At 59.3% G+C, this 43,029-nt stretch carries 37 protein-coding genes and 2 pseudogenes (1 of these 39 cut by a window edge); 17 read left to right on the forward strand and 22 right to left on the reverse strand.

Annotation, left to right across the window (positions count from 1 at the left end):
• Nucleotides 1-811 carry the 3' portion of an NTP transferase domain-containing protein gene (locus AC1DYF_RS23060; RefSeq protein WP_477879107.1) on the forward strand. Its footprint begins 824 nt before the window's first position, so 811 of the gene's 1,635 nt are visible here — the last part of the coding sequence; the start codon falls outside the window, past its left edge; the stop codon is at nt 809-811.
• A gap of 258 nt (nt 812-1,069) precedes the next feature.
• Here AC1DYF_RS23060 and AC1DYF_RS23065 read toward each other — a convergent pair whose 3' ends face one another.
• On the reverse strand, nt 1,070-3,631 hold the full coding sequence (locus tag AC1DYF_RS23065) for a GcvT family protein (RefSeq protein ID WP_477879108.1): 2,562 nt from the start codon (nt 3,629-3,631) through the stop codon (nt 1,070-1,072).
• Nucleotides 3,632-3,889: 258 nt separating this feature from the next.
• Here AC1DYF_RS23065 and AC1DYF_RS23070 point away from each other — a divergent pair, with 258 nt between their 5' ends.
• Both AC1DYF_RS23070 and AC1DYF_RS23075 read left to right on the forward strand, forming a co-directional pair.
• The gene (locus AC1DYF_RS23070) at nt 3,890-5,929 is read left to right on the forward strand and encodes an NAD(+) synthase (protein ID WP_477879109.1); all 2,040 of its coding nucleotides are present in this window, start codon (nt 3,890-3,892) and stop codon (nt 5,927-5,929) included.
• 195 nt (nt 5,930-6,124) lie between these two features.
• Nucleotides 6,125-6,772: a ThuA domain-containing protein gene (locus tag AC1DYF_RS23075; protein WP_477879110.1), complete on the forward strand. Its 648-nt coding sequence runs from the start codon at nt 6,125-6,127 to the stop codon at nt 6,770-6,772.
• Nucleotides 6,773-6,781: 9 nt separating this feature from the next.
• Here AC1DYF_RS23075 and AC1DYF_RS23080 read toward each other — a convergent pair whose 3' ends face one another.
• From AC1DYF_RS23080 to AC1DYF_RS23095, 4 genes are all read right to left on the reverse strand, one after another.
• Nucleotides 6,782-7,849, reverse strand: a complete 1,068-nt coding sequence (locus AC1DYF_RS23080) for a lysylphosphatidylglycerol synthase transmembrane domain-containing protein (protein WP_477879111.1) — start codon at nt 7,847-7,849, stop codon at nt 6,782-6,784.
• Between the two features lie 185 nt (nt 7,850-8,034).
• Nucleotides 8,035-8,694: a peroxiredoxin gene (locus tag AC1DYF_RS23085; RefSeq protein WP_477879112.1), complete on the reverse strand. Its 660-nt coding sequence runs from the start codon at nt 8,692-8,694 to the stop codon at nt 8,035-8,037.
• Between the two features lie 178 nt (nt 8,695-8,872).
• Complete coding sequence (locus AC1DYF_RS23090; RefSeq protein WP_477879113.1) at nt 8,873-9,946, reverse strand: alkene reductase; 1,074 nt, start codon at nt 9,944-9,946, stop codon at nt 8,873-8,875.
• 79 nt (nt 9,947-10,025) lie between these two features.
• Nucleotides 10,026-10,400 (reverse strand): winged helix-turn-helix transcriptional regulator, encoded by a 375-nt coding sequence (locus AC1DYF_RS23095; protein WP_477879114.1) that lies wholly within the window; start codon nt 10,398-10,400, stop codon nt 10,026-10,028.
• A gap of 280 nt (nt 10,401-10,680) precedes the next feature.
• On the opposite strand from AC1DYF_RS23095, the gene AC1DYF_RS23100 reads away from it, so the two are divergent.
• Nucleotides 10,681-11,541, forward strand: a complete 861-nt coding sequence (locus AC1DYF_RS23100) for an alpha/beta fold hydrolase (protein WP_477879115.1) — start codon at nt 10,681-10,683, stop codon at nt 11,539-11,541.
• Between the two features lie 5 nt (nt 11,542-11,546).
• On the opposite strand, the gene AC1DYF_RS23105 is transcribed toward AC1DYF_RS23100, so the two are convergent.
• The 4 genes from AC1DYF_RS23105 to AC1DYF_RS23120 all read right to left on the reverse strand — a co-directional run bounded on the left by AC1DYF_RS23105 (nt 11,547) and on the right by AC1DYF_RS23120 (nt 17,387).
• A complete protein-coding gene (locus tag AC1DYF_RS23105) occupies nt 11,547-12,287 on the reverse strand; it encodes a hypothetical protein (protein WP_477879116.1) in 741 nt (246 codons plus the stop codon).
• 136 nt (nt 12,288-12,423) lie between these two features.
• The gene (locus AC1DYF_RS23110; protein ID WP_477879141.1) at nt 12,424-13,833 is read right to left on the reverse strand and encodes an RtcB family protein; all 1,410 of its coding nucleotides are present in this window, start codon (nt 13,831-13,833) and stop codon (nt 12,424-12,426) included.
• Nucleotides 13,834-14,917: 1,084 nt separating this feature from the next.
• The gene (locus tag AC1DYF_RS23115) at nt 14,918-16,474 is read right to left on the reverse strand and encodes an RNA-binding protein (protein WP_477879117.1); all 1,557 of its coding nucleotides are present in this window, start codon (nt 16,472-16,474) and stop codon (nt 14,918-14,920) included.
• Nucleotides 16,475-16,964: 490 nt separating this feature from the next.
• Complete coding sequence (locus AC1DYF_RS23120; RefSeq protein ID WP_477879118.1) at nt 16,965-17,387, reverse strand: hypothetical protein; 423 nt, start codon at nt 17,385-17,387, stop codon at nt 16,965-16,967.
• Between the two features lie 535 nt (nt 17,388-17,922).
• Here AC1DYF_RS23120 and rtcR point away from each other — a divergent pair.
• A complete protein-coding gene (rtcR, locus tag AC1DYF_RS23125; RefSeq protein WP_477879119.1) occupies nt 17,923-19,536 on the forward strand; it encodes an RNA repair transcriptional activator RtcR in 1,614 nt (537 codons plus the stop codon).
• 110 nt (nt 19,537-19,646) lie between these two features.
• Here rtcR and AC1DYF_RS23130 read toward each other — a convergent pair whose 3' ends face one another.
• The 7 genes from AC1DYF_RS23130 to AC1DYF_RS23160 form a co-directional block, all read right to left on the reverse strand.
• The gene (locus AC1DYF_RS23130) at nt 19,647-19,961 is read right to left on the reverse strand and encodes a HigA family addiction module antitoxin (protein WP_477879120.1); all 315 of its coding nucleotides are present in this window, start codon (nt 19,959-19,961) and stop codon (nt 19,647-19,649) included.
• 9 nt (nt 19,962-19,970) lie between these two features.
• Entirely contained in the window at nt 19,971-20,291 is a 321-nt protein-coding gene (locus AC1DYF_RS23135) for a type II toxin-antitoxin system RelE/ParE family toxin (RefSeq protein ID WP_477879121.1), read from the reverse strand.
• A 59-nt stretch (nt 20,292-20,350) separates the two neighbouring features.
• Nucleotides 20,351-20,911: a hypothetical protein gene (locus AC1DYF_RS23140; protein WP_477879122.1), complete on the reverse strand. Its 561-nt coding sequence runs from the start codon at nt 20,909-20,911 to the stop codon at nt 20,351-20,353.
• Between the two features lie 308 nt (nt 20,912-21,219).
• The gene (locus tag AC1DYF_RS23145; RefSeq protein WP_477879123.1) at nt 21,220-21,750 is read right to left on the reverse strand and encodes a hypothetical protein; all 531 of its coding nucleotides are present in this window, start codon (nt 21,748-21,750) and stop codon (nt 21,220-21,222) included.
• A gap of 8 nt (nt 21,751-21,758) precedes the next feature.
• Nucleotides 21,759-22,877, reverse strand: coding sequence for a recombinase family protein (locus AC1DYF_RS23150; RefSeq protein ID WP_477879124.1), 1,119 nt, complete (start codon nt 22,875-22,877; stop codon nt 21,759-21,761).
• Between the two features lie 111 nt (nt 22,878-22,988).
• A complete protein-coding gene (locus AC1DYF_RS23155) occupies nt 22,989-23,957 on the reverse strand; it encodes a hypothetical protein (protein WP_477879125.1) in 969 nt (322 codons plus the stop codon).
• Nucleotides 23,954-25,204 carry an MBL fold metallo-hydrolase gene (locus AC1DYF_RS23160; RefSeq protein ID WP_477879126.1) on the reverse strand — a complete coding sequence of 417 codons (1,251 nt, stop codon included), beginning with the start codon at nt 25,202-25,204 and terminating at the stop codon, nt 23,954-23,956. The genes AC1DYF_RS23155 and AC1DYF_RS23160 overlap by 4 nt, the downstream gene beginning before the upstream one ends.
• A gap of 105 nt (nt 25,205-25,309) precedes the next feature.
• Here AC1DYF_RS23160 and AC1DYF_RS23165 point away from each other — a divergent pair, with 105 nt between their 5' ends.
• Both AC1DYF_RS23165 and AC1DYF_RS23170 read left to right on the forward strand, forming a co-directional pair.
• Nucleotides 25,310-25,570 (forward strand): helix-turn-helix domain-containing protein, encoded by a 261-nt coding sequence (locus tag AC1DYF_RS23165; RefSeq protein ID WP_477879127.1) that lies wholly within the window; start codon nt 25,310-25,312, stop codon nt 25,568-25,570.
• A gap of 200 nt (nt 25,571-25,770) precedes the next feature.
• Entirely contained in the window at nt 25,771-26,286 is a 516-nt protein-coding gene (locus tag AC1DYF_RS23170) for a hypothetical protein (RefSeq protein WP_477879128.1), read from the forward strand.
• Here the strand turns inward: AC1DYF_RS23170 and AC1DYF_RS23175 are convergent.
• Both AC1DYF_RS23175 and AC1DYF_RS23180 read right to left on the reverse strand, forming a co-directional pair.
• Entirely contained in the window at nt 26,252-27,223 is a 972-nt protein-coding gene (locus tag AC1DYF_RS23175) for an ArdC family protein (protein ID WP_477879129.1), read from the reverse strand. The genes AC1DYF_RS23170 and AC1DYF_RS23175 overlap by 35 nt on opposite strands.
• A 74-nt stretch (nt 27,224-27,297) precedes the next feature.
• Nucleotides 27,298-28,464 (reverse strand): PGN_0703 family putative restriction endonuclease, encoded by a 1,167-nt coding sequence (locus AC1DYF_RS23180; protein WP_477879130.1) that lies wholly within the window; start codon nt 28,462-28,464, stop codon nt 27,298-27,300.
• A gap of 543 nt (nt 28,465-29,007) precedes the next feature.
• On the opposite strand from AC1DYF_RS23180, the gene AC1DYF_RS23185 reads away from it, so the two are divergent.
• The 9 genes from AC1DYF_RS23185 to AC1DYF_RS23225 all read left to right on the forward strand — a co-directional run bounded on the left by AC1DYF_RS23185 (nt 29,008) and on the right by AC1DYF_RS23225 (nt 40,600).
• Nucleotides 29,008-32,403, forward strand: coding sequence for a TM0106 family RecB-like putative nuclease (locus tag AC1DYF_RS23185; RefSeq protein ID WP_477879131.1), 3,396 nt, complete (start codon nt 29,008-29,010; stop codon nt 32,401-32,403).
• A 513-nt stretch (nt 32,404-32,916) separates the two neighbouring features.
• Nucleotides 32,917-33,858, forward strand: coding sequence for a HamA C-terminal domain-containing protein (locus tag AC1DYF_RS23190; protein WP_477879132.1), 942 nt, complete (start codon nt 32,917-32,919; stop codon nt 33,856-33,858).
• Nucleotides 33,858-36,095 carry a DEAD/DEAH box helicase gene (locus AC1DYF_RS23195; RefSeq protein WP_477879133.1) on the forward strand — a complete coding sequence of 746 codons (2,238 nt, stop codon included), beginning with the start codon at nt 33,858-33,860 and terminating at the stop codon, nt 36,093-36,095. Before AC1DYF_RS23190 ends, AC1DYF_RS23195 begins: the two co-directional genes overlap by 1 nt.
• 85 nt (nt 36,096-36,180) lie before the next feature.
• Nucleotides 36,181-36,567, forward strand: coding sequence for an IS66-like element accessory protein TnpA (tnpA, locus tag AC1DYF_RS23200; RefSeq protein WP_477879134.1), 387 nt, complete (start codon nt 36,181-36,183; stop codon nt 36,565-36,567).
• The gene (tnpB, locus tag AC1DYF_RS23205; RefSeq protein WP_477879135.1) at nt 36,564-36,911 is read left to right on the forward strand and encodes an IS66 family insertion sequence element accessory protein TnpB; all 348 of its coding nucleotides are present in this window, start codon (nt 36,564-36,566) and stop codon (nt 36,909-36,911) included. Before tnpA ends, tnpB begins: the two co-directional genes overlap by 4 nt.
• Nucleotides 36,912-36,983: 72 nt before the next feature.
• Nucleotides 36,984-38,549 (forward strand): IS66 family transposase, encoded by a 1,566-nt coding sequence (gene tnpC, locus AC1DYF_RS23210; RefSeq protein WP_477879142.1) that lies wholly within the window; start codon nt 36,984-36,986, stop codon nt 38,547-38,549.
• Nucleotides 38,549-38,854, forward strand: coding sequence for a hypothetical protein (locus tag AC1DYF_RS23215; RefSeq protein WP_477879143.1), 306 nt, complete (start codon nt 38,549-38,551; stop codon nt 38,852-38,854). Before tnpC ends, AC1DYF_RS23215 begins: the two co-directional genes overlap by 1 nt.
• A 186-nt stretch (nt 38,855-39,040) precedes the next feature.
• Complete coding sequence (locus AC1DYF_RS23220; RefSeq protein ID WP_477879136.1) at nt 39,041-40,024, forward strand: DUF5906 domain-containing protein; 984 nt, start codon at nt 39,041-39,043, stop codon at nt 40,022-40,024.
• 213 nt (nt 40,025-40,237) lie between these two features.
• Nucleotides 40,238-40,600, forward strand: coding sequence for a hypothetical protein (locus AC1DYF_RS23225; protein ID WP_477879137.1), 363 nt, complete (start codon nt 40,238-40,240; stop codon nt 40,598-40,600).
• Nucleotides 40,601-40,792: 192 nt separating this feature from the next.
• Here AC1DYF_RS23225 and AC1DYF_RS23230 read toward each other — a convergent pair whose 3' ends face one another.
• From AC1DYF_RS23230 to AC1DYF_RS23240, 3 genes and pseudogenes are all read right to left on the reverse strand, one after another.
• Nucleotides 40,793-40,966 carry a hypothetical protein gene (locus AC1DYF_RS23230; RefSeq protein ID WP_477879138.1) on the reverse strand — a complete coding sequence of 58 codons (174 nt, stop codon included), beginning with the start codon at nt 40,964-40,966 and terminating at the stop codon, nt 40,793-40,795.
• Between the two features lie 233 nt (nt 40,967-41,199).
• Nucleotides 41,200-41,352, reverse strand: a pseudogene (locus AC1DYF_RS23235) (IS6 family transposase); the annotation flags it as partial.
• A gap of 34 nt (nt 41,353-41,386) precedes the next feature.
• Nucleotides 41,387-42,148 carry a gamma-glutamylcyclotransferase gene (locus tag AC1DYF_RS23240; protein ID WP_477879139.1) on the reverse strand — a complete coding sequence of 254 codons (762 nt, stop codon included), beginning with the start codon at nt 42,146-42,148 and terminating at the stop codon, nt 41,387-41,389.
• Between the two features lie 152 nt (nt 42,149-42,300).
• Here AC1DYF_RS23240 and AC1DYF_RS23245 point away from each other — a divergent pair.
• A pseudogene (locus AC1DYF_RS23245) lies at nt 42,301-42,481 on the forward strand (IS3 family transposase); the annotation flags it as partial.
• A gap of 9 nt (nt 42,482-42,490) precedes the next feature.
• On the opposite strand, the gene AC1DYF_RS23250 reads toward AC1DYF_RS23245, so the two are convergent.
• On the reverse strand, nt 42,491-42,769 hold the full coding sequence (locus AC1DYF_RS23250) for a hypothetical protein (RefSeq protein ID WP_477879140.1): 279 nt from the start codon (nt 42,767-42,769) through the stop codon (nt 42,491-42,493).
• Between the last annotated feature and the right edge of the window lie 260 nt (nt 42,770-43,029).

Raw genomic sequence — 43,029 nt, forward strand, 5'->3', positions numbered from 1 at the left:
GCGGATCGCCGACGTGCCGGTGATCGGTGCGCCGGGCTGCGCCCGCAGCCCGAAGGAAAACGGTTTTGATTGGGTGATGGACAGAATCCTTGCCGGCGACATGCCGACATCAGATGATATCAGTGGTTTGGGCGTCGGAGGACTGCTGATGGAAATACAGACGAGGCCGCGGCCGCGTGAGACTGCGGAAAAGCCGCCGTCGCAGATTTCGGTTGCCGTCGTGCTGCTGGCAGCCGGTCGGGCGAGCCGCATGGGCGAGGGCGGGTCGCACAAGCTACTGGCTGAATTCGATGGCGTGCCGTTGATCCGTCGGGCGGCGGAAAATGCGCTGGCGAGCGGCGGCGGTTCGGTGACGGTGGTGACTGGCTATCGTGACGGCGAGATTGCTGCGGCGCTTGGGGGGCTGGAGATCAGTCTGACCCACAATCCAGACTATGCCGCGGGCATGGCCGGGTCATTGATTGCCGGTTTTTCGACGCCTGAGGTGCGGGCGGCGGATGGGGTGCTGGTGATGCTGGCGGATATGCCGCGTGTCACGGCCGATAGTCTGAGGCTGCTGATTGCCGCGTTCCGCGAGGTGGGCGGGCAGGCGATCGTCCGTGCTGTGTCTCAAGGCAAGCGCGGCAATCCGGTGATCCTGCCTGCGTCATTGCATGACGAGGTGATGCGGCTTGAGGGCGATGTCGGGGCGCGGCATATCATCGAGACATCGGGGCTCGCGGTCATCGATGTCGATATCGGCAATGCGGCGCATCTCGATGTCGATACACCGGAGGCGGTTGTTGCGGCTGGTGGTGTGCTGAAGGGGTGACCGCGTATCGATGAGACTGTCGCGGTGCCGGTGATCCGCCCCTCATCCGCCTGCCGGCACCTTCTCCCCGTAGTGATGGGGCGAAGGGACTTGCGGCGCCGCTTTCGTCCCTCTCAGGCGTCCGAGAGTGCGTCGAGGCGAGGCAAACTCGGAGCGGATTCCCTCGCCCCGTTTACGGGGAGAGGGTTAGGGTGAGGGGCAGCGTCAGGCGCAGAAGCTGGTGGGGTAGCGCCAGGCCGGGAGTGCGAGATCGCGCGATCAGCTCCGCGGCTTCAAATTCTCCGGATCGTAAATCGGCTTGTAGCCCACCCCAACCACCTCCACCGGATAGGTCTCGGCGAAATATTCGACATTCAGCTTGCGGCCGACCTGGCAGTGCGACCAGGGCAGGTAGGCGAGCGCGATGTTCTTGCCGATTGTTGGGCCAAAGGCGATCGAGGTGGTGTAGGAGCGGCGGCCGAGTTCGTCGACCAGTACGTTGCCCGTTTCCGGATCGATCACCGGCAGTGAGCCGACCGGGTAGCGGGCGACGCCGTTCTTGTCGGTATTCTCGGTCATGACCAGGGTGCAGAGCATGGCCGGCTGGTGATCGCGGGCCTTGTATTCGAGATGCTTGGCCTTGCCGCGGAAATCGACATCCTTGACCTTCGGACGCGCCAAATCGCTTTCGATCAGGTTATACTGGGTCAGGAGGTCAGCGTTCTGCAGGCGCAGGCTCTTTTCCATGCGGCGGGAATTGGCATAGGTTTCGACGCCGAAGGCCATGACGCCGGTGGCGCGCAGTGCGTCCCAGACGGCGAGGCCGTCCTCGTATTTCATATGCAGTTCCCAGCCCTGTTCGCCGACATAGGAAATGCGGAAGGCGCTGACCGGCTTGCCGGCGATCTCGATCTGCTTGATCGCAGCGAAAGCGAAATTTTCGAGATCGAGGCCAGCCGGATCGGCAACGACCTTCTTCAGCGTGGCGCGGGCATTCGGACCCCAGATGCCGATGGTGATGTACTTCTCCGACACGTCGGTGACGGTGACATCGAAACCTTTGTCCTCGGCGATGCGCTTGACATAGTGGAAGTCGCGCGGGCCGGCATCGGCACCGTCGACGACACGGATGCGGTCGGTCATGCGGAAGGCGGTGAAGTCGGCGCGGACCATGCCCTCGTCGTCGAGGAAGTGGGTATAGATGCCCTTGCCGATATTGGCATCACCGCCGATTTTCGCGGCGCACAGCCATTCCAGCAGCTCGACATGGTCAGGACCTTCGACGTCGAACATGTAGAAATGGCTGAGGTTGACGATGCCGCAATCCTCGCTCATCGCCAGATGTTCGGCATTCGAGACGCGCCAGAAATGGCGGTTGTCCCATTCGTTTGCCCGCACCGGAACGCGGTTGCCGTATTTCTCCAGAAGATGCTCGTTGGCGGCGTAGCCATGGGACCGTTCCCAGCCGCCAAGCTCCATGAAATGGCCGCCGAGCTCCTTCTCGCGCTCGTAGAAGGGCGAGCGCTTGGCATTGCGGCTGCTGGCATAGGGCTCGCGCGGATGCACGGCCGGGAAATAGATTTTTTGCGCGGCTTCGAAGCTGCGGCCGTGGATGAATTCTTCCGTCAGCTGGTGCGGGTAGAAGCGCGAATAATCGATGCTGTTATGGTCGATTTCGGTGCGGCCGTCGGTCATCCAGTCGGCGATCAGCTTGCCGTAGCCAGGGCCGTCCTTGACCCAGATGGCGACGCAATACCAGAGGCCGCGAACCTTCTGGCTCTCGCCGCAGGACGGGCCGCCGGCGGCGGAGACCTGCAGCAGGCCGTTGAAGGAATGGCCCTCGTTATAGCCAAGTTCGCCGAGGATCGGGGTCAGTTCCATCGCCCGCTCCAGCGGCTCGATGATCTGGTCCATTTCCAGGTCGCGCTGCGACGGCGACAGGCGGGATTCGTGCTTTTCGAGGATTTCGCGCGGATGGCAGAGGCGCGGATTGTTCGCCTCGTAATAACCCCATTCGATCTGGCCGCCTTCGGCCGTGGTCGGGTCGCCAGTGTCGCGCATATAGGCGGAGTTGCCCTGGTCGCGCAGCAGCGGATAGCCGATTTCCTTGCCGGTGCCTTCGAATTCATTGAACGGGCCGAAGAAGGTCAGCGGATGGTCCACCGGCATCACCGGCAGGTCTTCGCCGACCATGGCCGCGATCAGGCGGCCCCAGATGCCGGCGCAGACGATGACATGATCCGCCATGATCGTGCCGCGATGGGTGACGACGCCCTTGATATGGCCGTTCTCGACGATCAGTGATTGCGCCGCTGTGTTGGCGAAGACTTTCAGCTTGCCGGATTTCTCGGCCGTGTCGATCAGCTTGCCGGCGACCGTCTGCGAGCGTGGAATGACGAGGCCGGCATCGGGGTCGAACATGCCGCCCATGACCTGGTCCTGCTCGATCAGCGGGAAGAGCTTCTTGATTTCTTCCGGCGAGACGAGATGGGCGCGGGTGCCGAAAGCCTTGGCCGACGTCACCTTGCGCTTGATCTCTTCCATCCAAGTGTCGTCGCCGGTGCGGGCGACTTCGAGGCCGCCGACGCGGGCGTAGTGGCCCATCTTCTCGTAGAAATCGATCGAATACTGGGTCGTCCAGACCGACAGATAGTCGTGGCTGGTCGTATAGCAGAAGTCGGAAGCGTGGGCAGTGGAGCCGATATCGGTCGGTATGCCTGATTTGTCGATGCCGACGATGTCGTCCCAGCCGCGTTCGATCAGGTGGTGGGCGATCGATGCGCCGACGATACCGCCCAGACCGATGATGACCACTTTCGCTTTCTGAGGAAATTCTGCCATTCTTGTAACCCCGTGTGATGTTGGCGACAATCTTAGGGCTTGCGACGTCGCAATTGAAGCCTGTCTGCGACATTCTCAAAAGGCTGCACGACGGGCGGCATTGCCGTCGTGCAAAACTGCGGTTTGTGTCTCGCGCATGGCCAGTGCCGCCGGCCGGTACTGGCATTCTCTTGCAAAATGTTGCATCCACGTCGGGGGATCGAGCAGGAGCAACTGATCCCGCCGATCGTCTGTCGGACTGCCAGGATGGGGAAGCGCATGTTTCATTCTCTCTACAGCCACGATTTCATTCGCATCATGGCTTATGTGCCGCGCGGCGCGGTCAGCGATCCGGCCTTTGCGGCAAACGAAGTGCTGGAGGGTGCTGCGAAAGGCGCTGCCGAACATGCAGCCCTGGTGCTCTTTCCCGAACTTACCCTGTCATCCTATTCGATAGACGATCTCCTGCTGCAGGATGTGTTGCTCGAAGAGGTCGAGCGGCAGATCGCCCGGATCGTCGATGCGTCGAAAAAGCTGTTTCCGGTGCTGGTGATCGGGGCGCCGCTCCGCGCGCTCGGCAGCCTCTTCAACACGGCGGTGATCATTCATCGCGGCGAAATCCTCGGTGTCGTGCCGAAAAGCTATCTGCCGAACTATCGCGAATTCTACGAGCGCCGGCATTTCAAGTCCGGAGCCGGAGTGACAGGCGAGATGATCGCGGTCGCCGGCCGTGACGTGCCGTTTGGCACGGACCTGATCTTTGCCTCGTCCGGCTCGGCAAAGTTCACCTTCCATGCCGAGATCTGCGAGGATTTCTGGGTGCCGATGCCGCCGTCGTCGCGGGCCGCCCTGGCCGGCGCCGAAATCCTGCTCAACCTGTCGGCCAGCAATATCACCATCGGCAAGGCCGAGACACGCCGGCGGCTCTGCGAGAGCCAGTCGTCGCGGGCGATTGCGGCCTATGCCTATTCCGCCGCCGGTCCGGGCGAATCGACCACCGACCTCGCCTGGGACGGCCAGGCCGAAATTTTCGAAATGGGCAATCAGCTTGCTTCGACCAATCGCTTTTCCTGGCAGCCGGAGGCGGCGATTGCCGATATCGATGTCGGACGTCTTCGCCAGGAGCGGATGCGGACCAACACTTTCGGCGATACCGTCAGCAACGAGATTGGCGCCGCGCCGGCTTTCCGGACAATGACCTTTGCACTTGATGTGCCGGCCGAGCCTGTTGCGCTACGCCGGCCGATCGAACGCTTTCCCTATGTTCCGTCCGACCCGAAGCGGCTCGCCGAGGATTGCTACGAGGCCTACAATATCCAGGTCCAGGGCCTTGCCAAGCGGCTCAAGGCGACCGGCATGAAGCATGCCGTCATCGGTGTGTCCGGTGGCCTCGATTCCACCCATGCGCTGATTGTGACTGCCCGCGCCATGGACCTGATCGGCCTCGATCGCTCCGGCATCCTTGCCTATACGCTTCCCGGCTTCGCGACGTCGGAAGGCACCAAGAGCAATGCCTGGGCGCTGATGCGCGCCATCGGCGCCACGGCGGAAGAGATCGATATCAAGCCCGCGGCGCGGCAGATGCTGGCCGATATGGGCCATCCCTTCGCCGAGGGCAAACCGGTCTATGACGTCACCTTCGAAAACGTCCAGGCCGGGCTGAGGACCGACTATCTCTTCCGGCTCGCCAACCGGCACAATGCGCTTGTGGTCGGCACCGGCGACCTCTCCGAACTCGGCCTCGGCTGGTGCACCTTTGGCGTCGGCGATCACATGTCGCATTATAACGTCAACGGCTCGGTGTCGAAGACGCTGATCCAGCACCTGATCCGCTTCGTTGCGGCGTCCGGCGATTTCGACGAACGAACCGGCGAATTGCTGCGGATGATTCTGGCAACGGAGATTTCGCCGGAACTCGTGCCGGCTGAGCCGGGGGCGCAGATCCAGTCCACCCAGGCGATCGTTGGTCCATACGCATTGCAGGATTTCAATCTCTATTACCTGACGCGCTACGGTTTCCGGCCATCCAAGATCGCCTTCCTCGCGCTTGCCGCCTGGCGGGATATCAACGAGGGCAACTGGCCGTCAGGTCTGCCGGAAAGCGACTACAAGGCCTATAGCTTGACCGAGATCAAGCACTGGCTCGGCCTGTTCCTGCGGCGCTTCTTCGCCAACCAGTTCAAGCGCTCGACGCTCCCCAACGGCCCGAAGATCACCTCGGGTGGATCGCTCTCGCCGCGCGGCGATTGGCGGATGCCGTCGGATGCGAGCTCGGCGTTGTGGCTGAAGGAACTCGCCGAGAATGTGCCGGATGCGTGAGCAAGAGGTCTGATGTGGCCCTTCAAGCACTTTAACCGCGCTTGCAGCCTTTGGCGCCGCGAAGCCTCGGGCGAATTGTAGCAGCCGTCATGTSTCGCCGAGGGTTGACCTCGGGCGCGAACCGTTCATTTATGCCTCGCCGCGTCTTCCCGGTTTGATCAGGGAGGCGCCGAGCAGGCAGTGAGGAGAATGCGAATGTCGAAGAAGGCATTGATCGCCTGGGGCGGCTGGGAAGGCCACACACCGGAACGCAGCGCCGGTATCGTCCGGAACATGCTGGAAAGGCACGGATTTGCGGTGGCGCTCAGCCAGGGGACGGCGCTGTTCGCTAACCCCGAGCTTGCAAGCTACGACCTGATCGTGCCGATGATCACCATGTCGACGATCGAAAAGCCGGAACTGCAGAATCTTACCGCAGCGGTGCGTAGCGGTTCGGGCCTGGCCGGCTTTCACGGCACGATGGGCGACAGTTTCCGCAACGAGCCGGATTATCAGTTCATGACCGGCGGGCAATGGGTCGCCCATCCCGGCAATATTATCGATTATCGCGTCCATGTGACCAGGCCGGACGATCCGGTGATGCAGGGCATCGGTGATTTCGATTACCACTCCGAGCAATATTACATGCACACTGATCCAAGCAACGAGGTGCTGGCGACCACGACCTTCACCGATGAACATTTCCCCGGCATCGGCGGCGTGGTGATGCCGGTGGTGTGGAAGCGGAAATATGGCGAGGGCCGCGTGTTCTACAGCGCGCTCGGCCATACTGCCGACGAGTTTGCCGTGCCTGAGATGGCAATGCTGTTCGAGCGCGGCCTGCTCTGGGCTGCGAGAGGCTGAGGCCGGCGATTATTCGCCCGGCTTGCGGACCATGGAGTCCTTGGGGCGAAGGCGGTTTTCCCGCAGCAGCAGCCAGATGCCGGGGATCATCGGCACCCAGAAGGTCAGACCGCGCACGATGAGTGTCGCCGCCAGCGCACCTTCGGTGCTGGCGCCGAGCGCGTGCAGCATGGCGGTGGATGTTGCCTCGAACGTCCCCAGACCGAGCGGGATCGGCGCCACGGTTGCCACCACGGAAGCGAGCATGAAGCTCGAATAGGCGTTGGCGAAGGTCACGGGCGCGCCGACGCCGTGCGAGATGCAGTAGAGCGTGCCGGCATCCAAGAGGAAGACGCCGGCCTGCAGCAGGATGGTTTCGCCGATGACGCGGGTGTTGCGGGTGAATTCCATCTTAACCTGTTCCATCAGGTGCGGCAGGCGATCGATGAACGACCATCTGAGCATAAATTTCGGCAGCAGCTTGTGTCCGGACCATGCGGTCATCAGGATCAGCCCGCCGACAAAGCTGATCATCAACACGAAAGCGATGAAGGTCGCCAGCCAGACGCCGGTGAGATCGCCATGCAGCCAGAGCAGGCCGAAGGCGACCAGTCCGGTGATCAGATATGCCGAATAGTAGGAGACCGCGCCGATCAGCAGTGCGGCGGTGCCGACCGAGGAGGGAACACCGCGCAGGGAAAGCCCGCGAACGACCACAAGCGTGCCGCTCAGGCCGCCGGTCGGCAGCGCCTGATTGACGAAAAGCTCGATTACCGAGAGGCGGAACAGGGCGGAAAAGCGGTAATGCACTTTCGAATTGGCCAGCGCCAGCGACCATGTGGCGGCGACACAGATATAGGTCCCGACCTGAAGCGCAATGGCCGGCAGCAGCCAGGCGAGCTTTGTCGCGTAGACGGCCTTGAGGAAGGCTTTGATATCGCCGAAATGCAGGGTCAGCGCCACCAGCGCGCCGAGTGCCGCCAGCCCGATCGTCCAGCCGATGATCATGCTGGGCACGGAGACCTTCAGGCCGGTGCCTTCGGTGACGTCGGAGAGGTAGGAGTGCGAGGTGCTGCCGTGTCTTATATCGTCAGCCAAACTGAAGCTCCCCGCTCGAAATCGGCCCTTTGATGGGCTCGGACGTCAACGCGGCACTATCGAAAATATCAGCATGAATCAAGGGTGCTCGATGCGCCCGGGTCGTGGATAGCTAAACGGACCGCCCATGGCGGCCCGTCACACGCGTCCATAAGTGATTGTTCGGCGCGTCGCGCCGAAAATGGTCAGGCCTGCGGCTGCTTGGTCTTGCGCAGGTAGGGCAGGATGGTGTCGTAGGAGCCGAAGCGCTTGACCGCGTCCTCGTTCGACACGGCCGCGGTGATGATCACGTCTTCGCCCTGCTTCCAGTTGGCCGGCGTCGCCACCTGGTGCTTGGCGGTCAGCTGCATGGAATCGACGGCGCGGAGAATCTCATCGAAATTGCGGCCGGTGGTCATCGGATAAGTCAGCATCAGCTTGATTTTCTTGTCGGGGCCGATGACGTAGACGGAGCGGACCGTGGCATTGTCGGCCGGCGTGCGGCCTTCCGATGTCTCGCCCGCTTCGGCCGGCAGCATGTCGTAGAGCTTGGCGACCTGCAGGTCCTTGTCGCCGATCAACGGATAGCCGACATCGAAGCCCGTCGCGACCTTGATGTCCTGCTGCCACTTGTCATGGCTGGTCACCGGATCGACGGAAATGCCGATGATCTTGACGCCGCGCTTGCGGAATTCGCCCTCGAGGCCGGCCATAGTGCCAAGCTCGGTGGTGCAGACCGGGGTGAAATTCTTCGGGTGGGAGAACAATATGGCCCAGCCGTCGCCGATCCAGTCGTGAAAATGGATCGTACCCTGGGTGGTTTCGGCGGTGAAATCGGGGGCGGTCTGATTGATGCGTAGCGTCATGGTCCGAACTCCGTGTGAGGCTGGGGTAGTTCACAGACTAGTTAAACGGCCGTTTATATCGAGGCAAGTCTTTCCGATGACGAGCAACTGTCGGAATAGAATTGCGCGACCCCGATCCTAATAGAAAATTCTGTGGCGGGATATGGCTTTATACCACATCCCGCCAGCACGATGGCCGTCAGGCGGCGACAGCCGTTTCGAGCGTCGGATAGTCATTATAGCCCGTCGCGTCGCTGGTATAGATCGTCGACGCGTTGAGCGGGTTGAGCTCGGCGCCCTGCCGGAAGCGCTCGACGAGATCAGGATTGGCGATGTAGAGCCGGCCAAAGGCGGCGGCATCGGCTGAGCCATTCTCGACCGCCTGCTCGGCAATCTCCTTGGTCAGGCCGTCATTGACGATATAGGCACCCTTGAATTTTTCACGCACGGCAGGACCGATCAGCGCACGATCGCCGACAAGCGCTTCGCGGGCAAAGATGAAGGCGATATTGCGGGCGTTAAGCTGCTCAGCCACATAGGTGAACAATGCGACTGGATCGGAATCCTGCATGTCGTAGGAGCTCGACATCAGGTTGAGATGCACGCCGACGCGGTCGGCCGGCCAGACGGTCAACACCGCATCGAGCGCTTCGAGCAGCAAGCGGGCGCGGTTTTCGATCGAGCCGCCATAACGGTCGGTGCGCTTGTTGGAGCCGTCGTGCAGGAACTGGTCGAAGAGATAGCCATTGGCGGAATGCAGTTCGACGGCGTCGAAGCCGGCGCGCTTGGCATTCTCGGCGCCCTTGCGGAAATCTTCGACAATGCCGGCGATCTCGTCGGTTTCGAGCGCGCGCGGTACTTCATAGGGCTTGGGTGGGCGGACGGTGCTGACATTGCCGTTGATGGCAATCGCGCTCGGGGCAACCGGCTGGCGGCCATCAAGATAGAGCGGGTCGGAGACACGGCCGACATGCCAGAGCTGCGAGACGATGCGACCGCCTGCGCCATGCACCGCCTTGACGACATGGGCCCAGCCGTCGACCTGCTTGTCCGACCAGAGGCCGGGCGTGTTGGGATAGCCGACGCCCATCGGCGTGACTGAGGTGGCTTCGGTGAGGATCAGGCCGGCATCGGCACGCGCCGCATAGTGCTCGGCCTGCATCGGGCCGACGGCACGTTCGTCGAAGGCGCGCATGCGGGTGAGCGGCGCCATGACGATGCGGTTGGGCAGATGCAGCGCACCGATCTGAATAGGATCGAACAAAGTTGGCATAGCAGTCCCTTTCTGAGGTTGGGGTTCGCTTGGGAGGAGGGTGGTTGGAGAACTGGCGCCGGATCGGCGCCGGAAGTGGTCAGCCGGGCGGTTTGTCTTCCGGACAGGTCCCGGCACGGTGCTTGCAGTCGCAGCCAGGCAGGGCGTGCTTGTTGCCCCAGGCAATGAAGGCCTCGAGGACGGGCTGGAAGTCGCGGCCCGCATCGGTGAGGACATATTCGAAGCGCGGCGGCCTGTCGCTATATTGGCGCCGCTCGAACATGCCTTCCTCGACCAACTGGTTGAGCCGGCGCGTCAGCGTGTTGGTGCCGATGCCGAGGTTCTTCTGGAATTCGTCGAAGCGGGTCTTGCCGCGATAGGCATCACGCAGGATCAGGATGCTCCACCACTCGCCAACCTTTTCCAGGCTGCGGGCGATCGGGCACGTCATGTCCTCGAAGCTCTTGTGATCCATCGTGGCGGTCCCATACGGAATTGGTTGCTTCCGTTATGGAAGTAAGTAGGGAGGTCACTTCCACGATGCAAGTCACGATCTTGTGCATTGCGAAAATTTTTGACGGAGTACCATTTCGTCAGCCATCCGATCGACGGATGTCGTCGTAGCGAACCTTCCTTGCCATCTGATGGCTTGCTTCTCGACCGCCTATGTCGTCATCTCCGGGTGAATTTCGTTGCGTGGAAGTTCGCGCGGCGGGACAGGACCGCGTCGAGCGTTCGAGAGGCTGAAGACGATCATGCAATATTTCAGTACCGAAGACGGAATCAGGCTCGCCTACCGGGATGAAGGACAGGGCGTGCCGATCCTGGCGCTTGCCGGCCTGACACGTGATGGGCGGGATTTCGACTATCTGCAGCCGCATCTCACCGGCGTACGGCTTATCCGCCTCGACAGCCGGGGTAGGGGTGCCTCGAACTGGGCCGATCCGGCCACCTATACGGTGGCGCAGGAGACCAAGGATGTCCTGGCGCTGCTCGACCATCTCGGCCTGGCATCCGTTGCCATTATCGGCAGCTCGCGCGGCGGACTGATCGGTATGGTGATCGCTACCACCGCCAAAGATCGTCTGACCGGCCTTTGCCTCAACGATGTCGGTCCTGCGCTGGAGCGCGACGGGCTCGAACGGATCGGGGCTTATGTCGGCATACGCCCGATCGACCTCAAGCCCGACGCCGCCGCTCAGCGGCTTGCCATGGCCTCATCCGGCTTTGACAATGTTCCGATGTCGCGCTGGCAGGAAGAGGCGGACCGGCGCTTCGTTGCCAAAATCGATGGCGTCGACCTGACCTATGACCCGGCACTGCGGGAAGTCTTCGTTGCGTCGATGGCGGCACCCCCTGTCGATCTCTGGCCGCTGTTCGATGCCTCTGCCGGCCTGCCGTTGGCTCTGATCCGCGGCGCCAATTCCGACCTGCTTACGGCCGAGACGGCGCGGCTTATGCGCGAGCGTCGGCCCGATATGTTATTCGCCGATGTTCCGGGCCGCGCGCATATTCCGTTTCTTGACGAACCGGAGGCGCTCGCTTGCATCCAAAGCTGGATCGGTCGTTTGCCGGTATCCGGAGGTTTGGCATCGAGCCAAGACGCGGAGATTTAGCCCCGCTATCCCAAAAACAGAAAATCGCCCTTGCCGAGGTCGTGGATATCGACGTGCTTGAAGATCAGCACGTCGCCATGGCCCGCGTCGAACCACGTGTCCTTGCCATGAGCCTCCAGCAAGTGCTGGACAGAATTGAAGCTTTTCACTCCGTCGAAACCGAAGAGTTCGACGACGTCGTGGCCTTTGCCGCTGGCGGTAAAATCGGTGATCGTATCCGTGTCGTCGCCCTTGCCGAAGATAAACGTATCCTTGCCGCCATTGCCGGTCAGCTGGTCGTTTCCCGCATTGCCGTTGAAAAGATCTGAGAAATCGCTGCCGTAGAGTTTATCGGCCCCGCGATCGCCGATGAAACTGAGATGGGCGCCGCCCATCCGGCCTGCCAGTGCAAGCACGAGGTTGTTGGGTGTCAGCCAGGCCGCCGAGTCGACAGCCGCCCCGCCATAGGTGTTCGGCTGCTGTGCCGCTACCGTGAAGGTGCCGAGCACGGTTCCGCCGCCGAGGCCGTCGTCTGAGACCGAGAGCGTGGCGCTGGTGACGATACCGCTCCAGTCAAACCCGAGGCTCTGGTTGAAGTCGGATCCCTGGAACTCGATCGCGTAATATTTGCCTTTATAGGTAAATTCGATGTCCGCCGTCGTCGCGTCGGGGTTGGCAAAGCTCGGCGCCACCAAAAGCATGCTTGGAAAAAAGAAACGCGTGTCGAGCCCGTCTTTGGATGCTTCAAACGTGATCTGCGTCGTCATTGCCGCCTCCCGGTGAAGATGTATGGAGGCTACTGAAAATCTTAACTTAAGCAATGCTTAAAATAACGCCCGCGATGGCGATGAACGCGCAGCATGAGGCAGCGGCGAATGCATCGCACCCGCCGCCGCCAAGCTTTCACCCGCGATTTTTCTTCTTCCGCCAAGGCGCATCCTTCTGCCAGTCGCCGGCCATGATCGAGCCGAACGGGATGACCTCATCGACCACTTCGGCAAGGCCGAATTCGTCGATCTGGGCACGCACCGCCGCGGCGTTCTTATAGGCCGTGGGCAGTTCCGAAACGTCGGGCACGCCGGTGAAGAAGCGAACGTCGAGACCCTGCGTTTCCCGCGCCATGATCGCAGCGATGTTGTTGTCGCTTAGCCCACGGCTGTCGGCGCCGAATTCCGCCGCAAGCCGGCGGATATGGCCGGTTCGCGAAAAATTCCGGCCGGCACCGTGCGGCGAGAAGCCCAGGCCATGGGCGGTGTTGCGGCCACGCACGATCAGGATCGGTTCCGCCATGTTGAGCGGAATGAGCGTCAGGTCGGTCGCGTCTTCGGCCCAGCCATCGAAGGCAGGTGTCGCACCCTTGCCGTGGTAGAACAGCCCGTCCGACTTGCGGAAGACGAAGTTGTGTTCGTTCCAGAAGCGGTCGGACACTTTCGCGCCGAGGCTCTCCGCCGTCATGTCGTGGATGGCGAAGTGGTTTTCCTTCGTCCACTGGCGGATCGCCTGCAATGCCGCCCAGTAGGTCTCGCCCTCCTCGCTGTCGGCCGGGATCCAGGCATTGTCGCGCAGGGTTTCCGGCGACAATAATTCGCGGAACTTGTTGGCGACCTTCATGCCACGATCGTAGAGCCGGGCGCCCGGCGCACGCGACCCGTGATGGGTGACGAGCGCCGTCTCGCCGGTCGACTTCATCCGTCCGACATAGGCGAAATGGTTGCCGTCGCCCTGGGTGGCGAAATGCTCGATGCTGGTACCGATCCCGTCCTTGAGGTAGCGGTTTTCCTGGAACGCTGTCAGCGTCTCGGTCGAGGGCCGCAGCTGCGCACCGCGCGGCCGGCCGCCGGGACCGAAATGCGTCACCTTGTGCACCGCATCGAGCAGGGCCGCGGGCTCGGTCTTTGGGAAGATCGAGATCGCCATGGAGCAGCAGATATCGGCCGAATGCATGCCGGGATGAATGGCTTCCGACGCCACCACGCCGCCCACGGGGATCGTACCGATCGGGCCGGACGGGCAGGCGTCGGGCATGATCGCCGCGGCTTTGACCATCGGCGTGCGGGTCAGCGCCCGCATGGTCGCGGTGACGTTTTCGACATTCTGCTGCTCGTGCTCGTTTTCGGCGCGGATGTTGACATGGATCGGCACGTCGCCGGCATGCTGCAGCGGCAGTGTCGGCGCTGGCTGATATTCGCGTGCCGCGGCGAGCGCATCCGCATTCGAACCGCCGTCACCCAGCACCTTGTTGGCAGCCTCCAATGCCGGACGGAACCACTTGCCCTGGGGCATGCCGGCATTGATGAGATCCTGTCCGCTCATTACCTCGATCATCTTCTTTTCTGCTTTTGCAGTCCTTCTGTTCTGTTGCACCCTAAGCCCGGGCGACGAGGATTTATCCGAGACCAACTCACCGCACGCATTCCGCTTTCGCGGCGCTATGCGGCCCCTGTAGTCCAACGGACGGCATTCGCCCGGTATTCTCCATTCTCCACCAAACCCGGCGACGACAGGTGACAGGACGGTTTCCTGAGCTACGCATTCCCTGGTCGGGAACCGGGATGGGTCGAACATCCGCCTCTCCCTTGCGGGAGCGCTCTATCCTGTAGTCCTGCCGGCATTCGCCGGGGGTATTCCATAATCTCAGCCTCGGCGACGAGGTGGGACCAGACGCTTTACTTGGCCACGCATCCGGTAGGATCGGATGCGGGGTGACTTGAACACCCGTCTCCCCAGCAGGGCGTGGGGCGCCTTACCTGTAGTCCGGCCGGCATTCGCCGAGATAGTCTTTGGCAGCGGCGACGAGAATGGACGAAACAGGATGGCCCCGCTCGTGCCAGAGAGCGCCGCCAAGGGGAGGAGTCGAACCTCGCCAGACCATCCAACGACGGAGGCTGTAGTTTCGTCCGGCATTCGCCGCTGCTTTTCTAATCCTTCTATTTCATGGCCGTGACGACCAGTTTTTGAGAACCTTCCCGAAGGCTACCGATGGGATTCCTCAAGCATTCGTCACGTTTTCTTTCGTTCCCGACATGGCGACGAGGTTTCAAGGAGACATCTGCCGCTACCATTTTAATATGGCGCCCGATGGCACCATGCAGGATTCGAACCTGCCACGGCTATGGAGTTTCCTTGGCATTCGCCATGCGTATTCAAATTCACGAGACCCCGGCAACGAGGTTTGGAGAAACGTCCCGCTCTATCCACTGAGCTACGGGCCCATATCGCAAGACATGGCGGGCCCGACGGGATTCGAACCCGCGACCTGGGGATTAACAGTCCTGTAGTTTCTCCGGCATTTGCCGAGGTCGTTCCCGCGCCGTTCACGACACGGCGCGGGGCTTTGGCTCTTTGTTTTTACGCAGTTCCGGACGCAAAACCGCGCAACACTTTTGCTGGGATTGCTTTAGAATTCGACCGCCTCGATCGCCTTCACCCAGTGATCGGCACCGTTCCTGCCCGCGGCAAAATCGGCGATCGTGGCGAAGACGGCGTCCGAGAAGCCGCCGACATTGAGCACATCCGGACCCGCCGCTGCCGGCGTGGTCGCGTAGGGCTGGATGTCGAGGCAGACGAGCCGTGCCTCAGGATTGAGCCGCTTGATGCGAGTCCATTCCGTCATCATCGCCGTCGGCTGGCCCTGTCCGCGCGCATCCATCCAGGACTGGTTGTCCGAGATGAACACGACGAGATCGACCTTGGCGCGTTCGTCCGCCAGCTTTTTCAGCGGTGCGGAGCAGTTCGTTCCGCCGCCGCCGATGCTGGCCAGCCGTGCCGCATTGGTCATCACCGTGTCGCGCCGGTTGAGATCGACGCGAACCACGTCGTTCTCGAACGGCAGGATCCTGGTGTCCGGGTTACGCCGCAGCATGGACGCGGTCATCAGACCGGCGGCGTCGATGCAGCGCACTGCGGATGTCGCACCGCGGCGGTGACCGGTGATCGGAGAGCTCATCGAACCCGAAACGTCCGGGCAGAGGACCACGCGTCCAGGCACCTTCGGCACGTTGCCGATCGCGACTTCCATCGCATCCTGCAACGCATCCTTGACGCACGCGGGCACGGTGGCATCCGTCATCGTCCACGCCACCATAAGCTGGTAGGGGAAGACGCGGGCCTTGCGGATTTCCTCCGCATCGGCAAGCCGTGCCGCGATCGTCTCGGCCATGCCGTCGACCTCGAACACGCCGTTGCGGGCAAAGGTGTTGAGGTTCTGGCGCACCATCTGCCAGCCGCCCTTGCGGGCGATCTCGACCCAGTGCTCGCGTGTCAGCGGCAGCGAGGTCAGCAACTGGAACGGCACATCCGGCACGGACAGCGACTGGTCGCGCTTGAACGCCTCGAACGCCTTCACCAACGCTGGCAGGGCGGCATGATCATGCGGCCGGCCGATCGCCCAGGCATAGAGCGCGCGGCGCTCTTCGCTTGCGGGCTTCGGATGGACCATCTTGATCACATCGGCGAGCGACGGGTCGTTGCCGACCATGGCACGCAGGATCTGTTCGGTGCTGGCGCGTTCGAGCCAGGCCTGGACCATCTTCTTCGGACGTGTTCCGAGCGACTTGCGGCCGGCGGCGCCGGAGCGCATCACGGCCACGAAACCGCGCAGCATCTTGCCGCTCTTGACCACGCGCGGGAAGGCGCGGGCAAAGGCGTCGCTTTGCAGGCCGGAGAGGATGGCGAGCAGCGTCACCGGCATGTCCTTCATATGCCCGCTTTCGGCAGCATGGATTGCCACCTTGGCGAGGAATTCCGGCTCGACCTCGAGCGCCAGCGCCTTGACCGCATCCAACTGTTCGGCGCCATTGGCGTAGAACGTATGGTTGAACGTGCCGGTCACGGCATATTGCGCCAGCGCCTCGCGCGGACCCATCTTGTAGGACGCAGCACCTTCGCGGTTCTTTGCATCGGTTGCCGGCAGGAGCTTGCCGATAGTGCTTTTGAAGATTGCCTTGTTGACCATGGCATCACCTTTTCGGTTGTTGTGCCAGATACATTGCGAGTGGCGTGCCAGTTTTGCGAAATTCGCTGAAAAGCGCCGAAGAAAAATTATAAGTAACTGATTTTAAACAAGAAAAATTTTCGAAGCAAGATGGCGATAAATGTTCGCTTGTCGGCGGCTGGCAGACATTTATAGCCTATTGTATAGAAGTTTATAGAAATTTATAAGATGAAGTGAGCGGTCGCTATTAACGTCCTTGGCATGACGCTGGATCGGGCAAGAGCGAAGATACCCGGCGCCGCTGGCGGCCGAATGTCGGTCCCTACCAGCCGCCGCCCCGTCCGTCAGCCGGGCAGGGCGGGCTCTCATCATCCGGATATGGATCATCGCGGCAATGGCGGCGGTTTGGTGGGTCATGCCGTTGTTGCGCAGGCCTTAACTTACGCAGCAAGCCAAGCTTTCCGCGGCTTTGGCAGACCTTCGAGCCCGGATGCCCATAGCGCAGCGCGTATCAGTGGAGGTATCCCGCCTCCCTCCTGATCCGCTTCATGGCATCGCTTGGATCGATCCGTTCAGCGTCTGTCGTCCCGTTCGTGTGCCGGACCGTAACCAGGATCGATTGTGACAGATCAAAGCCCTGCACGTTGATGAACTGGCCATCGGAGCCCACGATCGTGTAAATACGCAAGGGAGCCGTACCGTCCGACGTTCTACCCTCCTGTTTATATTGGGGTATCACGGTACTCATGGGGCAATCCGTCGATGTTTCGTCAGCGCTGCATTTCACTGATCGTTGGGCGGCGATTTCGTCCATCAAATGGATGAATTCGCCGTAATCGCTTGCTCTTTTGTTTTCAGCCTTGATCCTTTTGTATTCACCGATCGTGATCGCTTTGATCAGGCCAATACCGACAGTTCTGATAAGCCATTCCATCGCAGTCTCCTTACGTTGAACGCCAATTCTCGAACAGTGAAAGTCAATCGCGCGCGTTTCGTGCAGTCATCGGCGAGCGATCAACGATCCGTGGCGGCTTCCGGCGATATCGAAAATCCATCCGGTGCGAGATCGGCATGGACCGATCGACGCCGCAAAGATGCGTGATCGACAGCGTTGGACCGGCCATGTGCAACAAAGAGATCATCGGGCACGGTGTTCGTCACGGATCTCACAGCAGGACGAGTGAGTTCGCAGTCGTATTCAGTCACAAAAAATTGAGGGAGAGTTCAGAGATAAAGAGTGGCGGGTTTTCGTGTCTCATATCTTGAGTTTCCGCACCCCATTTCGGCGGGCATCTCATGCGTCGACGGATTCAATGGCAAAAGGTGCGGGGATTCGCGCTTACGGATATTGAGCCCGCGGACGGCTGCGCCTGGCGCACGCGCAGGCCAAGATGGCGGCAAGAATCCGCTTGTCGGCGAGGGGCGAGCATCTATAGTCCGCCGGATAGCAGTTTATAGGAAATTATAAAATGAAGCGGCGGGTCGTCATCAGCATTCTCGGCACGACGCTGGATCAGGGAAAGACCGAGGATCGCTGGCACCGCTGGCGGCCGAATGTCGGTCTCTGCCAGCAGCCCGGCCTGTTCATCGACCGGCTGGAGATCGTTCGCGACAATCGCGCAGCACCGCTGGGCAAACGCATCGTCAGCGATATCGAAATCGTCTCGCCGGCGACGATCGTGCGCGAGAATGTCATCGACCTGCGCGATCCCTGGGACTTTTCCGAGGTCTACACCAAGCTCCGCGATTTCGCCCGCGCCTATCCCTTCGATCCCGATACCGAGGACTATCTGGTCAACATCACCACCGGCACGCATGTGGCGCAGATCTGCTGGTTCCTGCTCACCGAGGCGCGGATCGTTCCTGGCCGGCTGCTGCAGCTTTCGCCGCCGCGCGACCGCGAGCCCGGTCAGGATTTCGCCGGCACCCACAAGATCATCGATCTCGACCTGTCGCGCTATGACGAGATCGCCACGCGCTTCGCCGTTGAACGGGCCAGCGCCACCAGTTTCCTGAAATCAGGCATTTCCACCCGCAATTCCGCCTTCAACCGCATGATCGACGAGATCGAACGCGTGGTGATCCGCTCGACGGCGCCGGTGCTGCTGACCGGGCCGACCGGCGCAGGCAAGTCGCAGCTGGCAAGGCGGATTTTCGAGCTGAAGAAGTCGGAGCGCAAGGTGACCGGCCAGTTCGTCGAGATCAACTGCGCCACCCTGCGCGGCGACCAGGCGATGTCGGCTCTGTTCGGTCATGTGAAGGGCGCGTTCACCGGCGCCTCGGGCGAGCGCGCCGGACTTTTGAAATCCGCCGACAAGGGCGTGCTCTTCCTCGACGAGATCGGCGAACTCGGGCTCGACGAACAGGCCATGTGCCTGCGTGCCATCGAAGAGAAGCGCTTTCTCCCGGTCGGTGCCGATCGCGAAACGTCGGCCGATTTCCAGCTGATCGCCGGCACCAATCGCGATCTCGGCGAAGCGGTGCAGGCCGGCCGCTTCCGCGAAGACCTTTATGCTCGCCTCAACCTCTGGACCTTCCGGCTGCCGGCTCTGAAGGATCGCAAGGAGGATATCGAGCCCAATCTAGACTTCGAATTGCGCCGCTTCCTCGAGCGGGAAGGGCAGAACGTCACCTTCAACAAGGAAGCGCGCGACCGCTATCTCACCTTCGCCACTGGCCCGGACGCCGCCTGGAGCGCCAATTTCCGCGACCTCTCCGCATCGGTGACGCGCATGGCGACGCTGGCGCCGCAGGGGCGGATCACGACGGAGGTGGTGGATGGGGAGATTGGGCGGCTCAAGGCTTTCTGGCATGGTTCGCAGAGAGACGAGGGAGCTGGGTTGCTCAGGGATGTGCTGGGTGAAACGTTTGCGGCATCGCTTGATCGGTTTGATGCTGTTCAGTTGGCCGACGTCATCCGGGTGTGCCGCGCCCAGCCGTCGGCGAGCGCTGCGGGTCGGGCGCTGTTTGCAAATTCGAGGCTGGATAAGAAGAGCAGCAATGATGCCGACCGGCTGGTGAAATACCTAGCGAGGTTTGGGTTGCGGTTCGAGGATATTCAGGTGAGGACGGATTTGGGATGAGCTGCGCAGACCAAGTCAATCTGATGAGCGCAATTGCGCATGGGTACACGGCCCCAAGGATGAAGATGGAAGGAGCCGTGAGGTAGGCGACACGCCCTGGAATTCAGCAATCACTCCGCAGCGACGAGCGTCGGGATACCGGACACATCGACCTCACGTTCGGCGTTCCAGGTATCATAAGCTGCCTGCATCCTGATCCAAACAGCCGGGCCATTGCCAAACATCTTTCCGAGCCTGACCGCAACCGCTGCACTCACGGGCCGTTGCTCGTTGAGAATTTCATAGAGGTGCTGGCGGGAGATCCCCAGCAGCCTGGCAATTTCAGCCTTGGGCTTTCCGATGGCGGGAAGCACATCATCGCGAAGCAACGCGCCGGGATGAGTGGGGCATCTATTGGGATCACGCTTCGCAGGATACGATGTCATTTGATGCTCCTAATGATATTGCTCAAAATCAACGTCATATGCGTTGCCATTGCTGAATTCGAACGTGATGCACCAGGGACCGTTGACATGGACGGTGTATCTGGTCGGGTTAAAGCCCGTAAGCTGATGATAGTTGAAACCGGGAATATTCATGTCCTCGGCTTTCGTTGCCACATCGAGCGCATCGCAAAGCTGCTGACGCGGAATACTGAGCAGGGCGGAGATCTCTGTCTTACTCTTACCAGTGGCGGGGATAGTATCCGCCAACAAGGCGCCGCGACGCGACGGGCAGCGATTGACCGGCCGCTGTCGGGCCATGATGTCTTCCATTGGTAAAACATCTCCGATCTATCAGCCGCCTGGTGGTGCACCGGAACTAGTGAAACCTTTCAAGACACGAACTGCTCTTCCGCAAGCCGCCGGGCGCTAGATTGCGCGCTTGCTAATGTTGCGCCATCCCAAGAGCACTCAAGCAACTTCTGCTGCCCGTCTTTGGATACGCTGATGCTCACATGATCGGGCCGAATTCTGGTGGAACTCCAGTCGAACACGTATCGATCATCGGTCACCATGCCGGCGAACATCTCGTTGAGGTGACGCTCAACAGTTCGTCCCACTGGTTCCCAACTATGATCAGTGACCAGCGCGGCGACGAAGCAGTCGAAATGCTCTGCATCGAAAACCACGGACTTCCGATTGAGGCACGACCATTCCACAGAGTGCAACGTCCTCTGAACGTTAACGACAAGATCATCGCATCCCAACACCCCGCAGCCACAGCGGCCTATGGTCAGGTGGCTTCGATGCACACTGGTAAGCTCTCTGACCAGGTCAGGTGGATCGAGCCCCAAGTGACCCATTTCTATCCAGTCTATGCCGTCAACGAACAATCTCACCTCATAGGTGTCGTCGTCCGGATTAGGAAGGATTTGGTACGATAGGTTGCTCATGGTGAGGTGACACTACTTCTCCATCTCGATACCGGCAATGGTGATGCAGGGCCACTGTGCGTGTTCCACCCGGAAAGCTCACGAAGCTGGGGCCCACAACGAGGCACGATCGGCGGTACGCGTCAGTCTTTAAGACATTGAAAATATTGACATTCTGGAAGATGGCTGGGGAACCTGGATACTGATCAACCCAAATCCCGCATCAGAAACCCCAATGAAATCAACGCCTCACAGTAAAAGTTGTGTTGAGAATTGTAGCAGGCATTTGTGGCGCTTGCTACAGTTTTCCGGCTTGCTAGAAAACGGTATCAGGGACTGGTTTGTCTCTGTCCTTTGGCGAAGTCGATCATTTGCTGCACTGCTAGGAGATAGGTTTGCATGTCGTCGGGGTCAGCAAGCTCTTGATCAACGGACATCGCGGTGACGACGACAGCACCTGAGGGAAACTCCGCAGAGGCTGGAAATCGAGGTGGGTCAGCGATGAACATCTGAAATGCGACTGAAACGCTTTTTTGCTCAAGCGGGTCAGGCATGGTCGACTTCAGGAGAACGGAGCCACCGGTCCCCGGCTCCCAGTCAAGTGTTCCGTCTCCTGCTTTGATGACTCGGATCATCTCGTCAAGCGTGAAGTCCAGGGAGGATGGGGGCACTCCAATAGCGACATTGTGCTGCCTCAGCTCGTAGGAGGGTTGCCCGTCCGGAAAGTATTTATTGAATGTCACGCTGGCGGCATGCGCCGGGCGGTGGTGTGTGACGATGCGGTAACCGGTTCCGAGGATGGTCATCACACATGCCATCGCGAAGGTAAATTTCCAAGATTGAAAAAAATCGGCGTCCATAGCTGTCCTCAGAAGCGGGTCAAGTTTTGATCGCGGACTTCGATCCAGCGATTGACGGGTATGTCTTTGACCACGGCCCGCCCCTTAAAGGTCGTGCCGTTAGCGCGTTGCGCTCGGACCTGATATTCGGTGAGAAAATCTCCGTCGAAATAGACGTCGTATGCCTCGAGGAGATGGCCTTGGCCGGAGGCTATCGCGCCGAGGTTTTTGCTCGCCACGTTGGTCTCGAGAATATCACCGCCGCTGAGCGTTGAGCCCCGGCTCATGACTTCGACGTCGACAAAGTCAGTTCCCGAGGCATTGGCGAGGTATAGGGGAACATTGCCACGAACCCACTGCCGCCCGAAAAGCAACGCGACGGAGTGAGGGCATGCGGTGATCGGAATCACGTCTGGCCAGTCATAGTCTTTGCGGTAGGCGACCTCATAAGGAACATCGGTGAAGTCCGGCTGGAACTGGGCTCCGCTTTCAATCGCGTCTGTCGTGCCAATTAATAGGAAGGCCGTCTGCTCTCGGCAAAGGTTTAGGGCTCTGTCCAACTGGGGCCGTTCGTTCTGTCCAGGTCCCTCGTTTTCCGTGAATTCGGCCAAGACCGTGATGGACCCACTCATCTTCTGCACCGCGGCACGTTGCTTTGCCAGGAGATCGCCCGCCTCTGCACCAGCCAGAGGAACGCGGAAATAAACGACGGCTCGACCCGTAACCGTCCATTGTTCACGTGCCAGGTGCTCGCGCTCGGAGCCGATGAGCACGACGACGGCCACGCCGTCCTGACTTGAGGGGTAGAATTCTTTGCTTGGGCCAACGGGTCGTCCGGTGGCAACCGCCAAGACAGCTCGTTGATGGGCCGCCGCTTTGCGCGCCGCGCCATAGGCTGGACGGCGAGATGAGCGATCTTCGATTTCGGTGTAAGTGGCGATAACGAAGCCGCGCTGTGCTTCCAGCCATGGATTGGTGGCCTCGATCTGCTCGATGATTTCCGCCGGCAGTATTTGCTTGTACGACAGGTCGAAAGCGCTAAACAGTGGGATCCGGTCCTCGTTTTGGTCCTCCGTCCAATGTGTATTCAGCGCGTAGTCTTTTGCGGCGACGCCGCCATCTTGACGAAAATAGACGACAACCTTCATGGGCTCCCCATCGTGATTTCTCATGACGCGGTTCCCTCGGACGACGAACCGCCCCTAGTATTCACTTCAGCCTCGCGAAAATTTACATCTGCCGGCAAGAAAGTTCCTCTGTTACCGGAAGAACACAGTCTGACGGGTCGGATTGCCGATCGCACGCACTCGGCCCGGCAAGGCCGCGTCAAGCTTCGCAAGATGGCTTTTCCAGGCAGGATCGTCGCGTTGGGCCTTATCGAAGCCGTAGACGATCAGATGCGGCTGCACGTCGATTTGTGGTCCGAGTCCGAGTTCGGCAATTTGCTGGATTGCTGGTGCGATGGGACGAGCGGCATCGTCGCCGACTGCGGTTTGGCGCAGATCGTTGAAACGCAGCAACGCTCTCGCCGTGTCCAGATATCGTGCCGACAGGTCGTTCCGGTAGCTGTGAAGTGCTGTTTCGTAGGCTCCGATTTGTGTCAGAACCGCGGGGGAATTGTTACCGCTGGCGCGAAGCGCCGGATTGGTGAAGTGCTTCGCCTCATAGAATCGGATCACCGGGGTCACGCCGTCCTTGGCGAATACTGCGACTGCGGCGTCGATGCGGTCCTGCTTTTGTTTCGAAGACTGCTCTTCGTCTCCGTCTGCCTCATCCTCCGTCGGGCGGCGCGTCAGGGCGACCTCCACGTCGATGACATTTCCGTTTCCAACCAACATCGGATGGAGGCCAGATTTTTCTGCGCCAGCATAACGACTGGAAGCACGCAGCATGCTGTCCAGCGTTCCCGGTCCATCATACGAGGAAAGAGCGATTTCCGCGGCGCCAAGCTCGAACCGGCCGTCTTTGAGCGGGATGTAGGTTTGGGTTTGTCGAACGAGGTATTTGATGTGGGTGTAGGGTGTAAGCTCATCAGCCTTCCAGTCGATCCTGAAGATCGACGCGCCGCGGTAATAGGCGTTGATGGAATTGCGGCGCACAGCGAGCATAAGTTCAGGATGGGCAAGCACATCTCGCCACCAGTTGTCGCCCGGCGCGGTGGCGAGATTCGCCAACGCCTCGAGAAAAGCAGGATCGAGATAACCGCCAGTAGCAAATGAGTCGTTCATGCGGCGACATCCCACCACGCACCATCGGTCTGCTGACAGACGGACGCTCCAAAATGCTCGGCAAATCGGTGCGGCTCGAAGGTATGGATAGGGACGAGCACGCGCGGGGCAATTGCGTTGGCGAGGCGCTTCAAGTCCGGGATGCTGGCATGTCCCGATGTGTGAGCATGTTCGATTGGAATCCCACGTGAGGCCAGCGCCTCGACGGTGTCGATGCCCTTCTCCTGTTTGAGGTAACCTTCCCATTGCGACCAGACCGCGACCGCGCCCTCCAGGCAATCGGCTTGGTCGAGGTCGGATAACATCGCGGGTCGGAACAGGTGAGCCGCTCGCGGGGCAAGCTGCTTCAACTCTTCTGCGAAAATGCGGTTGCCGCCGTGTGGCTCGAGGAGGTCGAAGCGTTGCGCCTGTTTAATGCGGACACGTTGATAGTGCGGCACGAAGACCGCAACGTTCGGCCAATCTGACTGCGGGATATTGGCGTTTCCGGTGGCACGCAAAATCTCTGCCGCGTAGAGGTCGATCACAAGCGTTCGGCCCGTCCGCTTGCATGCCCGATAAAGGCTGACCATTCGGTCGATGTTTTGGGCAGAGGCTGCAACGAGCGCCATGCCTTTTGTCCGGCCGAAGATATCGACGAATAAGCCTTCGATTTCGGTCTCGGATGGAAATTGCTGGTCGGCATCGAGCCGCCCGAGGCTGGATCCTTCCATCAAAAGAACGTCGATGTTTTTGGGCGGATTGGAGATGACCCGTTCGAACAAAGCTGCCTTTCGGCCGTGGCCTCGGAAGTCGCCTGAATAGAACAGCCGCTGGCCCTCCGCCTCCACTTCGAGGGCGTAGGCGTCGTATGCAGAGTGATCGACAAGATGCGGTGTGACGGTAAACGGTCCGAAGTTAACCGGCGTCTCGCTCGAAAACTCCACCGCCTTGAGCGGCACGTAAGGCCTCGGGAGAAATGGCTGTGCCGCTTTGAAAATCCGATGCGTCGCGGCACCGAGAGCGACGGTCAGCTTGGGTCCCGCGAGATGCGCCAGTCCCCAATGATCCATGTGGCCGTGCGAAAGCACGAGCCCGAGTAAGTCCTCGCCGCCCGCCAGACCCTCGATCGCCGGGTAGATGCTGGGGTCGTCAGGATCCCCATTGAGCGGCAGTCCCAGATCGAGAAGCAGGCGCGCGCCCTGTGCTTCCAGTTCGATGCAGCTCCCGCCGATTTCCCTGGTCCCCCGATGTATTCTGATGCGCATTACCCCTCCATCAATGCAAAGCATCAACTATGGAGCGCAGCATAAACACCTTATGATGGCTATAGCCAGTGGTTTTTTAGCCTGCTGAACTGTTGACGTCCGCCCATGAAGGGTCGGGCACTTGTCGCATGGAATCTACGCCGCCTGCGGGTGGAGCGGGGCATCTCCCAGGAGAAGCTTGCCGCCGACGCTGGCGTGGACCGTGCTTATCTCGGTGGCCTCGAACGTCAGACGGAAAACCCCACTGTTGATCTGTTGGACAAAATTGCTGACGCGCTGGCCCTCAGCGTATCGGAGCTATTTTCAGTGCCGAGAAGTGGGGATGAAAGACCGAAACCGCTGCGGAGCGGAAGGAAAAAGCCCTAGGCGCTTGTTCACATTTTCGAGGGGCGATATCTGTTTCGAAGAATCAGAGGATATCAAATTCAGTGTTCGAGCCTTGGATAGGAAGTAGGTACGGCAAAGCAGACAGCGTTCTCGAAACCAGACTGCTTATCTTGGGCGAGTCCCATTATTCGAAAGATCCAAAGATCATAGGGACAAGTCCTTCGGACTTCACAATCTCTGTGGTTGAGCACTTCGCGATCAAGCGCAGACACCCGTTCTTTGGCCTGCTTCAGCAAATCGTAACCGGTATGCCGAAGGAACGACTGACGCGGGATCAGAAGGACACGTTCTGGCATAGCGTGGCTTTCGCAAACTACGTGCCGGTCGTGGTGGATGGTCGACCTTTTGGACTAGGTGGCGCTGCCCGAAGGCCGACGCCGGCCGAATTCGAAAAAGGCGCTGCGCACATCTCGACGATCCTGAGCGAATGTAAGCCGGACGCTGTGATCGTGTGCGGGCTGGCACTTTGGGAGTTCCTGGGGCCGAACCTTGCAGGGTTCGGCAACCCTGATCGTGAAACAATCTACTTCGATGACGGCAACGCCATTTTTGCCCGCATTCATCATCCTTCCTGGCCGAAATTCAATGCACCGAAATGGCAGACCAGAGCGCATTATCTGTTGAGCCTGGCTGCGGAGGAGCGGCGACCCGGACGAAGGATCACCTGGAATCAGTGGCTGGAAATGAATGCCTAGCGGATTGAACACCTGGAGCATGGATTGGGTAGGCTTCTGTTATGGAGCCTCTTGGACGAAGCGAGTGCAAAGCCTTCAGGAAGCTAACCGCTTTGCTCGCCGCGCCGGCGGCGGAGAAAACCGCGCGCTTGTCTTTCTTCAACACCTGAAGCCAGCTAGCAATGTACTGGGCGTGATCCTGTCGAGGCTCTGCCGAAATCCCGAGTTCGGCGCAGAGGAAAGCTGCTCCCAGCTCAGCGACGAGTTCCTCCATGGCGTAAGCGTGCGTTCCGAAGCGATGCGTTAGATCGCGGTCGCAACGAGCTTTCGCACCGGTCCAATGGGTGAGTTCATGGGAAAGGGTCGAAAAGTATGCCTGCGTCGGAGTTGACGTGGGAGAGCCTATGAAACTCGACCGGTCAGGCAAAAAGATCGTGTCGGAGCCGGGCGAATAGCAGGCACGGCCGCCTCCATGCTCGATTTTGGCACCTGTTGCGACAATGAACGCGTCGACATCTTCAAGCGTGTGAACTGCATCTTTCACCGGCAGCGTCGCGGTTTCCGGGTCTGACCAATTTTCGACTTGATCAGCGTTAAATACCGGTGTCGCCCGTGCCATTGGCCGCAGCAATTCGTCCTCCTCCTCTTCAGTCCGAATGGCAATTTGCTTATAGAAGACGACGTAGGACGATTTGGCGCCCTTTTTGACCTGGGCACCCTTCTCAGCCCATTGCCGATATGTGCCCCAGACGTTGGACGAATAGCCGTTCGCTTGGGCCTCGACCCACAATGCCAAGATATTGACGCCGGAATAGAAGTTGCCAGTTGAGACATTCAGCGGCTTGAGACCACCAGTCCTGCGGTGCCAGGGCATGATGAACTCGCCCGCGCCAGCTTCGATGGTGGTAATGATCTTGTCGGTGATGATCTGATGGATGTCGACGTGCTTAGAAGTCACGTTAGCCTCGCGGTCAAAGGGGGTTAAAGGGCAGCATCATCGCGGCTTCAGGCCACGATGATGCTGCGTCAGGATCACGCCGCGTGATCGACCGGGTGGGTGCTGTTCGCTTCTGCGCTGTCGGCACCAGTAACGAGCGGCGGCAATGCCGGCGCAGATGAAAACCCCGTCTCATCGCAACCGCCGACCTCTTCCATTTCCAGTTCGCCGTCGACCAGCCACCAATCGCAGTAACGGCGATGGAGCGCACGCGCGTGAGCAGGGCTTCCGCCGTTGTTGATCGCTTCAACGACGCGTTCGAGCGTCACCGAACTGAAAGGCAAGCGTCCGCCATCGGGATAGCTCAAATGCTGGGCAAAACTGGTCGCGATATTCTGCGCAGGACCGTTGTGAGAGGGCGCGATGAGCATGTGCAGGCCTTGGTCATAAAGATCCTGCTCGATCATCGTATGCGCGAGGCACATTTGGCGGAAGAGCTGTTGATTAGGATTGCACCAAAGAGCCGGATCGAGCGGATCGACGAAGAGGTTGCTCACTGACGCGATCTCATCGAAGCGTCCGCTGAAACGCGGCGGCGGCTCGTGTCCGTTTTCCGAGTATTTTACCTCGATCGCGATGAAGCGGCGTTCTCCCATCGGTCCGATACCGCGGATCAAAGCATCGAAAGCTGTGCCGTCGGCACTGAAGCGTCGGTCGCCGCGGCCGGGAGAATGTTCGAACAGGATTGCAGTCACTTCCTTGATGAAGTTGGGGGCAATCTCGTTGAACACGGCGGTTGCCGTCGTGAGGTTGAGTTTCAGAGGCCCGAAGATGTTGAAGACCATTGGCTGAGATGACAACAGATTGGTGAGTAGGCGGTTTTCTTCATAAACGGCGCCGTTCTCGCGATAGATGAGTTCGCGGCGAACCAGTCTAGCGATCGCCGGATGTATGAAATTAGCCCCTGCGCTCCCGGCTACGGTGGAGATCGAAGACCCCAATTTGTGCGGCTTGCCATCGGGGTCGTGATGAACGCCCATCGGCAAGTCTCGATCCTCGCGCCAGAGTGCCTGGAGAAGGCGGGCCGAAGCCCGGAAGCGGTTATCGGCGGGGACGAACGCTTGGTGCCGACGTAGCAGTGACTCCGGGATCGAAGGAAGGCAGTCGATCTGTCCCAGGCTGGAAAGGTCCAGCACGGAGGGGGTAGGCTCCGCGTGTGCGGCTGAGGCGTTCGGCTCGGCTTTGGTGAGTTTGGTTTTCATGAGAAGTTCCCTGTAAGAGCCGCAGGATTGCGGACAGGGAGAGCTTCAGATCGAATGTGAAGAAGTTGACAGAGATAGGCAGATTTTCATCCCGGGTCGTCTGGTATGTAGCGCTTTAACCGCCATTTACACAGTGTCATGACGGGGAAAATGCCTAGCGTTTGCAATCTTGACATCGTCCGAGCCGTCTGACGCTCAACTCACTGGGGGAACTTAGGACATCGGCTCCGCCCATTGGAGATGGCTTGACGGGTAATCGCGCGATACTTTGCGCCATACGAAGCCCTTCACTCGGGAATGTCGCGATAGCGGCGCTTCGGCCATGGAAGCGTTTGAGCGCAGCTCTGCGCCGCCATTCCGGTCATCCATAACGGTGGCCGTTCCCATGACCGGCTATCTCCCTAGCCAGTTCTTGAATCGGAGGCAGGCGGCAGCTGATAGGCAGCACCCATTACTGCTTGTCAGTTTTCAGAACCTCGAAAGATGTCTTGCGCTCCGGAACAAGCCATAGCGCGTGTAGAGTTTTTGAGTTAAAACTATTTGATGCAGCTTCGCGACGACTCACTCCTGCTCAGCGCGTCCGACCTGGTCGGGCACCTGAACTGCCGCCATCTGACCGGCCTAGACATCGAAGTCGCGCGCGGCACACTTCCCAAACCCGCCGTGTGGGACCCGCTGTTGCAGATCCTCTGGGAGCGCGGCGCTCGCCACGAACAGGGCTATGTCGAGCACCTGAAGGCGCAGGGATGCGACGTCACCGTTATCGACGGCGTGGGGGTTGACGACGACGCCGTCGCGCAAACGCGTACGGCGATGATCGAAAGCCACCCCATCATCGTTCAGGGCGCGTTTCGCCTTAACGGCTGGGTCGGCCGCACCGATATCCTTCGCCGCATCGATACGCCAAGCGACATAGGCGCATGGTCTTATGAAGTGATCGACACCAAGCTCGCCCGTGAGACCAAGGGCGGTACCGTGCTGCAACTCTGCCTTTATGCCGAACTTGTGGCCTCGGTGCAGGGTCTGATGCCGGAGCATTCCTATGTGGTCGCTCCCTGGTCGGACTATGAACCGCAGAGTTTCCGCATGGATGACTATGCGGCCTATTATAGGCGGGTGCGGGACGGGCTTGCCCGCGCGATAGACGAGCAAGGCGCCCCGGAGATCTATCCAGACCCGAAAACGTATTGCGACATCTGCCGCTGGCAAGATCGCTGCGATCGGCGGCGGCGGGCCGACGATCATCTCTCGCTCGTCGCTGGAATCAGCAAAGTTCAGATCCACGAACTCAAGCGCCAGGGCATCGAGACTGCGGCCAACGTTGCGGCCATGCCGTTGCCGCTAGCCTGGAAGCCTACCCGCGGTGCGGCTTATTCCTATGAGCGTATTCGCGAACAGGCGCGCATCCAAGTCGAAGGCCGCGCTGCAGGCGCGATGCTCCACGAATTGCTGCCGGTGGTGCCAGGGTTCGGACTTACGAGCCTGCCGACGCCGTCCTCCGGGGATGTCTTTTTCGATCTCGAAGGCGATCCCTTCGCGGGCGAAGGCGGGCTCGAATATCTGTTCGGCTACAGCTTCGCTGATGCAGACGGCACCGCCAGTTACATCTGCGACTGGGCCTTCTCCCGCGAAGAGGAGAATGCGAATTTCGAGCGCTTCATCGACTTCGTCATGGCGCGTCTCGAACACTACCCCGATCTGCATATCTACCACTTCGCGCCCTACGAGCCGGCGGCGCTAAAGCGACTGATGGGCCGCTACGCTCGCCGGGAGGAGGAGATCGATTTCCTGCTGCGCTCAAAGCGCTTTGTCGATCTGTACGGCGTTGTCCGGAACGCTCTGCGGGCGAGCGTCGAGAGCTACTCGATTAAGAAACTCGAACCCCTGTACGGCTTTACGCGTGACACGAAGCTGTCCGACGCAAACATGGCGCTCGCCAAAGTGCAGGCATGCCTGGAGCTTGGTGATCTCGAATTCATCGATAACGCCGACCGGGCGGTGGTCGCCGGCTATAACCACGACGACTGCGTTTCGACTTGGCGGCTGCGCGACTGGCTCGAGACCCGGCGCGATGATTTGGTGGCAGCCGGCACGGACGTGCCGCGACCGGAGGCACCGGAGGGTGCGCCGAGTGAGAAGCTCAGCGAATGGCAGGAAGAGATCAATGCGCTGATCGCGCAGTTGACCGATGAAGTCCCGCCAGATCCTGCGGACCGGACGCCGGAACAGCATGCCCGCTGGCTGCTTGCCCATTCGCTCGACTGGCACCGGCGGGAGCAGAAGGCGCTCTGGTGGGAGTATTTCCGGCTATCGGACCTCGCGGCCGAGGATCTGCTCGAAGAGCGGGCGGGCCTGTCCGGCCTTTCATTCATCCGCGTGACCGGCGGCACCGCCAAGGCGCCCATCCACCGCTACAGCTTTCCTCCGCAGGAGACCGAACTGCGCGGCGGCGAAAGCCTGCGGAATATGGGCGGTGCCCATTTCGGCAAGGTCGAGAACATGTCGCTCGACGAACGCTGGGTCGATATCAAAAAGCGAGGTGATACAGCCGATCTCCACAGCGAGGCCGTGTTCGCGCACAAGGTGATCGATGCCGATGTGCTTGCGAAGGCACTTGTTCGTATCGGCGAATATGTCGCCGCGAACGGCATAGAGGGCGATGGCCCATACAGGGCCGCTCGCGACCTTCTCATGCGCATGCCGCCGCGGATCAGCGGCCAGCCGATCCAGCAGGACGGCGAACCCGCGCTCGATGCCGCGCTGCGCATCGCACCCTTCCTGCAACCGGGTGTCTTTCCCATTCAAGGGCCGCCTGGTGCTGGCAAGACTCACACCGGCGCCCGCATGATCTGCTCCCTCGTTCAGGCCGGAAAGACCGTCGGCGTGACCGCCAACAGCCACAAGGTCATCCGCAATCTTCTGAATGCCATTGTGACGGCAGCTGACGAGATGGGTATCGACGTCCAGTGCATGCAGAAACCTTCGGACAAAGAAGACGACGTTCACCGCCTGCGTTTCACGACAAATGCGCCTGAACTGCTCGGTGCCATCGGCCACGGCGTCCACGTCGGTGGCGGGACTGCGTGGCTCTGGGCATCGCCCGACGCCGCCGAAGCCGTCGATGTCCTCTTTATCGACGAAGCGGCGCAGATGGCGCTTGCGAATGTGCTGGCCGTCTCGCAGGCGGCATCCACCATCGTGCTGCTCGGTGATCCGCAACAACTCGACCAGCCAATGCAGGGCAGCCATCCCGAAGGCACCGACGTCTCATCGCTTCATCACATCCTAGGCGGTGATCAGACCATCGCCGATGACCGCGGGCTATTCCTCGCTGAGACGTGGCGGCTCCACCCGAATATCTGCGCCTATACCTCCGAGGTGTTCTACGGCGGCCGTCTTCACCCGCGGCCGGGTCTGGAAGTCCAGCACGTAAGGTCGGACGGCCCTATCAGTGGTGCGGGCCTGCGTTACGTCCCTGTGCTGACGGAAAGCAATCAGAGTTCGTCGCCTGAGGAGGCAGACCGTATCCGCGATCTCGTGAATGAGATCCTTGGTACCGGGACGACTTGGATCGACAAGCACGGGGTCGAAGCGCCTGTGACGCGCAACGAAATCCTCATCATCGCGCCTTACAATGCTCAAGTCTTCGAATTGCAGGACCGTATCCCCGGCGGTCGCATCGGCACGGTCGACAAATTCCAGGGGCAGGAAGCGCCGATCGTCATCTACTCGATGACCACCTCAAGCTGTGCCGAAGCGCCGCGCGGGATGGAGTTTCTCTACAGCCTCAACCGGCTGAACGTGGCCACGTCGCGCGCCAAATGCATCTGCGTGCTGGTCGCCTCGCCCTCCGTCTTCGAAGCTCAGTGCAGGACGCCGCGGCAGATGCAGCTTGCGAACGCCTTTTGCCGGTATCTGGAGCGAGCAAGCGTGGTCTGAGCGGGGCAAATAGATCGCGCAAGAACACTTCGCAGCGAAAAAGTCACGGCGGCTTCCGCACGTTCAACTTGCCGTTCTTGTCCACCGCCTCTCGCGCCCTACGATCTTGGTCGCCATGCCTGCATCGGCTGCCGGCTGACGACCTCGGGCGGGCTACATCGTTGGAAGCTCTAGAAGTTCGGCAAAGAGATCAAAAATCCCCACCAAAGAGCCCCATCGCCAACGACGGCGATTTGCCTGCAGCCGCCCGCTTTGCGCCTTCGATTCGGCCGTCAATAACATTCGTTTGACCACCTAAAAGCAGCCGAAATCGAGGGGTGCCCCATGGTCGGAATGACACTGAGCCCGGCTCTCGGCAGAACCCTTGCCCCCAGATCGATGTTCGGCAGGATCGGCATCGCCGTAAAGGGATAGTGAGCACAAAAATAAGCGTGGTCTAAGACGCACTCCGCTTGCAGCTCTACGTTTTGATTCGCAATATAATTGCAATCGATTCTCTAGGAATGCGGGGACATGGCAGAAATCACCGGTGCAGAGCTCGACGCGATTTTGTCGGGCGATCCGGATGAGTTGGGGGTGCATTTACACCTGGTCGAGCGCGACATCGTGATCGATGGCCACAAGGTCACGGTGTATTGCCATTGTTTGACGACCGATGGAAACGGCAAGGTAAAGGTCAAGAGGCTTGCCGAGTTTATGCGCCATGCCGCGGCTGACTATGCAATTCCCCGGACGCGCATCGAGGAAGCAAGGCAGCGGGATGCAAAGTTCCGTTCCACATCCGCCGTTGCAGCGCTGCACGAGAAAGCAAGAGCCGTGTTCACCGACTTGGCCAAGACTGGCGAGGGAGGCGAAATGCTTCTATTCCTCCTGGCAGAGCGCTTTTTGGGCATCCCTCATGTTCTCTGCAAGATGGACCTCAAGACCGACAGCCGAATGCACTATCATGGGGCCGATGGCGTCTATGCATCGGTTTCCGACGACGGGAAATTGAAGCTCTTCTGGGGTGAATCCAAAGTCTACAAGGATCCCACTGACGCAATCCGCGACTGCCTCAGTTCACTGGCACCATTCCTGATCGAGGAAGACCACGTGGGTGCATCCAGAGAGCGCGACCTGGTGCTTTTAAGTGACAAGGCAGACCTCGGCGATCCGGAATTGTCTGCAGCCTTCCGTCGTTTCTTCGACACGAGTTCGCCACTGTCGAACAGGGTCGAGTATTGCGGGGTGGCGCTTGTTGGCTTCGATGCGAGCTTCTATCCTGATGACAATGGACACGGCGTGCTTGATGACATGGTGAAGGCCGCCAAGGAAGGCCTTGAAGGCTGGTCGACGTCGGTGGGACGACGGCTGACTGAGGAGAAGCTTCAGCATTTCGATATTCATTTCCTGTGCCTGCCTCTCCCTTCCGTTGACAAGTTCAGAGAAGCGTTCCTTGAGGCCATGGGCCGCTAATGTCTGAAACGGAACTTCAAGATTGGCTTTACGAGACATCGTTGCGTAGCGAGTTACAGCAGCTTGGCCTCATCACTACACTTCTGGAGCTCGACAATGTGTTGCAGGAGGCAGCGCTGGCCGATGTCACGTTTGATTGGCAACGATTGCTATTCGCGGCGAGCATCCTTGCACGTTCAAAAAAACGTGTGCACCGCGAGGCAAGTCTGCGCATTGCGACAGGAGCAATGCTGCTACCGACTTCAGACCCAGTTCGCGACGCTGCCGCGGTGCTGTTCGACAAGCTGGCGAACCGCCGTTCGGTGGTTTTGGCGGAGCAGCGCGGTCGGCTAAAGCCGGATCTGGAAACAAGGCTCGGAGTTGCGCTCCGAATTGAAGACCAACGCAAGCAGCTCGAAAACTCGATCCTCTTGGAGGCGACGGGGGAACGCTTGCCAGTGAACGAGTTTCAGCTTGAGTTCTGGCGCGCGGCTGGTCACGAGCGGGCTTGGCTGTCTGCTTCCGCACCCACTGCCTCTGGCAAGACTTTCCTTGTCCTAAAGTGGCTTGTCGATTGTATAGCGACCGATAAGATCCGGCGGGCGGTCTACCTCGCACCGACGCGCGCCCTCGTCTCGGAAATCGAGTCGTCTCTGGCAGAGGTTGCCGCCCAGTCTGGGCTCGATATAGAGATTTCATCACTACCCTCCGCGCAGAAATATGCTGCGGCGGAAAAATCCGGCAAGCGATGCGTCTTCGTATTCACACAGGAGCGATTGCATCTCTTGGCGAACCTGCTGCACGAGCGCGTCGACATCGATCTCGTTGTCGTCGACGAGGCTCACAAGATCGGCGATCCGCAGCGCGGCGTCATTCTGCAAGACGCAATTGAGCGCCTGCTCCGATCAAGCCCGAGCATGCGCGTGACATTTGTAAGCCCTGCGACGCAGAACCCCGAGGTGCTGCTTGACGACGCGCCGGACGCGACACTGACTATTCCCATCGACAGCGACGTGGCGACCGTCTTGCAAAACATCGTGGTCGCTCACCAAGTGCCTGCGAAGCCAACGAAGTGGGCGTTGAAGTTTCGGCACAATGAAGAATACCTGCCTCTCGGGACGCTGACGCTCGCAAGCAAGCCCGGCACGCTGGCGAAAAGGCTTGCGTTCATCGCAGCGGCGATCGGTGAGCGAGGCGGTACGCTCGTCTACACCAACGGGGCGGCCGAGGCCGAAGATGTCGCTGACCTCATCAGTCAGTTGCTGCCGAAAGCGAAAGTGGTCGACCAGGAGCTAGCCGATCTTGCGGATCTGGCGCAAAAGTGCGTGCACAAAAGCTACAGGTTGGCACCGTTGGTGGAAGCCGGCGTCGCTTTCCACTACGGAAACATGCCTTCGCTTATCCGGCTGGAAGTTGAGCGGCTGTTCAAGACAGGAAAGCTCAAATTCCTCGTCTGTACGTCCACACTTATAGAGGGTGTCAATCTGTCCTGCAGGACCATTGTAGTTCGCGGTCCCCGCAAAGGTAAGAAGACGCCGATGGAACCGCAGGATTTCTGGAACCTTGCCGGCAGGGCTGGAAGATGGGGCAACGAATTCCAGGGCAACATCATCTGCATAGACGCTTCCGACGAAAAGGCGTGGCCCAACGGCGTTCCACATCGGACCCGGTATCCGATCCGGCGCGAGACGGATACCGCTCTTTCGAAACTTGAAGATCTGGCCGCATATATCGAGCGGCGACAATCGGGTGTGGACCTCGACCCCGGTCAGGTCCGTGCCTTCGAGCAGGTGAGCGCCTATCTTACGACGGCATATGTTCGCGATCGTTCATTAACGGGAGCGCCGTGGGCCAAACGACAGCCTACCGCCAATTTGCAGCGTCTCGAACAAGCACTCGCGAAGGCAACAGATGGTCTGGACCTCGGGTCAGAGATTGGCGCTCGAAACCCGGGTGTAAGCCTGATCGGGTTGCAGAGTTTGCTGGCATACTTTCGGGCTTACGCAGGCCTGCCTGAAGATCTGCTGCCAGCGCCATCGGAAAGCGATGACGCATACGATCGCTTTTCGGACATGATGGAAAGGATCAACGATAATGTCCTCACCGTCTTTCTGCCGAAAACGCTGATCCCCCTCCACGCGCTGACGGTCTTGCAGTGGCTCAAGGGCTTCTCTTTGCCGACGATCATTCGCAAGCGAGTCGAGTATCTTCAACGGCGCGACGGTAAAGTCGACACAGCCGGCGTCATCAGAAGGTGAGCGTCCGGTGAGCGGATTTTGGTCCGGCGGGGAAATGGCGCAAGTTACGGCACAGATGATTCATTTGTGACGTAACGGGGTATGAATGGCCAAGGTTGAGATCCTGACGGGTGGCGAGCGACAACGTCGATGGTCCACGGAACTGAAGCTTTCGATCTTGCAAGAAGCGTTCAGCGCGGATGGCAGCGTTTCGGATGTAGCGCGCCGGCACGACGTTCTTCCGCAACAAATCTACGGCTGGCGAAAGAAGTTCTCGCCACCCGAATTGAAACCTCCACAGACCGCATCGTTCATCCCGGTGTCGCTTATCGGCGGGTCGGAGAGCGTGAGTGACGGTTCCAAGAGGAGCGGTGCTCGGTCGAGATGCAAAGACGTTGAAATCGTCCTGAGGAATGGCCGCTTACTGAGAATTGCAGCGGACATGGATCTCGAAGTGCTATCGTCGCTTGTCGCTTGTGTGGAGGCAACATGATCGGGCCTTCGGGAAATGTGCGGGTTTATCTGGCCTGCGGAGTGACCGACATGCGGCGTGGCATTGATGGACTGTCGGCGCTTGTCGAGACGGCTATCAAGGAGGAGCCGGGGTCCGGCGCAATCTTCGGCTTCCGCGGAAAACGCGCTGATCGGATCAAACTTTTATGGTGGGATGGCCAAGGGTTTTGCCTATTTTACAAGATTTTGGAACGCGGATACTTTCCTTGGCCGGCGGCGAAAGATGGGGTTGCGCATCTGACGCAAGCTCAGTTGTCGATGCTTGTTGAGGGGATCGACTGGCGCCGACCTGCGTGGACTTCGGCTCCCGGACGAATGGGTTAAAAGCTATATTTTGCAAGGACATCCGGGGCATAATGCTGGCACTTCCGGCACAAATCGGCTATGTATGCGGGTATGGAAACAACGCCGCTGGACAGTCAGGACGAGCTATCTGTTTTGCGCGCGCTCGTCGCGGAACAGGCGGCGAAACTCGAGAGCCAAGAAGCCGAAGTCAGCAAACGCGACTCCATTATCGGGCTTCTGCGCGCGCAGTTGGAGTTGCTCCGCCATCGGCAGCATGGCGCTTCCTCGGAAAAGATCGACCGGAAGATCGAGCAATTCGAACTGATGCTGGAGGAGATCGAAGCCTCCCGTGCCGAGGCCGAGCTTCGCTCCGGGAAAGCTCCTTTGCCGGAGTTGGACGACGCGCCGGACAAGCCGAAGCGCAAACCGTTGCCCGATGGTCTTCCAACCGAGGAGCTGGTCTATGCGGCACCCTGCAATTGTCCGACGTGTGGTGGCACATCGTTCCTGAAGGCCGCCGACAGGGTGGTCCAGGTGATGGAGCACGTGCCGGCGTCCGTCAAGATTGTCCGCCACGTCGAAAAGCGCATGATCTGCAGGGGCTGCGATACGACGGTGGCAGGCGAAATGCCGACTCTGCCGATTGAGCGCGGCAAGCCTGGACCGGGGTTGCTGGCCCATATCATGGTCGCCAAATTCGACGATCACATTCCGCTCTACCGTCTATCCGAGATGTACGACCGCCTGGGAGTAGACATCTCCCGCTCTGTCATGGCCGACTGGGTCGGCCGCGTATCAGTTCTGCTGGCTCCTCTCATCTTGCTGATCAGAGCCCATATCGCCGCGGTCGACCGAATACATACTGACGATACCCCGGTCGATGTTCTCGACCCTGGACGCGGAAAAACGAAAACCGGGCGGGTCTGGGTCTATGTCTTCGATGGCAGTGGCTATCAAGATCCAACCCCCAGGGCCACAGCTTACTATTATAGCCCCGACCGCAAGGGTGCGCATCCGGCCGACCACCTCGCTGACTTCAGCGGCGTGATGCATGCCGATGGCTACGGTGGCTATAAGAAGCTTTACGGCAACCAGATCGTTGAGGCCGCCTGCATGGCGCACGTGCGCCGCAAGTTCCATGATGTGATCAAGCTGAAGCCATCACCGATCGCCGAGGAGGCGCTGTCTCGCATCGGTGCGCTCTACGATATCGAGGATCGTATCCGCGGCATGTCGGCTGACCAGCGGCGTACACTGCGCCAGCAACACGCCAGACCCATTCTGACGGACCTCAAGGCCTGGATTGAAACGACGCTTTCGACGCTGCCGCAGAAGCAGAAGCTGGCTGAAGCGATGCGATATGCCCTCTCGCGATGGGCAGCGTTGAGCGTTTACATCGACGATGGCCGTGTCGAAATCGATAACAACATAGCTGAACGAGCCATGCGTCCGCTTGGAATCGGAAGAAAAAATTGGCTCTTCGCCGGGTCAGACAAGGGCGGTGAGCGCATCGCCAACATCCTGACCATCATCGAGACTGCCAAACTCCATGGCCACAATCCGGAGGGCTATCTCACAGACATCCTGACCCGGATCCAGAGCCATCCCAAGGATCGGCTTCAGGAATTGCTGCCGTGGCAGTGGGTGCTGGCGAAAAACCGATACGAGGCTGCGTGATGGCACGCTCGAGGTTCATCTATACGCTTAAAGAAGTCGCCGGCATGATCGGCGAGAACCTTGAACTACTCGAGGAAGTCACCGCCAACTCGGACAATATCGCCGAGGGCGAATTGGTATATGTCCGCGATGGCAGTGAAGATGGCACAAAAGGCCTGACCGAAAATGGAATTGACGACCTTCAAGAGCTCCTCGCCGACATAAGGACGTGGGATGGTGGAATCCGACAGTTCCTCGTCGATGAACAATGCGATCCCGAGATGATCGAGCGCGTCATGGCAGATGAGCTAAGCCGCAAGTCCTAAACCGCACCGCGTAGACGCAAAAAATGCATTCACCGGACGCTCACTTTCAAAGACACGTATTCGCATCTCTCAGGCGAGGCTTCTCCGCATACGCTTCTCTCTCGGAGTGGCATCACGCGGAAGGTCGACGCAATTGGCTATTTCCCTGGAAGCGAAGACCTCATTGTTGAGGATGACAGGGGGCTCGTGGCGCTGAATACATGGCGTCCCTCTGGTATCGTACCGATTCCGGGAGACCATCCGGTGTTGGACCGCCATCTGCAACTTCTGTTTCCGCACGACTACGCTCGTGAGCACTTTCTCAATTGTCTCTCCTTTCTGTTTAAGAACCGGGGACAGAAGATCATGCACGCTTTTGTGCTGGTTGGGCATCAGGGAACAGGCAAGAGCATGATGCTCGGGCTTATCGAGAGCCTCTTTGGCGAATCTAACGTGTGCAAGGTTGAAAGCGAACAACTCAGCAATCGCTTTCAGGCCGGTCTAGCGAATGTCGAATTTGCGTCGATCGAAGAATTGAACACGTTCGAGAAGGGCGAAGTCTATAATCGCCTGAAGTCGTGGATTACGCAACGACACATTCGAGTCGAAGATAAGGGTGTTCGCTTCTACACAGCCAAGACGCCGAATTTCTTTTTTGCGACCTCGAACTATGCCATGCCGGTTCGCCTTGGGAAGGGCGATCGTAGGTTCTTCATTTATGAATCGCCGATGGTTCGCCCCAGCGACGAGTACTACAACGAGTTGGCTCGGGCAGTTAGAGACGAGGCTTCGGGTTTTCTCAACTCATTGCTGCTGCGAGATCTTTCGGGCTTCAATGAGAATGCTCCGCCACCAATGACCGAGACGAAGGCCAACATCATCTCAATGTCGCGGCCTCAGGTTGAGCAGGAAATCGAGGCATTAATGTCCGATGACCATCATGCATTTTGGTCGGATCTCGTCAATGTAAACGAGGTTCGCAAGGCTTTGCGTATGCAGATGCGGCGCGATCCGACGGTGCCTGAGATCACCAATGCTCTTCGGGAACTTGGGGGGAAACCCCTGAAGCCCGTCAGGATGGGCGACGGAAAATCGGTACGTCTTTGGGCGATGAACAACGTCGACCGTTGGAGAGAAGCGAACCCATCGGCAATCAGGTCCTATCTTACGGACCTACGACCACAACTCTAGCAGATCGAATAGGAGGGGCATTGCCCCTCCATTCCCACGTTACGCTGAAGCAGCGTTACATCTACCTGAACCGAATTTGAGTCCCACTTTTCATCGTACTCTCGGCCTAAAAGGCATCCACAATTTTTTTAGCAGTTTTGAATTTACAGAGCTGTAACAGTGAAACAGCGTTACAGAGTGGAACTTCGTTGAGAGGGTTCATAAATAATCGAAATGTTAGAAAAGCTAAATGCCGAACTTTCAATTTCTGAACTTTCGCAACTTGGACCGCCATGGCGACCAATCTCCAGCCGCACATTGGCACCACTGCTGAACGTCTCTCTTCAAAGCCTCGCCAACTGGCGGGTCCGCGGCTACGGCCCTCCCTATGAGGGCCTCTACGAAGGCAAAGGTAACAAGATCTTCTACCGACCCGACAAGGTCATGTCTTGGCTCTCGCGCGGGGCGAAGGAGCCGTGGGAGTTCTGCCGGGACTGGCTCCTGGCCCGGAACCTGGACGTCCATGGAGGGCTCACAAAAGAGGCTACCGAATGGATGATCTCAGGCGTGGATGAATTCTACGGCAAGAGCGTGTGAAATTGTACTCGAAAATTCTTTTCTCAACACGGTGCAGCCGGCTGATGGAAATCCTTCGCTCATCAGAGTTTGTCGGGACAGAATCTTGCGGTCGACCAAACCCGCGCTATATTGGTGATGTGTCCGGCGACCCCATCAAAATAGCGTCAGTGGCCACACTGGGCCAGAGACAGGGCCAATTCAACATCGAAACTAAAAAATGTAGTCTTTACAACGGGTGATGGCGGAGAGGGTGGGACTGTCCACGAATTCAAATTCGCCAATCTTTTCAACGACGAATTTTGCGCCGCTTGAATTTTGTGTACCACCGTTGTGGCGCGCTGTCACGCGCAATCCAAAGCCAGATCGTGATTTGTATTCGTCCAATTTCTGCCTGTCCCTCTAGGGCATTGCCATTTCCCACGGGGTGTCAGATAATGACTAGGCATTTGCGCTAGCGCCGATAATGCAATCTTATCGGTCGTTATCGAATGTCGACGTGCGGTGCGGTTTTGCGAACTTTGGCCGCTTAAACCGCACATCTCGTTTGTCGTCTGCGGCGTGAACTGGCTTGGCACCGCGCCCCTGCCGACGTCGAGCTAGCCGCCCCGCCTGCCTGCTTAGCAGTTGCGCGTGGCCATCAACGCCCGAGAGATCCTTGCCCAAAGGTTCATTGCCTCTGAACGCAACTCGCGATGATGGCTGGAGGGGAGATCATGGCGCGAAATGTGGAACAGGTTGGCGACAGGATCATGGATGGAGACGAAGCGCTTGTTTGAAACGCTTCGGTGTCTTAGGGCAACATCTCTATCCTGGGGTAGCCGACAGCGCGCATCTCGACCCGGTCGTCGACATCCATGAGGAGCCGTGGAACGACAGATCCAACGGCTGACGAGCAAGCCGGGCCGCCACAAGCTCTTGAAGTCTCCAGAGATTGCGATCGCGGATACCCAGTTGATCGAGGTGGACAACGGTGTTGAACAGATACTCCGCTCCGGAACCGAGATGACCGCACGCCAACGTTAGGATCTCGGATACGCCTTCCAAAGATTGCTTAGGGGCAACATAGCCTCCTCTCGGCGCCACCCAGAAGGAAAGCGCAGTGACCCGATGCCGCTCGATCATGCATGGGATCCATCGGACAAAGTCCAGACTCTCCCTGTTATCGACTTCGCGCACGAGCATTTTCCTCAACCCCTCGACTCTGTCCTCGTTTTTGAGACGTATGGCCACGCCTTTGCATTTGCCCCCACGCTGCAACGCCATCATCAAGCCGGGTTGAGACGGGCTACCGCGCCATCGCGTGAGCGGCATGCAAAACGAGCGATGCAAGCCGTGCGCTACGGCAATTCTTGACTCGGCGGGCGTGAAGACGGGCTTCCAAATCAAGGACCCGTAGGCAAATATCCAGAGCTCGTCGCCGGCTTCGCGGTCGAGGCGCTCCGCTTCGGCAAGAAACTCGTCGTCGGTGAGAGGTACCGCTCCGACATTCGGGCCGGGATCATTTTCCTTTCTCAACGTTTTAGCGACCAGTTCCGCGGTGAGCATGATTTGACGGAAGCGTGACATGTATTTCTCCTTCGCGAGGCAAATTAGATCAACCTGCGCATAGTCCTGACGAAATTCCGAAGCTTCGCTGATTTGGGCGCAGCGAGGATCGCCGCCTTGCCGTCCGCAATCGAAAGTTTGTAAGATCAGCTTGACCTAAATCGGCAGAGTCTATGACCATCAAGACGATGAACAAATTCTTCCTGTAGTTCACGCCCGTGCCGTGCATATGACGACGGCGCATGAAGCGAGCATCCTTCCCGGAGGGCAACGGTGTCTTCGATCGCCGCCAGGATCCGCTGCTCGGCACATTCGCCAGATGGGTGGGTGAATAAGGCCGAGCTCGATAGCGGCAACGAACCGTCATAGTTTACACCCCCTGACGAGGTGGTAGTGAAGCGCTTCAGACGATTGTTTCGCCATCCAGAGATCTAGCTCGAAATCATCGAACTTCGACACCGGTGCAAGCGGAAGTTTCTCATAGACAAGGTCGTCGCGCTGGTCCTCTGTGAAGTTGCCGACGACTTCGGTGTTGCCAGGCACACGCATTCCTTTCAGGCCTTGAAGAAAATGGCTCCATAGGAAGGATGCGATTGCGCGGAAAGACATGCGAAACTGGATTGTCGAAGTCATGCCGGTCATCTGCATCCTCCATTAATTGAAGTGTTTCGATGCGCGGAGTTTGACGAGTGCGGGTGGCGAAGTCCTGCGATGCCCGTGACTTTATTCTGAAATTTTTCTGAAACGCTTGCCTCGATCCGGCTATGTTTTCGGCATGACACTCCGTCATCAATCTCCTATCATCGCGCCGATCTCGCGAGCGGCGAAAGATGCCATGACGGCTGAAGAGGTTTTCAGGGTCGGTGAGGCCACCATCGATTTGAAGCGAGGTACACTTGCGG

Source organism: Rhizobium sp. P2_G9, assembly GCF_056403475.1.

Coding starts and splice junctions, on each gene's coding strand:
- AC1DYF_RS23115 (WP_477879117.1), bottom strand. CDS start 16,474: ATGGTCAACAAGGCAATCTTCAAAAGCACTATCGGCAAGCTCCTGCCG.
- tnpB (WP_477879135.1), top strand. CDS start 36,564: ATGATCGGGCCTTCGGGAAATGTGCGGGTTTATCTGGCCTGCGGAGTG.
- AC1DYF_RS23195 (WP_477879133.1), top strand. CDS start 33,858: ATGTCTGAAACGGAACTTCAAGATTGGCTTTACGAGACATCGTTGCGT.
- AC1DYF_RS23090 (WP_477879113.1), bottom strand. CDS start 9,946: ATGCCAACTTTGTTCGATCCTATTCAGATCGGTGCGCTGCATCTGCCC.
- AC1DYF_RS23140 (WP_477879122.1), bottom strand. CDS start 20,911: ATGAGCAACCTATCGTACCAAATCCTTCCTAATCCGGACGACGACACC.
- tnpC (WP_477879142.1), top strand. CDS start 36,984: ATGGAAACAACGCCGCTGGACAGTCAGGACGAGCTATCTGTTTTGCGC.
- AC1DYF_RS23225 (WP_477879137.1), top strand. CDS start 40,238: ATGTTAGAAAAGCTAAATGCCGAACTTTCAATTTCTGAACTTTCGCAA.
- AC1DYF_RS23130 (WP_477879120.1), bottom strand. CDS start 19,961: ATGACATCGTATCCTGCGAAGCGTGATCCCAATAGATGCCCCACTCAT.
- AC1DYF_RS23250 (WP_477879140.1), bottom strand. CDS start 42,769: ATGACCGGCATGACTTCGACAATCCAGTTTCGCATGTCTTTCCGCGCA.
- AC1DYF_RS23185 (WP_477879131.1), top strand. CDS start 29,008: ATGCAGCTTCGCGACGACTCACTCCTGCTCAGCGCGTCCGACCTGGTC.
- AC1DYF_RS23105 (WP_477879116.1), bottom strand. CDS start 12,287: ATGACGACGCAGATCACGTTTGAAGCATCCAAAGACGGGCTCGACACG.
- AC1DYF_RS23180 (WP_477879130.1), bottom strand. CDS start 28,464: ATGAAAACCAAACTCACCAAAGCCGAGCCGAACGCCTCAGCCGCACAC.
- AC1DYF_RS23190 (WP_477879132.1), top strand. CDS start 32,917: ATGGCAGAAATCACCGGTGCAGAGCTCGACGCGATTTTGTCGGGCGAT.
- AC1DYF_RS23240 (WP_477879139.1), bottom strand. CDS start 42,148: ATGTCACGCTTCCGTCAAATCATGCTCACCGCGGAACTGGTCGCTAAA.
- AC1DYF_RS23110 (WP_477879141.1), bottom strand. CDS start 13,833: ATGAGCGGACAGGATCTCATCAATGCCGGCATGCCCCAGGGCAAGTGG.
- AC1DYF_RS23150 (WP_477879124.1), bottom strand. CDS start 22,877: ATGAAGGTTGTCGTCTATTTTCGTCAAGATGGCGGCGTCGCCGCAAAA.
- AC1DYF_RS23095 (WP_477879114.1), bottom strand. CDS start 10,400: ATGGATCACAAGAGCTTCGAGGACATGACGTGCCCGATCGCCCGCAGC.
- tnpA (WP_477879134.1), top strand. CDS start 36,181: ATGGCCAAGGTTGAGATCCTGACGGGTGGCGAGCGACAACGTCGATGG.
- AC1DYF_RS23215 (WP_477879143.1), top strand. CDS start 38,549: ATGGCACGCTCGAGGTTCATCTATACGCTTAAAGAAGTCGCCGGCATG.
- AC1DYF_RS23160 (WP_477879126.1), bottom strand. CDS start 25,204: ATGCGCATCAGAATACATCGGGGGACCAGGGAAATCGGCGGGAGCTGC.
- AC1DYF_RS23165 (WP_477879127.1), top strand. CDS start 25,310: ATGAAGGGTCGGGCACTTGTCGCATGGAATCTACGCCGCCTGCGGGTG.
- AC1DYF_RS23100 (WP_477879115.1), top strand. CDS start 10,681: ATGCAATATTTCAGTACCGAAGACGGAATCAGGCTCGCCTACCGGGAT.
- AC1DYF_RS23070 (WP_477879109.1), top strand. CDS start 3,890: ATGTTTCATTCTCTCTACAGCCACGATTTCATTCGCATCATGGCTTAT.
- AC1DYF_RS23145 (WP_477879123.1), bottom strand. CDS start 21,750: ATGGACGCCGATTTTTTTCAATCTTGGAAATTTACCTTCGCGATGGCA.
- AC1DYF_RS23135 (WP_477879121.1), bottom strand. CDS start 20,291: ATGGAAGACATCATGGCCCGACAGCGGCCGGTCAATCGCTGCCCGTCG.
- AC1DYF_RS23065 (WP_477879108.1), bottom strand. CDS start 3,631: ATGGCAGAATTTCCTCAGAAAGCGAAAGTGGTCATCATCGGTCTGGGC.
- rtcR (WP_477879119.1), top strand. CDS start 17,923: ATGAAGCGGCGGGTCGTCATCAGCATTCTCGGCACGACGCTGGATCAG.
- AC1DYF_RS23120 (WP_477879118.1), bottom strand. CDS start 17,387: ATGGAATGGCTTATCAGAACTGTCGGTATTGGCCTGATCAAAGCGATC.
- AC1DYF_RS23085 (WP_477879112.1), bottom strand. CDS start 8,694: ATGACGCTACGCATCAATCAGACCGCCCCCGATTTCACCGCCGAAACC.
- AC1DYF_RS23155 (WP_477879125.1), bottom strand. CDS start 23,957: ATGAACGACTCATTTGCTACTGGCGGTTATCTCGATCCTGCTTTTCTC.
- AC1DYF_RS23075 (WP_477879110.1), top strand. CDS start 6,125: ATGTCGAAGAAGGCATTGATCGCCTGGGGCGGCTGGGAAGGCCACACA.